Here is a 57,671-nt window from a genome sequence, read left to right on the forward strand (position 1 = left end):
TGGTAGATGGGTCTGTTCCCGTCATAATTCACATGCATCCTCCCTTCTCTAGTTACTCACTGTAATGCTCATGTCACACACTCAGCTGATAAAACTTATTTTAGAGGAAATAAAAAAAACAATTCATATCAATGATATAAATTGCTGCTTGTTCCATTTATTTAGATTTTGACTCAAAAAATAACCCGTTTATGTTATACTTTTTGTACTTGAAATTATAAATACGAGGAGAGGCCAAAAATCGAATTATATAAAAACAATTCAGCTTTAGTTGACTACTTAAAACAAGACCCGCTCACTAAATGGACTGAAAAAACATATGAGAAAGACCGTTTGATCATTGATGAATATGAAAAATCATCCACTTTTTATTATGTTGTTGAAGGTGTTATCTCCGTTGAAATTCTAAATGAAGGCAAACGCTATATTTCTTCTTTCATTTTTCAAAATGATTTTTTCGGGTTAGACAGCTTCTCTACCTTTAAACAAAAAGAGCACAGTATTCGAGTCATTAGTGAGCAGGCAACGATTTTTGCTATATCCAAAGAAATACTGCTGCGCTTACTAAATAAAGAACCAGATTATTATGAATTATTACTGACTAATTTTGCTGATATTTTCCAGCGACATTACGGTTATTTCAATTTTCTTCATTTACCAACCACTGAACGGATCAAACACGCTTTGCATTATTTAAGCGATCATATTGGTCTTTTAACGGCTGCTGAACATTTGGAGCTGCCAACATTTATTACGCAGGAGATTCTTTCAAAATTCTGCCGTACCTCTCAATCTAGAGTTTCTGTTTCTTTAGGTGAGTTAGAAAGAGCTGGATGGCTTTTAAGAATGAAGGTCCCTATCACCATAAACTAAGAAAGTGGCAATCAACGTAATGTTGATTGCCACTTTCTTAGTTTATCTCGTTTTTACAATCATTTCCAACGCTTTCGCTAGATCATCACTAGCTAAGTCGATGTTTTCATCTTCCATACACTGTTTCAGATTCTCAGTCACGACAAGACCAATGACTTTATCGATACTAGAACGGACTGCCATTAACTGAGTAACAACTTCGCGACATTCTTTGCCTTCATCCATCATTTTTAAAATACCACGAATTTGTCCTTCAGATCGTTTTAGCCGATTTCCTAGTTTAGGATCACAAGCCATTCACAACGTCTCCTCTCCAGGCAGACATGCCGCCCATCACATTAGTAACATCATACCCTAAAGAGGCAAAATATTCACTAGCCATTTGTGAGCGTCCGCCAGAATGACAAATAATATAGTAAGATTTGGTCTTATCTAACGAAGTAGCTGTCTCTTGTAACTGGCTTAATGGCATGTTTTTTGCGCCTTTGATATGTCCTGAAACATATTCATCCTCTTCACGCACATCGACAATTGCCAATTCATTTCTTTTTTCTAGTTGTTCAAATTCATCGATCATCATTGATTTATACATTATTTTATAACCTCCTGAGGGTAAATTGTACTATATATTTGGAATGCACCATCTAAATTTTTAACGTTAAAGCCATTATTTTTCAGAATTCGTTCTGCCAAATAGCTGCGTTGACCGCTTTGACAGCTGACAATGATCTCTTGGTCCTTTGGTAGCGCAGCTAAACGATCTCTTAACTCATCTAGTGGAATATTTACAGCATAAGGCAGGGAGCCATTAGTTTTTAGCTCACCAGGATTTCTCACATCAAGGAATAATGCGCCATTTTGGATTGCTTCTTTTAATTCATAGTATTGAATATTCTCAGAAAAACCTTCGATAATATTGGCTGCAGCATAACCAATCATATTTACAGGATCTTTTGCAGAACCAAAAGGCGGTGCATACGTAAATTCTAATTCTGGTAGATCCATCACGGTTAGTCCCGCCTTTATCGCTGTCGCAATAATATCGATACGTTTATCGACACCATCTTGACCGACTGCTTGAGCACCATAGATTTTACCTGTTACAGGGTGGAATAATAGTTTCATCACGATTGGATGATTACCAGGAAAATACCCCGCATGGCTTTTTGATGTTGTATGAACAGCCTCATATTCTAGCTGGCTATTTCGTAATTGGCGTTCGCTTAAACCTGTACTGGCTGCTGCAAGATCAAATACTCGGACAATTGCAGTTCCGATGCTACCCTGATTTTTGCGAGCTACTCCAGCAATTACGTCTGCAACTTGGCGTCCTTGACGATTAGCTGGTGAAGCAAGTGAAATCAAGGCGTCTTCATCTGTGATTTGTTGTTTGACCACAATTGCATCACCTACAGCATAAATAGCAAGATCATTGGTTTGATACGTTTGATCCACCAGAATTCCACCTCGCAAACCAGTTGCTAAACCTGCTTTAACCGCTAAATCACTAGATGGTTTAACACCAATCGATAGGACGGTAAAGTCACTTGTAATGGTTTTACCTGAACTTAATTCGATTTTTTCACCAGACTCTTTAAATGCCGTTGCGGCAGCTCCTGTGTAGACCGTAATGCCTTTTTGTTTCAATTCTTTTTCAACAAAGGCCGCCATTTCTTCATCTAAAGGCGGTAAAATTTGTGGTGCGGCTTCAACAAGAGTCACTTCAATTCCTAAGTGACTTAAGTTTTCTGCCATTTCCAATCCAATAAAACCTGCTCCGATCACAACCGCTTGTTTAGGCCGTTCCTGCTTTACCGTTGTGACGATTTTATCAACATCAGGTACATTTCTTAATGTATAGACATTTGTTGCATCAGCTAATCCTTCAATTGGTGGAATGACAGGTTCCGCTCCTGGAGAAAGAATCAGTTTATCATAAGTGATTTGTTCTTCTTTTCCTTTTGAGTTTGTTACGATTGTTTTATTTTTCCGATCGATACTGATGGCTTCCGTTTCTGGATAGACATCGATATTAAAACGTTTTTTTAGTTGTTCAGGCGTTTGTAAAATCAATTCTGAACGGTCACTGATTTCGCCTGAAACATAATAAGGCAAACCACAATTTGCAAAAGAAACATATGGTCCTTTTTCTAAAACAATGATTTCGATTTCTTCGGATAATCTTCTTAATCTAGTTGCAACTGACATTCCGCCAGCAACTCCACCTACAATCACTACACGCATTATAACTTTCCTCCTCTGGTTTCTCCACGCCAAGCACTCATCCCGCATTTGACGTTGATTGCATCGATACCTTTAGCTTTTAATTTTTTAACTGCTTGTCGACTTCTCATACCTGATTGACAAATGACGTATACAGGTTGATTTTCTTTTGCTTTGTATGATGCGATTTTCCCTAATGGATTATTTTTTGCACCTGGAATATGACCTGCAGCAAATTCTGTTTTTTCTCGAACATCAAGGATTTCTGGTTTTGAAGCTAGTTTTTGTTGAAGTTCGGTTGTACTTGTGGCATTTCCTTTGAAAAATGAAAACATATACTCCTCCATTTATACCCTAAAGGGTATTTTTAAAAAGTAATCATAAATGATTTTTACTTACTTGTAAAGAGGGTTGCTTTCTGTTTTAAATGTAACTAAAAAATTCACTGTATCTATTCTTAATCAAACTGAATCATTTCTTAAGAAAGTCCAACAATTATTAACTTATTTGGCATATTTTTGTAACATTCAACCTCTATACTAGAGATAACACATATAGAAAAGAGGTTATTCTATGAATCAAGGAATTCTAAAAAAGCAAAATATTTTACCATTACTATTGATTCTACTTCTTTCATTTGCTAGTATTTTTCTTCTTTTTAATCGAGAAGAACAACCAATCCAAGATGAAGCCACTGCTTATCAGCAGATTTTTATTGATGAAATAGCATCTGAAGCCAAACTTTTACAAAAGCAAACCCATCTATTCGCCAGTATCACGATTGCCCAAGCGATCTTAGAATCAGATTGGGGCCGGAGTGATTTAGCGGTAGAAGCAAAAAATTTATTTGGGATCAAGGGCGCTTTTAATGAACAATCGAGCATTATGCCTACAGATGAGTTTATTGATGGAGAACGAATCACCATTGATGATTCATTTAAAAAATATGAAACAGTCCAAGAATCCATGGCAGACCACGTTGAGTTTTTAAAAGGTGGCACCTATGATGCCATTAAAACAAGTAAAAATTATCGTGAAGCAGCCGTTGCTTTACAAAATGGTGGCTATGCGACAGATCCCGAATATGCTAATAAATTGATTGAATTGATTGCTGAATTTAAATTGGATCGTTATGATAAATAACCAAGGGATGGCTTGTAGCTGTTCTCAAGTAACCTTGTTAGCCTTGTGATTAGGAGTATTGTTGGTATGGATAAAGCTTATTATGTGTTAAAAGATAGTTGCACCATCCTCTTGCGAAACAAAGGGGCTGCTGTTTTTAAATGTATTGTTGCGTTCCTTTATGTCATTCTTTTGACTTCCTTATTTCACGGTTGGATAAATGTGACCCAGTTAGCCAAAGTAGAGAAAGAAAATACGGCGCGAGAAGCTGAAGCTTTTGATTTTTTCACCCAGTCAAATACTAACGATAGTTTACTGACTTTATTACATAGTTTAACCACTACCCTATTTATTTTCAGTATTGGTTTATTATTATTCGGCATTTTTTATCTCTTTATTCATTTCCATAGAAGATTGATACTGGATAAAAAAGAGTTCATTATTAAAAAAATATTGGGTAGTTCAGCTTTTCAAGTAACAAGTGAGCCGTTTTGTGACTCCTTATTGCTTATTGTTCCGAGCTGTCTCTTAGGACTGCTTACAGCTGAAATTCTTTATCGTTCATTTCTACATTTTTCAACTTTTTCGCTCGCAGATCGTTTACATCCATCAAGTTATTTCCTGATTTTTGTAGATTTACCCTTGATCAGCTTTTTTGCTCTTTTAATTGTTTGTCAGTTTCTTTTTCTAAAACACAAAATAACGGATCTTTAAAAGGAGTCCTTACGTATGAATATTTTAGTTGCCGATGATAGTCCCGAAATGGTTCAAATAGTCATTGCTTATCTAAAAAAGGCTGGCTTTACAGTTTTTACTGCGCTAGATGGTGAAGCTGCCTTAGATATTTTTTACCAAGAAAAATTAGATTTAGCCATTGTTGATTGGATGATGCCAAAGATCGATGGTATTGCTGTCATCAAAACGATCAAAGCGGAAAGTTCTCTAAAAGTCCTGATGCTAACAGCTAAAACGACGGGTGAAGATGAGTTTCTTTCTTTATCCAGTGGTGCAGATGAATTCATTACAAAGCCCTTTCATCCCCAAGTGCTATTATTGCGTGTCAAAAAGTTACTAGGCTTGACCCATTCATTTTATGTAAAAGAGTTGTTGATCGATCCAGCTAATTTAAAAGTTTGGAAAGAGGAACAAGCATTGGATTTAACAAAAAAAGAATTTGATTTGTTGATGATGTTAGTCAAAAATCGCGGACATATTCTAACTAGAGAACAGCTTTTAGTCGGTGTTTGGGGCATGGATTATGATGGCGTGGCACGAACTGTAGATACTCATATTAGAAGACTTCGTGAAAAAATCGGCGATGAGATCATCACCACTAAAAGAGGAGTGGGCTATCTCATTGAAAAAGAAAACTAGAAAAATCAGCACGACTCTAACATTAACTTTTTCATCGATCATTGTTGGTAGTTTTATCATCATGTTCATTTTAAACAGTCTGATCGTTCCCCATTACTATTTTTCCAAAATGGAAGCTAAAGTTTCTTCCGTCATGACTGATATCCAGAAAAATGCTCATTCAGAGCAACAACTAGCTGAATTAGAAAACAATAATCAAGTTACGATCCTTAGCCGAAGCTTAGAACAGAGTTCACTAGATGATTTCAATGAATCACTCAATATTGAATTAAATCGAAAAAAAGTTGCGCTTAATCGCTTTTGGATCACTCAGGAAACGTTAGATCAGCTAGAAAATAGCCCGCAGCCGATTCAGCGTAATTTCGATCAAGGCAAACAAAAATCCAGTTTCTTAGTTGAAATGCAAGTCATTGACCAAACCTTTTATTTAGTCGGTGTTTCCACTGTGAATTTTTCGGAAACAGCCAGCTTGATCAATACGTTCAATTTTATTTCTTTAAGCTTAACCTTGATTCTGATCATTAGCTTAATTTATATCACTGTCCGCAAAATAACCGATCCATTGGTAAACTTAAAAAAAGTAGCCGAAGAGATCACTGCTCTGACTTTCGTTACAACTGAAGACATCCCAGCAAATGAAATTGGTGAATTAGCTCAAAGTATCAATAAAATGAGTTATGCTTTAGCCACTTATCAAAAAAATTTACTTGCTAAAAATGAACAGCTCAAACAATTTACAGCCGATTTGACACATGAGTTAAAAACACCGATTGCGTTGATCAAAGCATATGGATCAGGTATCGAAGATGATTTAGATGATGGAACCTATTTAGATGTAATCTTGCAACAGACTGAACGTCTGAATGAGATCGTTGATCAAATGTTAGACTACGCAAAATTAGAACAGCAACAGCCAATTAACAAAGTCCCTATACAGCTGTCAGATGCTTGGCGACAAACCGTAACCTCGCTTAGTCCAACCATAGCTGAGGAAAATATTATGTTGTTAGAAGCTGATACTGATAGCCCTTTATCCTTGATCGAAGCCGATCCGATTTTGATCAAGCGTGTGTTTGAAAACTTATTGACGAACAGCCTTAAATATACAACGGATCAAGAAATTCAAGCAAGCTGGCGGGAAACTGATGATTTTATTGAGTTTTCAATCAGCAATCAAACTTCTTTAACTTCGAATTTTGATGTAACTAAATTATGGGAAGCCTTTTATGTTCATGAGAAATCACGCAATAAAAACCTATCAGGAACAGGCCTCGGTTTATCCATTGTTCAATCGATCATGAATGAACATGGTTTTACGATTGAAGCAAGATTGGTTCACCAAACATTGATTTTTGTTTTAAATTTTTATAAACCTGGTAAACAAGCGTAAATAATTTCGCTTGTTTTTTTATATGTGGTTTTGGCATTTTTCTGTAACATTGAGTTGATAGGATTGAGAAGTGTTACGACGTTGGATGAAGCTTTACTTTTGCTTTGAAACATGCCAAGAAACACAACGAAGAACTGAGTTGAGGTTGAATGGTACAAGGTGACTAAAAGGAACGTTGCTTCCTTCAGTTATTAAGATGTTGAAAAATACAAGGTGTAGCGAAACGAAACGTTGTTACCGTGCATTATCTAGCTACGCGAGCTAGTCTCTAGGAAAAAAGATAAAATATACCTGTGACAAAAAACGTCACAAACATATTTTCCTATTTTTCTACGAGCCTGAACGAGCCCGCTCCGCTTTTATTGTTATCTAGCTTCATGAGCTAGCACCTCGGAAAAAAGATAAAATCTGAATGAGGCAAAAAACGCCTCAGTCATGTTTTTCTATTTTTCAGTCGGTGCTAAACGAGCTCATTCAGCTTTTAAATTTAGGAGGAACCTATGAAAAAATTTACGATCTATCTCAGCTTAGTTGCCATTACACTTTCTTTATCTGCTTGTAATTTCAACAAAACAAGCGCAACAAGCAAATCAGAAGAATTGATTAGCAACAAAGAAATCGAAAAGAACCAGACTTATGCAAAAACTGATTTTGCATTTGATGTTGATCCTGCTACTTTCACTGTCTCAATTACTGAAAATGGTGAAAAAGCAGAGGTATCAAAACCGCAGGAAACAAAAGAAGTCACTGATTTAAAAAAGAGTAAAGACGAAATCAGTTGGACTTATCCGACTGAACAGATCAAAGTCAAATTAAAAAAAGAAAAGAACCATTTGGCAGTGTCACTGACAAGTTTATCTGATGAAGATAATTCTTTCTCTTGGCCAAAATTAGATGCTAAAAACTATGTATTACCAATTGCAGAAGGTAAAACCATTCCTAACAACCAACAAGATTGGTTAGCTTACTTTAAGCAAAATGAAGAATTGTCAATGAGTGAAGCTTTTTCTATGAGTTTTTTCACCACCAATCAAGAGACCTTTGCGACAACTTTTGTAATGGATAACACGTTTAATAGTGATATGTTAACATCTACCGAACCCCATCTTTGGTTGACTGCGAATCACCATTTTATTGGTTTTGACAAAAATAAAACCTTGAATTATCGACTTTATGTAACCGACAATGATCCTGTTGCGATCGCTAAAACGTATCAAATGGATCGAATTAATTTAGGCGAATTCAAACCCCTAGACGAGAAAGAAAAAGAAAATCCTCAAATCAAAAAAATGCGTGGCGCTATTCAAGTTTACTACTGGAATAGTCGTATTTTAAACACAGAAGATATCAAATGGAACAAATTACCTCAGAAAATTGACGAACCGATTTTCCAATGGATTGGGGAACTCCTAGGTCAATATGGCGAAGATGGTTCCGAGGAGTATCTTAAAGCTTTAGACGCATTTAAACACAATGAAGGTTATAAATATGAAAAAAATACGTTTTTGACTTCACTTAATTATGTTTTACTTTATCCTCAGTTCTATAATAAAGAAATTTTCAAAAATCCGGATGCTGACGCAAAAAAACTTCTGGATAAAGGAATCGATAAATTGAGTGAAGAAGAACGGTACACATTAAATAAACATCTTTTAGCAGGTGTCTTAGATGATTTGACACCTCCATTAGAACAATGGGGTCAAGCAACGTCATCCGACGTCTTTAAAGATATGAAAAAGGCTGGCGTAGAAAATGCGTGGATTGGCCTACCTAATTGGGCCAATGGTTTGATGAATCCAACAATGGTCAAAACAGCAGCTGATGAAGGTTATCTGATCGGACCATATGATTCTTATCAATCTATCCAAGAAAATGCTAGTATCGATTGGAACACAGCCTCATTTCCTAACCAAGATCTCTATGAACATGCCACAGTAACAAAGAAAAACGGCGAAAAAGTGGCTGGTTTCTTAGGGAAAGGTCGTAAATTAAACCCAACACTGATCTCTCCTGATGTAGAAGAACGGTTTAAAGGCATCACTGAAAATGGAATTCCATTTAATTCTTGGTTCTTAGACACAGATGCAGCTGGTGAAATTTATAATGACTACAGCCCTGATCACCTAACTACGCAAACCGAAGATGTTGCTGGTCGCTTAAAACGCATGACTTATTTCGATCAAAATGGTCTTGTTGTAGGTTCTGAAGGCGGTAATGATTTTGCTTCAAAAGAAATGGTCTTTGCACACGGGATTGAAACTCCTGTGATCATGTGGTCAGATCCTGATATGCGAGAAAATAAAGAAAGTGAATATTATGTAGGAAGTTACGCTGCACTAGATGGCGGGATTCCTTCAAAATATAAAAAAGTTGTCCCAATCAAAGAAGAATATAAAGCCATTTATACTGATCCAGTTTATTCCCTCCCACTTTATAAACTTGTTTATAACCGTTCTGTGATCACTTCACATCAATGGGAATGGGATAGTTATAAAATCAAAAGCCAAGTTGGAGAGCGTCGTATGAGAGAATATTTATACAATACACCGCCAATGATGCACCTTGACAAAGCGGCTTGGGAAGAACACAAGCAAGATATTTCTGATAATGCGAAAATTTGGGCACCTTTCCAAAAAGCGGCTTTACAACATGAAATGACCGATTTTAAGGTACTGACAGGGGATCGCTTGATTCAAAAAACGGAGTTTGGCGAAAATTTGTCTGTCATTGCTAATTTCTCAGATCAAGATTACGAAGCGGATGGGTTAAAAGTTGCCGGACAGACTGCTTTGATTATTAATGATGGGAAAGAAACGGTTATAAAAACGGAAGGATAATAAATTAAGGAAGAGCTTATAAAATATGTTTGAATCTACAAAAAGCAGACTGAAAATCGTTAGATTGATTTTCAGTCTTGTTTTACATATGAAGTGAATTTCAGTTTTCAAAACTTCTCTTAATTACTTTATTACTTTAGTAATTTATCTTTTCGATATTTAGTTAAATAATATTTTCTATCTCTTTCTTGCTTCATTGTACGCCACAGATTCCCATTCTCAGGACTAGTAATAAGCTTTAGATCGCTTTTACTAGAATTTTATAGTCATCAGGATTAGCATAAAGCTCTCTATATATAGTCTCTATAGCTACACTATTTTCTAGTATTTTTCCGATTGCATATACAAATTATTATTTGGTTCTATCAAGAACCCATTTTTCTTCAACAACTATGGTATCTTTCCACTCCTCATTCGTTACACTTTCTTTCAATAAAAAACCATTTTTCCCATATAAACTACGAGCAGCACTTAAATCTTTTACTGTCCATAAAAAAATTTTAGAGATATTTCTTTTTTCAATATATTTCATTACTTTTTCAACTAATTTTTTACCAATTCCTAGCCCTTGATACTTTGAATCAACTGCAAACCATCTAACTTGCCACCAGCCTTTATTTGTCTCCACTATCGCAATAGTTCCTACTCTGATACCATCAACTTCTGCTATCCATATATTGCTTTGTTTAATACTATCAATAGAATTTGCAATAGATAAAAAAACATACTTTTGGAATGAGTCTTTGTACTTCATTTCTGTGTATATGCGACAATGTAGATCGCTAATAAAACCTAGATCTTTTGTTTTACCTTCATAAATCATAATCTTATGATTTCTTTCATAGGTATTTCTAAAGATATTCATAGCTAAATTTAGCAAAAATAATTCTTTTTTATTATAACCAGACAGTTCTTCATATAAACCTTTACGTATATTTTCAACTTGTTCTTGGTGTATTTTTTTACCTTCAGCTGTTAGAAAAATTGTATATGATCTTTTATCACCAGCAATAGATTTTCTTTCAATTATCCCCTTTTTCTCTAGTTGAGCAATGATTCTACTCAGTTGGCTCTTATTAATATTTAAATTATCACTAATTTCTCTTGCCGTAATTGTTACATTATTGAATATCTCCGTAACTACTCTAGATTCAACTAAATTCAATAATTTATCGTATAAATTTTTATCAAATTTACTTAATAAATTAGAATAATATCTATTAAATCCACGAAAATTTCCAATGAATTCTTTAATATCCATTATGCTTCACTCCCTCATATTCTATTCATCATAACATGTTAAAATTTTAAAGCTAAATTAACGTTAGTTCGACCCCATCTTAACTTATGATCTAAGAAGATTTGTATATTTTTTGGTCAATAACTTGGCATAAACTTCATTTTAACAACCTTGATTATTTATAATTCGAAAATATGCAAATCTCCCAAAAACTAGTTGACAAAGTAAACTTTATAATATAAAGTTTACTTTGTCAACTAAAATAAATGAGAACACTTTTCTATGTCAAGGAAACCATTACTTTCACAAATGATGATAGTTTTGATATTTTGAGAGCATCCATAGCATTAATAACTTTATAAAGTAGAGTATTTATGCCTTTTTATCTGCGACTATGAAAAATAGTTACATGGATGATTGAAGGGCTTTAATTGCGCATAGAAATTTCAATTTTCTAACGTTTTAGTAAATTTATTAAAAATTCAAAAGGAAAGGATTACAGTTGCTATTTTGGAAAAAATAATAACTTTAGGTTTATTGATGAAGCATAAATTTTTTGTTTTAATGAGTTATTTTTATACGTGTATAAATGGATTAGATTTTGATACTATTCTGTTAAACTATTATTACAAAAACAAAATCACTAATAAAGATAATAAAGTAAAAATGGTTGATGACTTTTCCAGTAATAAGAATCAAAAAAGCTGATTTTATAGTAGATTATATAAGTAATAAAAAAGCCAACCTTACCCATAATAAAGTCGGATTTTTTATTTACTTTCACTAATATTAGCGCTAGTCCCTCAAAATAGTAATGTTTGATACATTTAGTAATTTTTCAATCACCACGATAAACCAGCAGCTGCTATCTCGGTTTTAGAAGCATATTGTCCATTAGGCCTATGCCAACGCCCTCTATAATCTTTCGTATAACCTGTACTGTTACTATTTGCTTGTTCCGCTACCGCTTTCTCGGCTGCCGCTTGTTCCACCGCTGCTTTCTCAGCTGCTGCTTGTTCCGCCCCTGCTTTCTCGGCTGCTGCTTGTTCCGCTGCCGCTTTCTCGGCTGCTGCTTGTTCCGCCGCTGCTTTCTCGGCTATACTTATTTTTTTTAATTGGTCTTTATATGCTTCAATAAGTCTATCTATTTCCCTTATTAATTCTTTTGTTTCATTTTCACTATAAATGATTCCATTTTCTTTGTTCATCCAATCTCTAAGCTCTTCCAGATTACCAACTTTCGTGCTTAATAATTCGCTTTTTTCGGTTTTTAAAGCTTCCACTTTAATAGTTTCTAAATTTTTCTTGTCTTCCTTTTTTAATTCGCTGATGATTTTATTTTTCGAATCATTATATGCTTTTGTCACATCTTTTTCTTTTTTGTCAACTTTTGAATAGTCTTTTACTTCTTCTATAAAAACTTTCAAATCAGATAATTTTTTATCATTATCCTTTTCAGATAAAATTTCATCTGCTTTTTCATTAATCTTTTTTACCTCTTTTTTTACTGACTCAGATATTGTAGTTTCAGATGTTACAGTTTTGTTCTCTTGATTTGATGTAGAACAGCCTGAAATAACCAAACCAATTAGCAAAGTCCATAATACGAAAAAAAATTTTCTTTTTTTATTAAAATACATACACTACTCCCCCTTAATATTTTAACTATTCAAAATCAAAAAAATTCCTTAATAATGTTAAAATCATTCTATTTAGCTCATTGTTTTCGAATATAATTCATTAATATATTAATTCTATCAAATATTAATATTTTTTCAACAAAAAAATAATGACGATTTTATTTTTAATAGCAAATGCATTACTAGCTTATTCTTGATCAATTAATTACATCATACATATTCAATTTTAAATTATTCTTTTGATTTACTTAAAATCTCATGTAGGGAGCTATCCATCATTTTAGTACTCTTAAACTTTCCTTCGTTCAATACTATTTTATTAATTCATTGCTAATATCAATCATTTTTTTATCTCCTGTAATGTTACACCATAGTATAAATATATTGAAAGCTAGTATTGTTTATTCATTGATATGTTAGATAGTATCCCTTTTTTATAATAAAAAAGTTATTAATTTTGGTTCAACTTTCACATCAAAAATATCTGTTTTTCTTTTTTCTTCTTTATTTAGCTTATTTTTTTCTATAATTTCGAGAAGTTCCGTATTACTAGACTTTTATTTTAATTTAGTATATATTTAGTAAAAAGTTTAAGGGGATTTATATGAAAAAAATGTTTTTAACGATGCTAAGTACTCTCTTTAGTCTTACGTTTTTTTGTTTTTGGGATGATGTTCAAGCCGCAGTAGATTATAGTGCGTTTAACTCTACCTATCCAGTTAGCGCCTATTATCCTTACAGTTCCAACAAAGCGAATAATTTAGGAACATATCAATTAATTAACAATGTAAAAAATGATTATTCTACTCCTAATCAAAAACAATATACTACCGCTCCAGATGGTCAGCTTGATTATTTTGGTTTAAATCAATCTTCAAACAAATATTATTCTTGGAATAACACTTCAATTAACAACTCTGGGACTATTTTGGGACCAGATCCATTAGTTACTCCAGGATTACATCCGGCAGTTCCACTTCCAGTCCCTCCAGAGACAATTATTTCTGCCACTGGAGAGTCAAAAACTCTTTATTTTCATTATTATGTAGTACAAGTTGTTAAAAATGACGTAAGATGGTCAACCGAGCAAACGTTTGGTACAAATTACGCTATGCAACCTTTAGATATTTTACCTACTAACACAAATTTTGCTTGGGCTTATTATTCTGAAAGTCCTGGTGCTATCATTAAATATATGACTACAGATGAAACAGAATTGTTTAGAACACCTACAATTGTTGGAGAAATAGGAGAGTCTATTAATTCTGAAGACTTGACTTTCGATGGATATGAATTATTTGAAACACCGGATGCAGCTACTTTTAGTGAAGAAAAAAAAGTTTTAACATATGTTTACAGGAAATTAGTCGATAGTTCCAGCACATCTATTAGCAGTACCAGTTCTACCGATAACTCTAGTGTACCTCCTAATAGTACAAACTCTACCAACTCTCTTATTAGTACAAATTCTACTGATAACTCTAGTACATCTACATTTAGCACAAGTTCTAGTGAAGATGCTAACCGAACAACTATTAACACTACTAATTCTAGTAATAAACATACTAATACTTATAAAGAATATCCAAAAACAGGTTCTAAAGATTCATCCATTTTATTCACCATAATTGGTAGCCTCTCTATGGTTGGTGCAGTAATCACTTTAAGAAAATACAATAGGTAAAGGTCTCTAAAAAACACCAAAGTTTTTTCTGGTGTTTTTTACTTTTTAAGTCTATTGATAATACCAAAGAAGATCTTTTAGATATATCTTTTTTTAATTAGACATAACGAACAGTAAGCGCATATCCCCCTGTTCTACTTACCAAACTTATGATTATCTATTTACCAATCTATCGATTCTATTTTTAGCTACAATATCTACAGATACTTATATTCAAATTCAAAGCTACTATCAATCCTTTTTATATAATCAATTACTCAAAAAGGATTGATAGACCATTTTCCAAATTCTCATTTTACTCTTCTTCAATTAATTGATCACAGACCCTAGACTTTTTAACATTCAAACCATACTAATAAACTTCGCAATTAAACCTACCCTATTATATTATAAAATAGCGTTTTACTGATAGGGAAACCGCTATTTCTTAAATCTAACGAAACATCCAATTGTAGTCTTTATTTTATACGGAAATACGAATGTAGTATGGTTCAATTAACTCTGCATATTACTGTGCAACCAATTGCAATTTTGAGGCGGTTACCAATGTTCTATAAGTAGCCAAAAAGGGTAGCTAATTTTCGTTACTACACTACCCTTTATAATCGATTATTCAATTTTCTTTACTCTCCCGCCAACAGAATCTGCAAACCGATCCGCTTCTTCTTTATTATTATATAATAATGCTGCAGATTTGATTCGAGTCCGAGTTCCATCTGGCGTTAGATAACCATGGAAAAATTTAATGGCGTACATAACTTTCACCACCTTCCTTGAAGATACCATTTTATTAATAAATTGTTTGAATTTATCACTACGTTTGCTCAATACGCTAGAATTGATAAATCACGTTCTTTGAATATAGAGACTATAGTAAATAAATCGTCCATATTCTTATTCCATGAACTCTTTATAAAGGGGGATTCCATTAGAAATGATTAGAGTATTTTCTTATATCCACTCTGAGAAATTTAAACTATCAATTTTGCAGTCTAATGACAACTATCTGATATTTATACCTTAATTGCCTAAATCATTGAGTATAACGTAATTTTCTAATACCATAAGATTAGATATCATTATTAAGGTTCTGATTAGTGCTTAACAAAAAACTAGTTCCAACTATAGAAAAAGTTGTTAGATTATGAATCATTGATAATGTAGTAGGTGTTAATATATTTAATAAACCAAGTATTATCAAACTACCATTAATAGAAAACGTGATTTTCAAATTTTGTTTTATCTTATTTGATAATCTATCAACTAAAGAATCCATATATATCAAACTACTTAAATTATTTGATAAAAAAGTGATATCACTTACTTGTCTAGATATATCGGAAGACTCTCCCATAGATATACCAATATCGGCCAATGAAATGGCTGCTGAATCATTTAATCCATCACCGACCATAACCACTGATTGTCCTTCAGATTTTAATCTCTGAACGTAATTAAATTTATCTTCTGGTCGTAAATCTGATCTCACTTCATCGAAAAATAAATCCTTAATTACAGCTTTTGTTCTAATTTTTGTATCACCTGTCAATAAGACTACTTGCTTGTTATTTTTTTTCAAAAAATGTATTGTTTTTTCTGCATCGGTCCTAATGGGTGTATCAATAACAAATATTGCAACCAATAATCTATTATATCCTAGATATAATAGATTATAGTTTTTTTCAAATTTTTGAATAATAGTAGATTGTTTTATAGAAATAAAAACTTTTTCTTCTTTTATAAATTTCATACTTCCAATAACTACAGGTACATTATCTATTGAAGAGCGTATACCTTTTGAAGCAATATGATACAATTCACCATGCATTTCTTCATGGATAATTCCTTGATTTTTAGCTTCAGACACTAATGCATTAGCAATCGGATGATAAACGTGCTCTTCTAAACATGCCCCAATCCTAATTACATCAGATTCTGTATAATCATTAAAAGTAACCACCTCTTTTACTTTGGGTTGAGATGTAGTAATCGTCCCTGTTTTATCAAAAATAAATGTATCCATAGAATTGTATGTGTCAAGGATATTAGAGGATTTGATGACTATGCCATTGTCTAATGCCTCTTTTACAGCGCTTATATAAGCAACTGGTGTCGATAGTTTAACTGAACATGAAAAATCTACCATTAAAAAAGATAAAGTTTTTGAAATAGATCGAGTGAAGACAAAAGTAAGGAACATACCTAAAAAGTTATACTTCACTAAATTATCAGCTGAACTTATTAATTGTTTTTGTTTTGAAGAATAAGGTAGTTCTGAATTGTTGATTAATTCTATTACTTTAATGATACCCGAGTTTGGCGTATCATTTGTAACAGATACGATCAACTCCCCGTTGGTTAGTAGTGTGTTAGCATTAACGACTGTACCAACTTTTTTAGAAACCGGATATGATTCTCCAGTAATAGAACTTTCATCTACAAACCCCTCCCCACCTATCACTTGTCCATCAAATAAAATTTCACTCCCCTCATAAATAATTAGTAAGTCTTCTTTTTTTACATTTGATACACCTATTTCAATTGGGCAATTATCATTTAAAATCCAAACTTTTTCATCAGATTGCTTTAAAGCCAATTCGAGATCTTTAACAGATTTGTTTTTTGACCAGTTTTCTAATTCAGTTCCTAAGCTTAGTAAAAAGGTTATGGTACTTGCTGATTTAAAATCGCCAATTAATAATGATACAATGATAGCTAACCCATCTAATACATCCATGTTCAATCTTTTTTGCTTTAAAGATTTATACATTTCGATAGCAAATGGGATAGATTGATACATTGTGTATACATTACGAAAAAGAGTAGGGATTAGTAATTTTATTAAGGATCGTTTATAAAAATTTTTAGCTATTATATTGTATGGAGTAGCTTCAGCTACTAATTTAGGGTGCTCATAACATTTCTTTAAATATTTACTATCAATATTTTCTAAAAGTGACCGTATTTCATTTTGATTATACTTGTTTTGATAGATTGCAATATGTCTATTATCATTATAAAAATGAACTTTTTTGATAGTAGAATTTTTGCGTATGATATATTCAAGATATTCTTTAATATCTTGATTAAGCTTAAAAGGTAATTCAATTCTAGTTCGATGTTTTGTTGAAAAAACAATTTTATAACTTAGCATCATTATCAATTAGATTTTCTTCAGCATCAACATTGATCATTTCTAAATTACTATTCTTTTCTTCTCTGTTATAAATATCTCTTGCGTTCGCTTGAACATCATCTGCATGTTGCTTAATAGCAGAAAGAGAAGTATCAATACTATCTTTTATCTTAAAAGCTTTTGACAGACCGTGAGAATAGATATTTTTAGCTTCTTTGCTGGATAATAACTTAAACCCTGCACTTCCAAACAAAATCCCCCCAATAAACAAACTTCCTTTTTTACTAAACTTAGAAATACTTTTTGCTTGTTTAAACATATTAATTCCTCCATTTTTTAATTTATTTAAATTTTAAAATTCAACTGAAAATTACAATTCAATACTTTTGACACATCTTAATAAAAAAAGTAAACCTGTCTGATCCCCCTTTTAATTTTTTTAAACCATTAGATTGAACAAATAATATTACTATTCATTTTATAATAATTTAGGCTAGCCTAAAAGTCAAGCAATTTCAACCATTGCCAAAAAAACTTGAAAATTAAGTATATTATTAAAAAAGTAATAAAAAATCACCAAATAGAGAGATAAAAAGTTTTTTTACATCGTAGACTTTCAACCATAGTTATAATATTTAAGATAAATTTTAATTTTTTTCACATAATAATAATAAGATTAAACTTGATTTTAAGGCTAACCTAAATTATAATAAAAAAAATTAACCTACAAGATATATTTAGTAATTTTCTGACCTACGAAGTTTAGATATATTTTTTACAAAAAAAAGCTCCCAGTTCAACTAAGAACTTCGTTTCTAAAAACATTAAGAAGGTGGATAATATGGGGTATGATTTCTTTAAGCAACCAATTTATCAAAAAAAAAATAGATATCATAAGAACAGTACTTATTATATAGATTGTGAATGTAAAAACTTAGCACGAAAACAATATAATAAAAACATTTATTTATGTCCTACTTGTGGTAAGGCATATAGCTTAAAAAATAATACTTATCACATAACTACGCACTATGTAGGACTGAAATAATCAATCAAAAATTCACGAACTATTAGTTAATGAAGTAATGATGAGTAGAAAAAAGTGAACAGTATAAATGTGAGATGTGTTATCTATTACAGATAATTTAAAAAACAGGAAAAAAGATAGCATATGAGGGATATCCTTGAATATGAAAGAAAAACAAAACTAACAATACGTTAATATATTTTTTTGAAGTTCTAAATGAGAAAACGATTATGATTGAAGAAGCTATTTCTCAAAAAACTCTTTAGTTAATTCTCCTATGGAAAATTTTTTCAGAGCATTACAAAGCAAAAATTGTATTACAGAAAAGCCTATTAAAGTCAAAATGAGTTAAGGTAAGTATTTAAGTATTCTATTTGCTAGTGTATTTATTACCAGATAAAAAAGATGTTACCTAGTATAATCCAAATGAGTTTCAACGACTCAATCAAAAACTTTAAAAAAAATAGAGTGGAAAAATCCACTCAATAAAAAGTCTAGCTAATAGGGGTGTGCTATATAAAGAACCGTTTTTTCAAAATTAGTTTTCTAGTTAATTAACCGTTTCATTTGGAATGTTCAAAATAAACTAAGATTCTTCTATTTAGTCAAATTAGTCAAAACTTTACTTTTCTATAAAGTTTTGTGCTTTTTAAATTCAATTGTAACATATTTATAGTCATGCTTTTTTTCTACTTTGTATCTTTGTCTTTCCTATAGTAGAAAGATAAAGATAATAATATCATCACACCGAGAAAAATATAACTAAAATTAGTTTCTTCTCCCATCTTAGGTATAATTCTATTTTCTAATATTTTTTTGGGTTGCTCATTTTTTAAAACATTACTATTTTTGCTATTATTAATTGAATTTCCATTTGAATTTTTTTTAATTATATCCGATATCATTTTTTTCTTGTAGTAATAGCTCACTTGTATAAAACCCTCATTATATTGACCACTTTCATTTGCCGGTAGTTTACTTGTATCTAATTCATAGCCACTTACTTCCGGTGCGCTTACCGTATAAGTTGATCCCACAACACCCGTATCACTGTTCGGATACTCTGCTATAATGTTGCCTGACTCATCAAAACAGTATACATCGACTATTCCTTCAGTCAATTTTTTCTTATAATAAAAACTCACTTGTATAAAACCCTCATCATATTGACCACTTTCATTTGTTGGCAGTTTACTCGTATCTAATTCATAGCCGCCTACTTCCGGTGCTGTCATCGTATAATCTACACCAACATCTCACATAGCGCTATTCGGATAGAATCCTATAATGTTACCTACCTCATCATAAGAATACACATCAATTGTTCCTTTAGTCGAATTTTCAGCATAAACTACCGTTAAAGGTAAAAAAATCTGAATAAAAATAAATAAACAAATAAACACTTTACCAAAAGACTTTATTAACATATTATTTCCTCTTTTCTTTTTAAATTTTTTACTATAAATATCTTAGTAAATATTAAACAAATAATATACTATAAAACCTAAAATGTTCATTATTATTTTCTAATGGTAATCAGTGTAACATTATATTTCTAAAATATAAAAACAAACGATAGTTATTTAATGCTTTTTTCGATCAATATATTCAAGTAGTTATTCTTTTTAGATATCTTCATACACTATTTATATATTACATATATTTTCCAAAAAATAATACTATCTCGTTATTTTTCTTTTCAAACAGCACAACATTATCCTATCAAATAAAAATCCAATCATAAAATAACTTGGATAGTCAAGTTACTCTATGATTGGCTAATTGCCTCAGTACTAGTATAAAAATAGAAACTATTATTATTCGATTCAACAAATTGTTAATATAGATATGCTTTCCATCCTTCTACTAGCATATCTTTGACTTCAGCGAAGCATCCTAGCTTTATCGTTTTATAGGGTAGAATATCTAACTCATTTAACTATTAAGTAGCAACGTCAAAATAAACAGTGCTATTATATCTGCAAAGTACGTTTTTAGCTACACCATGATTATAAGATCTTATTATTCTACAACTATCTTATAGCTTGGTTTAAAGAAATCATTTCGATTAATCCTTGAGCAACCTCTGCGCCTTTATTACCTGCTTTTGTTCCAGCACGCTCAATTGCCTGTTCAATAGATTCAGTCGTCAACACTCCAAACATTACAGGAATATCTGATTCCAAACTAATATGAGCCACTCCTTTTGCAACCTCATTGCTCACTAATTCGTAATGTGTTGTCGCTCCTCGGATAATGGTTCCTAACGTAATTAAGCCATCATAATGTTCATTGCTAATCAATTTTTTTGTTACAAAAGGTATCTCAAATGCACCTGGTACCCAATAAACATCAATATTTTCTTCTGATACACCATGACGGATTAAACTATCCATTGCTCCACTCAAAAGCTTAGCGTTAATAAATTCATTAAATCGTGCAACCACAATTCCAACGTTCATATCTTTTCCATAAAGCTGCCCTTCAAATGTTGTCATATTTTTCTTCCTCTCTTAAATAATCAATAAATGATGAAACTTTTGTTTTTTTGTTTTTAAATAGTCTTTATTCTCTTCTACAGCTTCTATTTCCAGAGGTATGCGCTGATTGATCTTTATTCCAAAAAGTTCTAATTGTTTTATTTTTTCAGGATTATTGGTAATCAAATCAACTTCTGTTATACCTAAAGTATCTATTATATTTGCCGCAAACTCATAGTCTCTTTCGTCTGCTTTGAACCCCAGCGCCAAATTCGCATCAAAAGTATCCATTCCTTGTTCTTGCAACTTATAAGCTCGTAATTTATTTTTCAAGCCAATGCCTCTACCCTCTTGACGAAGATATAAAATAGCTCCTTTACCTTTTTTCTCAATCATTTGCATTGCTTCATGTAATTGTTCACCACAATCACATCTATGAGAACCAAAAGCATCGCCTGTCAGACATTCAGAATGTACTCGAACCATGATCGGTTCTGCCTGTTTTCCAATCTCTCCTTTTGATAAAACTAAATGCTCTTTATGCTGCAGGTCTTCAAAAAGTGTTAGGTCGAATTCACCAAAAGCAGTCGGTAATTTCACCGTTAACGGTTTTTGTGTATTTAAGTATAGTACTAATTCTTCCACAGTAATAAATGGAAGTTTGTGTTTTTCTGCGAACTGTTTTAACTGTCTTTTTCTCGCCATCGTCCCGTCTTCATTCAAAATTTCACAAATATAGGCTACTTCAGTTTGATTCGTTAGCTTCGCTAATTCAATAGCTGCTTCAGTATGACCTCTTCTTTCCAAAACACCACCTTCTTTAGCGATGAGTGGAAAAATGTGTCCTGGACGATGAAAATCTTCTACAACACTCTCTTGCTTGGTTAAAGCTTGAATCGTTGTCGCGCGATCATAAGCAGAAATTCCCGTTGAAGTTTCTTTATGATCGACACTAATAGTAAATGCTGTTCCAAAGCTGTCTGTATTTCTCGCTACCATTTCTCCAAGATTTAAACGGTCAGCAATTCTTTTTGAAATTGGCGTACAAATCAATCCGCGTGCAAATGTAACCATAAAGTTAACGCTCTCAGGTGAAACCAAATTTGCAATGCCAACCAAATCACCTTCAGCTTCTCGATCATCATCATCCGCCACCACAATCAGCTTACCTTTTCTTAAAAACTCAATTGCTTCTTGAATGTTTTCTTTCCCCAATTAATTCAGCACCTTCCACTCTTTTGATTGAAATGTTTTTAATTGTGCTTTTAAATATTTTCCTAATATATCCGTTTCAAAATTCACATACTCTCCATACCTTAATTTACCAAGATTTGTTTGATTTTTCGAATGTGGAATCAAGCTAATAGAAAAACTTGTTTTAGCTATCTGTGTAACGGTTAAACTGACTCCATTAATAGCTATAGAGCCTTGAGAAATAATTTCTCCTTGAAACTTTTTAGGAAAGTCAAAGGTTAAAACAAGCGCATTTTCTTCTACTTTTTTTTCTTTAAGACGTATGATTCCATCTACATGACCTGCCAGTAAGTGTCCTTCCAAACGTCCATTATACGGTAGTGCTCGTTCTAAATTCACTTCATCATTTATTTTCAATCGTGAAAACGTCGTACGTTGAAAAGTTTCTGGCATAATATCCACCGTAAACTGTTGCGTTGCTTTTTCAATAGCGGTCAAACAAACACCATTTATTGCCATACTGTCACCAACGTTATACTTTTCAAGTAACTGCTGAGAAGTTTGACAGGTCAATTTAATTGTTTGACCTACATGCTTTATTCGGATGATTTTCCCTTTTCCTTCAATTAAACCTGTAAACATCTTACACTCTCCTTCCAACAATCCTAAATTCATTGCCAATTTGTTCTAGATCCACAAATTTTAATTTTGTTATTGAATGGCTCATTCGTTTACTTGATATACTTGAAAGACTGTCCCCACCAAGAATTACTGGTGCCAAATAACAAATTATCTCGTCCCAACAATGACTGGCTAAAAAAGTATCATGAATGATTGAACCACCTTCAACATAAACAGATTGAATATTTCTCTTGTATAGTTCATTCAAAACATCTGGTACAGTAACAGCAGATTGGCTTATCACCTCCACGTGTTCTGGTAATTGATTTGAATATTCAGTAGCTTCTGTGAAAATCAAAACTGGTGCACTACTGTCTTTAAAAATCGTTTGCTTAAAATTATCTAAAAGCCTGCCTCTTCTATCCATCACAATACGAATGGGAGAAAATTTGGTCTTTTTTGTCGAAAGCAGTTGAGGATCATCAATTAAAATTGTTTCACTTCCAACTAAAATTGCATGATAATTATCTCTTTCTTCATGAACTCTCTCGAATACTTCCTGTTGACTAATTTGTAATCGTTTTTTCCTCAAAGAAATCTTTCCATCCAATGACATCGCCAACTTTAGAGAAACATATGGCCGCTGCTTCTCGAAAAAATAATTATAATTCTTATTTAAATTTCGTACCTCTTTCTCCAAAATACCTATCATCACACGGATACCATGATCTCTTAATGCCTTCACCCCTTTCCCCGAAACCAATGGATTAGGATCTAGCTGTCCAATGACAACATTCTTGATCCCTGAATCAAGGATTAATTGTGTACATGGTGGTTGCTTTCCGTAGTGATTACAAGGCTCCAAGGTAACATAAATTGTTGAATTAAGTAGTTTTTCGGGAGTTTTACATAAATCAATTGCATTTTTTTCGGCATGTGCTTGTCCATACTCTAAATGAGCACCTTTTGAAAGTACGTTGTTCTCGCTAACAATCACTGCACCAACTAAAGGATTGGTATAGGTATTTCCCTGTCCTTTTTTTGCTTCTTGAATCGCTAGCTTCATAAATATTTCATGCAAAAAAATTCCTCCTTTCTAAACAAAAAAGCCCTATGTATGCACATAGGGCTGGTAAAAAAACAAACTCAAAGAAACCATGACAAAAAAAGACATACTTCTCCCATCAGTTCTAGTAAGTTTTTCTTCTCCCATCCAGACTTTAACTGTCGGTTCCAGAGTTTCACTGGATCAACCGCAACTATTGCGGGTCACGGACTTCAAGTTATTACTTGTCACCGTCGGTCGGGAATTACACCCTGCCCCGAAGAAATCTATTCAATTAACATATATAGAATACAAGTTAGACATTAATTTGTCAATATTCCAAAAATTTGAATCCAAGTCATGTTCGTTTTGCCTATTTCTTTGTATAAAAAATAACTTGATTCAATGACGTGAACATTTTTTTGCCATAATCTATCATAAAGGCAATACATTACTTATTGAACATCATTTACAGGTCTTTTATTGCCAATAATTCACATTCTGGGATAAATAGTTTTTCTATTGTTTCAACAGAAAAATTCTCTCCATTATTTAGACGATCAACGAATAATAACTTTTGTTCTTTTGTTTTAAATTGGTAACGGATGATATTTCCCAATATAATCTCTTGTTCGTATACAACGTTAACTCCAATACTGTCAGGGATTTGTTGAAAACTGATTATTTCAGGTCTTGCAAAATATTTATCAGATTGGTTAAAATCAATTTTTCCGATTAAATCTGTTAATTGAATTTGATTATAATCCCCAATAAACTCAGCTACAAATTGACTTTTCGGTTGACTATATAATTCTTTTGGTGATGAGACTTGTTTTAATTCGCCTTCTGATAATACATAAATTCGATCACTAATTCTCATAGCTTCTTCCTGATCATGTGTGACAAATATCATTGTTATCCCTAGCTCTTTTTGAATTAAACGTATTTCAAGTTGAAGTTGCTTTCTAATTCGTGCATCTAATGCACTAAGCGGTTCATCTAAAAGTAAAAGTTTCGGTTCCACCACTAATGCTCTAGCCAGAGCGACACGTTGTTGCTGTCCTCCTGAGAGCTGTGGTACATGCCGATCAGAAAACTCAGTCAATTCAACCAATTCAAGGATTTTCTCAACTTTTGCTCTTACTTGCTTTCTATTTACTTTTTTTACATTCAAACCAAACGCAACATTATCATAGACTGTCATCGTTGGAAATAACGCATATTGTTGAAAAACCATTCCAATGTTTCTTTCTCTACTTGCTTTTTCTTGTATTTCTACGTTATCCAAATAAATGGTTCCCGCTTCTGGAATTTCTAGACCAGCAATCGTACGTAACAATGTTGACTTTCCACAACCACTCGGTCCAAGCAATGTTACTAATTCACCTTTCTTTACTGACAATGAAATATCATTTAATACTGGTTTATTATCAAATGATAAGGATAGGTTTTCTAAACGTAGATAGCTCATAGCAGACTCTCCTCAACAGCCGAATTTGTGATTTCCTGACTCATTTTTATTTTTTTAGTTAGTTTAATTTTTTTTAACTGTAGCTTTTGCTTATTCGAAAAATAATAAATAATAATTCCACTCAAGAAAATCATCACGAAATAACATACCATCACCGCACTAGCTAGATGGCCATTTTCATTCATACGACGTAACATATAGATGCGTAACGTTTCAAACCGACCACCAATGAGTAAATTTGTTAAAACATATTCACCAAATACACCAGAAAATACCATAATACTTGATAGGACAATACCAACTCTTAAATTAGGTAAGACCACTTTAAAAATAATTGTAATCATGTTCGAACCAAGCATCTGGCCTGCTTCAATCAATTGTTTAGTATTGATTGCTTGTAAGCTATTACGAATTCCCATATACATGATTGGAGAAATTAATAATGTTCCACATAATACAACAAACATTGGAACTCCTGTTTTAGAGTAAGTTTTTAATAAAGCTGTCACTAAAATCACCCCAGGTATTGCGTAAGGAAGTACTGAAATAGACTGTAATAATTTATCTATTTTAGGATAGTGTAAGTAAATAATAATAACACTTGGAATCATTACAATTAATATCATTACTAAAACTATAGTTGATAAAATGAACGAACGTATAATCGATAAGAAAAAGGCTTGATCATTAAACAACTCATTAAACCAATGAAATGTGAAGTTAGTAGGAAGAAGAGATTTTCCCCACTCATCTCCAAAGGCATACACTCCAGTCATAATTAGAGGCGTTAAATAATATATCCCTAAAATCGTGATGATAATATATGAAAATAAGCGATGATTTCGTTTTATTTTTTTCATGCCAAATCCTTTCTAAGCTTTTTCATAGTATACTGTGATATGAAAATAACACAAATCATACTAACCACAAATACAACTGACAAGGCACTTCCGACATTTGGTTTTGCATAAACATCACCTGCAACTAAAGCAGCAATTCTTGTCGTTATTAACCCAACGTTACTACTAACTAGTGCATAGGCTGTTTCATAGGTTCCCATGCCATTAGCAAATAAAATAGCAAATGTGCCACTAATCGTTGGAACTAAGAATGGAAAGACAACTTTTCTCAAATATAAAAAAGTAGTTGCTCCAAGCATCTCAGCACTTTCCTGCCATTCTTTTTTTACTTTTCTCATTACTGGATAAATAAATAATGTGGCTAATGGTATTTGAAAATAGGTATACGTTAAAACCAACCCTTTCCAAGTATATAAATCAAACGACTTTAGTATAGGAAAAACCATTTTCAACAATCCTGAATTTCCTAAAATAATAATAAAACCGAAAGCCAATGGAATCCCTGCAAAATTAGCGGCCAGATTAGAAAAGAGAGTCAATTTTTCTTGAGCTGATTCTGATAATCCAATCAAAGCATATGAAAAAATGAGAGAACCAACAATACCAATCACGCTTGAGACTGCAGCAATTAAAATGCTGTTACCAAAAGCTTGATAGTAATATGGATTAGTCAGTGCTTGAATGTAATTATTCATACTGAATTCGTTTGTTACGTCTAATTGGAAACTAGCTAAAAACATGAAAATAATCGGAACAAATAAAAACATAATGGCAATAATAAAAAGTGGGAGTAATCCCACCCAGTAGTTCTTTTTTCTAATCATAATAAACTCCTTTTAAGTTAATCCCATTATCTCCGTAATCATTGGCATCAGCTGTAATTGAGATATTTCTGTTTCTTTAGACAATTCAGTCGTGTTATTCAATAGATAAAATGGTACTTCTCTATGTTGTGGTAAACTCCCTCCATGTAATCCATAATCATCCATTCCATGATCAGCTGTAACGATGATTTGATAACCCATTTTTTGCCACTTAGGAACAATTGTTCCGATAATAGTGTCAGCGATATTTACTTGAGTCATATATTCTCTAGAAAGTGCAGTATATTTATGACCAATATCATCAATATTCATCGAATGAACCACCATAAAATCTGGTTCATAGGTTGAAATAATACTATTAGCATCAGCGAATACATGAGAATCAGGATAAGTATCTTCACTGTAAAAAATACCGTGTTGAATTAACTTTGCTTCATCATGTTGAATTCTATCCGTTAATATATTATAAGGTGCTCTATTATATAACTCGCTCATCCAAAAATATCCTGCAACACCTGTCGTTCCACCAGCTTGTTTTACTAACTCAAAGATAGATAGTTCTTTGGACTGTTGTACCACTAAATTAGTGTATATTTCATTTTTATACATAGGCTGCCCCGTCATAATCACTTCATAAAGCGGTCTTGAATTACTAGGCATTTCCGCTACCATTTTTTTTAGCTGTGCTTGCTTATGTTCGACTAAACTGTTTAAAAAACCCATTTGTTTCATCGCAACATCATAACGACAACCATCTAAAATAATCAAAACAACTTTATTTTTTAACATTGACTAAAACCTCACTTTGCCATTTTTCCGGTAGCGTTAGAGCCGTTTTGTCCCAACTTTCATTTGATTCAACTGGCTGAGCACTTTTATATTCCTCATCTTTTAATAATTTACTTGCAACATCTTCTGGTAACTTAACATTTGTACGAATTGGACGAGCATACCCTTTGGCCAAATTAATTTGTCCTTCATCAGATAATATATACTCTCTTGCTAATTTCGCTGCATTTGGATGCGGTGCATTTTTATTTATTATTGTTGTATATCCACTAATAACCGATCCATCCGTTGGAATCCTTACTTCAAATCGGTCTTTATCAATTGTATCTCTATAATTTAGAGCGTTGAAATCCCATAAAATCACAACGTCTGTTTCTCCTTTTTCTATATTTGCTAGAGATGCATCTACAGATGAGATTCGACCTTGTTTTGCTATCTCTTTAAAATAATCTATTCCTGGTTGAATATCTTCTTCATTCCCACCGTTAGCCATAGCTGCCGCTAAAACAGCAAATTGAGCTTGATTCGCTTTTGCCACATCTCCTACAGCTACTTTATAGTTACCGTTTTTTAAATCTTTCCAACTGGTCGGTACGTTTTTAACATTATCTTTATCTACCATAAATGAAATTGTTCCAGTGTAACTAAGCAGCCAGTGCCCTGCGTCATCTTTTGCCCAATCAGGAATATCATCCCAATACGATGTTTTATATGGTAACGTCAACTCTTTACTTACAGCCAAAGGTCCGAAGCTTATTCCAACATCTCCAATATCAGCTGTACCCTTTTCTCCCTCAGATTCAAACTTTGCTAACTCTTCTGCACTAGACATATCTGTATCATTGTGATTAATACCATATTGGCTTTTTATATTCTCCCAAGTTCCAACCCAGTTTGCCCATGTATCAGGCATTCCAACACTGGCGATCTCGCCTTCCTTTTTAGCCTTTTCTATAATTGTTTCTAAATTATCAGTAGTATTGACAGCTGTATCTTTATTTTTGTTTGTTCCTGATGAGCATCCTGTTAACGCTGCAATTATTGCCACTCCTAATAGACCCTTAACTAATTTACCTTTCATCGTAAACCTCACTTTTTAATATTTTTTCAATTATTATTATATTCTTGGACTGTAAATTTATAGCAAAAACTAAGTTTTTTTTTGTAAACAATGTAAATTTTTAGTAAAACGCTATAAAAATCATATTTTGATGATAAACTAATAGCATATAAAAGAAGGAGCGTTGCCTAGTGAATTATTATGATCAACATTTGCACACACATCATTCATTCGATTCAAATGAATCCTTTGAAAATTACTTAGATCGTTTTTGTCCAACTATTTTTGTTTCAACAGAGCATTTGGATTTTAAAAATCCATATGTAAATGGCGAAGACAGTATTCCCGAATATAGTGCTTACAAAAAAGAACTCAACCATTTGCATAGTCGCTATGATACAAAGTTATTGCGTGGTATTGAGGTAGGTTATGTTGACACTCATAAAGAAATGATTGAACATTTTTTAGCATCAAACCATTATGACATCATTCTTTTGAGCATTCATCAAAATGGCACAATTGATTATATGGATGAATCAGTAAAAGATTTGGATGTCGCAGATTTGATAGATGATTATTATTCACGTATGCTTGATGCTGTCCAATCTGTTGAGTTTGCCAATGTACTTACTCATTTTGATTATGGAGTGAGACTATTACAATTATCCGTTGATGAATTTAAAAAAATGGCTGAACCTTATCTTATCGATATTTTTAAAATAATGATTGATAAAAGGATTGCGTTTGAATTAAATGCCAAGAGTTTTATTAAATATGAAAATAAAGCCCTTTATGAATATGCGATTCCTTTATATATATCACTTGGAGGAACTCTGTTTACTTTAGGCTCAGATGCTCATGTAGCTCAAGATTATGAGTTGGGCTTTGAAGAAATGAAGAATTTACTTAGAAAAAATGATGTTACACTATTAGCTTTATACGATAATCAACAATTAACACTGGTTCCAATAAGCTAATAAAAAGCTTCCTTTTATCATTGTTAATAAAGTCAAGCCATCAAAAAATCTAAAAAAAATGAGATCTAGATAAATCTGTATAATAAATCGATGCACAAATCAAAAGGATTGTTTATTTACCTATATCACTTATTGAATACTCAACTACGTTCAGCTGTTAATTTTTAAACACCTTTTAATATAATAAAAATATAAACTTAAGGTCTGTATAGTTGAACGATTAATAGAATTAAAAAATCACAATAATTAATAGGCCAATCTCTTGTTTGATTTTATTAAATCAGTTGAAAGTCCTACGCTGTTCTACTTAGAATATTAATAGATTATTCTGTTTTCATCTTATTTAATTTATTGTTGCTCTGACAAACACTTATTTATTATAAAAAAAGGATTCAGATACCAAGTGAAAGTGCTTGGTATCTGAATCTTTTTTTGATTACTTCTACTCTATTTTTATGGTTTCAGCTTAAATATCATTTCAACTGGATTATGATCTGAATTCTCAAATTCAGCATCAATCACTTTTCCATTAACATTCTCAACGTTATCAGAAATGATAAATCCATCAATCAATGCTACAAAGGACTTCCCTTTTATATATGGTTTATCTAAGTTACGCACTGAAGGAACTGGCATTTTCGTTTTACTCAATGTTGCAACCTGTAGATTTTTCGGTAGCTCTTCTTTTGGAAAAGGTTGTAACCATGTGTATTCTTCTGTTGGGGTATTTTTAAATGTTTCAGTTGAAGAATCGAGTAAATCATGATTAAAATCACCACCACCGACAACATAATTTCCTTTTTTGTATTCATTTTCCATATGATCGAATAATTTATGCACTTGCTCATTTTGGATTTTTTGATCCTTGATATAGGCCGATAGATGAACATTATACAGCATCAAATATTTGCCATTTTCAACTGGAATTTTTGAGACCGTGAAGGCACGATCTAAATCAAAGAATTTATTGACATTGGTTTCGATCGGTAGGCTATAGCGCGTACTTTTTTCAATCTCGTGATTGCTCAATGTTACGATGCCTGATTTTGATTTACCAATTGGATCTAATACAGGATACATCAGAAACGCTGAATCATAATTGGTAGCAAACACACTAGTATAATCGGAAAATTGCTGATTGATTTGTGTCACTTCATCTACACCACGACTACGGGTGGCTTTTTCATCAACCTCTTGAAATAAAGCAAAATCCGGATTGATTTTTTTAGTCGTATCAATCACGCCAGAGATATTTTTGACAACACTTGCTTCACTGACTGCTTTAGATTGTTTACCGCCATCCATGAAAAAGGTGTAATCTGGCGTGTAAGAGCCATAGCCTATGTTAAAAGTTGAAATTTTGTATTCTTTATTTGTTGCCGTTTGGTTCATTTTAGCCTTTTGAGTGATTTCAACAGGCTCGTTATCCACAATTCTTCCATAACTGAAAAAAACATAGCCGACATAAACTAGAATGATGGCGATAAAAATGGATAGAACACTTAAAAATACTTTAATACTTTTCCTTAAATTCATGATTTTCTCAACTTTCTACTGGGTACTTTCCATTCTACAATAAGAACAAACACTTTCGTTTGTCTGCATCGGTGCACCGCAAAAATGACAGATTTTGTTTCCTACTTTGATCGTATTTTCCTGATCGGGTCTTATCTTAATTCGCTCTTTTGGGATTTCGTTGGACTTTTCTTTTGAGACATCCTTTGTTACTGCAGCTCTCGTTATCTTATGTCTATCTTCAACCATTTGCTTTTTTGGTTCTGGTTCTCGATAAAAAAGGCTCGTAACAGCATCAAACACCCCAATCACTCGTAACGATAAATATAAAGAGTAAAATACCACCTGAAATAAAATTTCTATTTAAAATCCTTGGAATCCGCGTTGCCCCAAGTATTAAAGTAAGTAAAAACGTATTTCTAGGTTCAAATTATACAACAACCCAGCTCTTTTGATCATAAATAGATTATCTTTTATAAACTGCCACATTCTTCTTTTTCCCCAACACATTTCCATCTTTTTAACGTAATATTCATTATAAGCGTAAAATGAGTTAGTTTCAATATAGGATAAAAAAGCAGAAAAACCTTTTCACAGGACTTTCCACTTTTCTTATTTTTTATGTCACTTAGTCTATCTTAGGTTTCATCTTATTGATCATCGCAGTAGTCTTAGGCAATAAGTCTTCATAATAATCAGCAATTTTAAGATTTATTGTCGCCAGTCTATCCTGTAGCTCTTCGATTTTCGCTGTAATACGTTCCTGTTCTTCTTCCAATAATTGTTTCCTTGCTTCAATCGTAGAGTCACCTACATTCGCTAAACGAACATATTCAATGATCATTTCCAATGTCATGCCAGACGCTTTTAATTTTAAGATCGACTGAATCCATTCAAGGTGAATCTCATCATAATCGCGAACGCCATGAACTGTTCTTGTAACAGCTGGGATTACGCCAATTCGTTCGTAATACCTTAATGTATCCGCAGAAATGCTTACTAGCTCTGCCATTTCTTTGATCGTCATCTATTTCTCCTTTTGTATAAAATCAATCGACTCTGACAATTCTTTATATTGCTCAGTCATTTGTATTTTCTGATTTGCCATATTTAAAGCTAACTCGTATGCATCACTACCTACCATTAACTCTAAAGGTGGTTGTGCCATTTCAACGACATACATATAAAGTGCAGTAACTTTTTCAGGGTCCCCTGCTTGATTCCCATTCATCGCAGCAACAAAACCTAAACGTTCTTCTACTGATTTTTTGTATGGCTCACTGATTATATGAGACATCGCATAGGAATTTTCTGATAAAAATTCTGTTCGCAAATACCCTGGTGCTGCATTGATGACGTGGATCCCAAACGGTTTGACTTCTTCTGCAACAGCTTGGCAAATTCCATTGATTGCAAATTTCGTTCCGGCATAGGTTGATTCAAATGCGCCAGCATAAAGGCCAGAAATCGATGATGTATTGATGATATAGCCAGATTTTTGACTTCGCATGATCGGTATAATAGCTCTCATCATATTCAATGTCCCAAACACATTGACATCAAAACAGGCACGAACTTCCTCATCCGTTAAATCCTCCGCAGCTCCTGCTACCATAAATCCTGCATTGTTTACTAAGACATCGATCCTCCCGAACTTTTCAACGGCTAACGCAATTACACGTTTGATATCTGTCTCATCTGTCAGCGACATGCTAACAGGTAAAAACGCTGGACTTTCAGGTCCCACCTTTTGAATTAGACTCTCTTTATTTCGACTTGTTGTGATAACTTGATGCCCATTATTTAGCAACGCTTTTGTTAACATTAATCCTAATCCTTTTGAACCTCCTGTTACGAACCAGACCTTTTTACTCATCTCTATACTTCCTCTCTTTTTTTTGTTTGATCGATCAACAAGGAAAGTATAAACCTTGGAGGTACCTCCAAGACAAGTTCTTTTTTAATTATTTTTTCGGACTAGCTCCGCAAGCTTATTTACAGTATTTGCATTTCTGATTGTAATTCGACTATACATCTTACTTCCAACGATTTTTGACCAACGGCTTCTTGAAAAGGTTTTGATCGGTGCCGACCAGAAAATGACTCGTTCGTGATAAGCAACTTTTTCGTACTCAGCTTTAGCCTCGCCGACAGATTCGATTACTTCTTCGGTTGTTGTTGGCGGAATCACAAAAATCACATTGTGCTTTGATTCTTTATCTGTATTCCACCATTCTGGCATCTGCTCTAATGCTTCCAGTAACATTTTGGCAGACACGATCGTCACAATAATTTTAAGCCCAAACTCAGATTCAATTAGTTTTTCACAATCTTCTGTCAGTTGTAAAATATTCGTTTCTTCACTAGAAAAAAGAATATTGCCACTATTTAAATACGTACTAACATTTATAAATCCATGCTGTTCAAACCGTTCTTTCAACGTTGCCATGACCACACGATTTTTTCCGCCTACATTAACGCCGCGTAATAAAGCAATATAAGTTGCCATATATAACTCCCACCACCTTAATAATTCATCCTCACTAAAGCAAATAGTTTTTTCAATGTTGTCCCTATATTATAATAGAGAAAAGAATAACTAGAAAGAAAAGAGGGTGTATCATGAAAGGTATCAATGAATTTTTTTCAAGTATTAATGAACCTGAACATCGTAAGCGTTTAGAAGAATTATTTGAATGGACGATAAAAACTTATCCGCAATTTAGTATTGTAATCAAATGGAATCAGCCGATGTTTACCGATCATGGTACTTTTATCATTGCGTATAGTACTTCAAAAAAGCATCTTTCCATTGCACCAGAAACTGTGACGATTTATACATTTAAAGAGGACATTGAGAAATCAGGCTATCAACACACAGATAATATCATCAAGATCACATGGGAGCAGCCAATTGACTATTCATTACTAAAAAAAATAATCGATTTTAACGTTCAAGAAAAAATCGATTACACGAAATTTTGGCGTGAATAACTTCTATAAAACGACCTTTATTCAAAAAAGTTTTATCGATAAGAAATTATTGAAGTAGCAAAATCAGCGTACATCTATTATTATTTAGACATAGAGAGTTACTTAATTATCTTCCCCAAAGATAAAATAAGAACCGATCCTATCTTGGCTGAGATAGGATTTTTTTTGACCTCGCTTTCCCCTCAGTAAAATATAAAGCGGAAAAATTAACAAAAGACTTTCTTTCTAGTGGCTGGTGTCCAGACCGAACAGAATGTTAAGAATTTCTTTAGAGAGAAAATAGCAATGCTGATAACACAAGCTTATTTTTTACTCTATCGACTTATTTTTTTACTATTTAACGAAATTATATTGACTATATTCTCACCTTTAAGTTAATATAGTGTTACAATATTAAATAAAAAAAGGCGCTCTGCAGGAGGACCACAAATCATCCCGCAGAGCCCTGTATTATCAGCACAAACTAATAATACAAGTTGCCTCCGTCAATTGTTTATTGACTATTCTCATTGTACTAAAAGTAAGAAAAGATTACTAGTCTTTTTTGCAAATTCAATGTGTTTAGTTGATATTTATTTAGCGAACGCTTCATGGTATTAGTTGCTGACTAATACCATTTTTTTAGTTTTCTATTGCTTATTTAGATAATTGGAGCGAAAAACAAAATAAACAGGCACTCTGCAAGAAGACCACAAATCCTCCTACAGAGCCCTGTATCGTCAGCACAAACTGACAATACAAGTTGCCCAGTCAATGCATTGACTTATTTATTTTACCTAATTTTTGTAAGAAATACTAGTGTTTTTTACAAACTTTTAGTAATTTGAGTAGTGAATGGTTATTCATTGAACTCTTGCACAGTATTGGTTGGTGGCCAATACTGTATTTTTTCGCTCTTTTTATAAATAGTAAACACCAAGTTCTCCTTTTTCTCATTACTTTCGTAAAGTAATCTCTCGGTGTTTACGAGCTTGTGTTCCTAGAATCAATCACTACCATACTTTTTACTTAGTCTGAAAAAGCTTGCTTAGTCAATGCGTACAGCGAGAACCAATCGAAAATAACATGCAAACAAATAATTTCCGAGATCTACAAGGCTAAGTAATAAAAAGTAACGAACAATTCTATGTTCACAAGTAATAGTTAGAATTAATCTGGCGGATTAGTGATTCTAACTTTCAAAAACAAGCAGGTTAGCAGAGCCTGTTCGTTCAAGCAGCTGTTTATCCAAATGCTATTCCTTTTTTGTAAACTACCAACCCAACCATTTTACCAACATAAGGGTAGACAGCTGTTTGTTTTTAATTCTATTTTTTTCAATTTTACAAGTTAAATCAAAATGGCACAATTGTTTCGTTTTTTGCTCCTGCTCTATAAATCTTCTATAATATGATCTGTATACCTATCCCAATATTCCGTATAGATTCTTTCTTGATTATTATCTAAATTCAATTGATACAATCTAAACGTCACCTCTAGATTCTTAGGCTGCCACTGCTCTTTGTACGAATATTTGTAGCTCATGCCAATTTTTTGCATGACTTTGCCACTACCAATATTATGGATATCATGTGTAGCTGTAATATACAGCCAACCTTGTACTCTCAAAAAATCGATAACTGCCTCACTGGCCTCTGTAACCAGTCCTAGGCCCCAATACTCTTTCAATAAACCATAACCAAAATCATGGCTTTTTGCACCACTTACTACAATATAGCCAATTGGATGCGGATTTTCTTTAAGACAAATGACAAAATAATAACCACCTTGTTTTTTGTAATTCGATTCAATCTGTGTCTCATAAAACTGCTTAGTTTCATCTCTATCCTTTACAGGATACCAAGGAAGATACCTATTTACGTCTTCATCAGATTATAGGATGTATAACGCATTCAGATTTGTTTCTGTTTTTTCAATTGTTCGAATGATTAATCTTTTTGTTTCAATCAATGCGTTTCTCCTTAAGGTTTATTTTTTTACCTAGTCAACTAGTTAAACATAAAAAAATACTTAGGTCTTAATTCCGTTAATACTACATAATTATAACTCTAATCCATTCTATCAAATATAAGATAGAATCAACTAGAATTATAATAGATAAAAAAATAATATCGGCATTAATCGGTTGCATATCTTCCTTTTATTAGTATAAAACAGAGGACTCTATCGTTGTTCTATTCATTCTCTTCTAATTTCTCAAAACGAACCAATTCTTCAATCGTTGTGCCTAATTCTTCTGAAATGGCATACATCAATAATAAAGATGGATTATGCTTATTTTTTTCTAAATTAATGATTGTTTGTCTTGCAACCCCAACTCTAGTCGCAAGATCATCCTGTGACAGTTCAGCTGAGGCTCTATAAGTGTTTACATACATTTCAGTTATTTTACTTTTTACCATTATAGACTCCTTTCTTGTTTTCATTCCACAAATATGTATTTTTACTATTTATTAAACTTTTAACGTCTTAATGTTAACATAAAATTATAAAGTGGGGAATACTTTTCGAGTGACACTTATCAAGGGTTCAGTAAATTATTCATTTCTTTTTTACCATTTAACGAACCACTCTCTACTACTGATCACTTTAGCTCCTTATATCATTGTACGTTTCTCTTGTCAGTTGTAAGTAGGCTCTTTTCCCTACTCATGCTAAAGTTTATGTAAATAGATTGATAGGGAGGAAAAACAATGATTGAATTCATTTTAGGTATTGCTTACCAAGTAACGATTTGTAATTGGCATGATAGTCGTTCTAAGAAAAAGGCTTAAGACTGTGACTGCTTTAAAACCAAGCCCAGCTAGTTTATTTCTATTTGACCTAGAGTCAACTCTAAGTGGTAAACTAATAGTAAGAATACTAGAGGAGGAATTTCCGTTGGCTTATAAAATTCATGAATTTTCAAAAATGACTGGTCTGACACCCTATACTCTGCGTTTTTATGAGAAAGAAGGATTGATCACAGTTAAAAGAGATCAGAATAATATTAGGATTTATGATGACCGCAATAAGGAATGGATCGATTTTTTTATGCATTTGAAAAAAACGGGTATGACGATTGAAAATATTAAGCAATATCTTGTTTGGTGGTATGAAGGAGACTCTACGAATCAAAATCGCTTGGATCTGTTAAAAAAACAAAAAGCAATTGCATTAAAAGAAATGGAACAAATTCAAGAAGGAATTGATATGCTGGATCATAAAATAGAAGTGTATAAAACGAGAATAGAAAATAGTCAAAAAAATTAATCTTGCTTTATTGACGAATGTAGTGAAAGAAAAAGAGTAGTCTAAACAGCATCGGCCGTTTAGACTACTCTCTTTCTTTATTTCAATTAGGTCCTATTTATTATAAATTTTCGGCCCTTTACGCATGTTTTTACGATCATTTTTAGGTGTTTCCATTTGTTTTGAACGGCCACCGCTTTGTTTCTTTTTGATTAATTCAAGCATTTTCTTTTTTGTATCCATTATTACACCGCCCTTGTCAATAGAGTCACCGACTCGATATGTGTTGTTTGTGGGAAGTTATCAACTGGTTGGACTTCTTTGACTTCAAAACCGCCTTCAACAAGTAGAGCCAAATCACGTGCCAATGTTGCTGGATTACAGCTCACATAAACGATTCGTGCTGGTTTTGTTTCAATCAAGGTCTCAACTAAACTTGCTTCTAACCCTTTACGTGGAGGATCGACGATCACAACATCAGGCTTGATGTCATTTTCGATCATTCTTGGTAGTGCTTCTTCCGCTAAACCAGCAGTAAAGGTTGCGTTTGTGATTTCGTTCAATTTGGCATTACTTTCCGCATTTTTCACTGCTTCTTCAATGACTTCCACACCATAAACGTGTTTGGCATCTTTGGCTAAGGTTAAACCAATCGTACCGATTCCACAATACGCATCTACAACGATTTCATCGCCCGTTAAAGCAGCGTATTCTTTGACTTTATTGTACATTACTTCTGTTTGTTGCGGATTTACTTGATAGAACGAACGAGATGAGATTTCAAATTTCAAATCAAAAATCGTATCGATCATTTTATCTTCACCATGTAATAGAATCGTTTCATCCCCAAAAATCACGTTGGTTTTCTTCGGATTGACGTTTTGCACGATGCTGACTACTTCTGGTAAAGCTTCTAAAATATCAGGAATAATTTTACTTGTTGGGAATAATTTTGCTGTTCTTGTAATCAACACAACCATCATCTCACCCGTGTGGTAGCCACGACGAACAACAATATGACGTAAGTTTCCTGTGTTATCTGATTCGTTATAAGGTTTGATGCTGTAACGTCTCATGATATCACGGATCTTAATCACTGCTTCATCGATTTTTGGATCTTGAATATAGAAATGTTCTAAAGGAATTAGATCATGACTGTTTTTTCTGAAGAATCCAGTTTGTAGTTTGTCCCCAATTTTTCTCACTGGGATCTGTGCTTTATTACGGTAACCCCAAGGATTGTTCATGCCTAACGTATTTAAAACAGGAACATCCGGTAATTTTGCAACACGTTGCATTACATTTTTTACTTGGTCAGTTTTAAATGTTAATTGAGCACCATACGCTAAATGCTGTAATGGGCTGATCCCAACTTTTGTAAAATTCGCATCTTTAACTGGTACACGGTCTTCACTTGATTTTAAAATCGTCACTACTTTTCCGTAGCCAAAACTTTTTCCGACTTTCAGCACTTTGATTTCAATTTTTTCACCTGGCAAAGCATTTTCTATAAAAAGCGGGTAACCATCAACTTTGGCAACACCCATTCCTTCATGTGTCAAATCAATAATATCAACTTCGATTGTTTCATTTTTGTTTACTGGAAAATTATTCATAAGTCGCTCCTTCTTTAATGCGCTTCTCCCATTCTAATGAAAAAATGCTAGAAAAGCAATAGAGAGTTTGTTTCTACAGCTAAAAGAAGTAAAAATAGGTTAGAATTTGGCTTATTGTTTTTAGTGGATTTCAGCTAACTTCTGTTCAATTAGTTGAATCACTTGATTTTTTGCTTCTTCGCTTTCAATAAAATCATACTGATCGCCATCGATTTGGATTTTCGGACTCTCATTATATTCTTCAAACCATGTTTCATAACGGCTATTTAACTCTTTATAGTAATCATATAACGCTGGATCTTGTTCTACTTGTTCATAAATCCGGCCCCGTCTTTTGATTCGTTCCAACATTTTTGGAAAAGATATTTTAATATGCACTAATAAATCTGGTCGCTTTTTTTGAGCCGCATATGGCAATTCTTGCAGCATATTCTCTAATAACGAATCATAAACTTTTACTTCTGTTTCATTTGCTCTCCCTAAATCTGCATTTAAATGAAATAATAAAGAATCTTCATAGATCGAGCGATCCAAGATATTATTTTCATGAGAAAGGGCTTGTTTAATACTATCAAAGCGTTTATTTAAGAAATAGATTTGTAGTAAAAAGGCATATTTTTTAGGATCTGCATAAAATAAAGGTAAAACTTCATTATCATCCACTGATTCATAAAAAGCCTCCGATCCTAAATGTTCTGAAATAATTTCTGTTAAACTAGATTTTCCTGCACCAATTGTGCCTGCTAAAACGATCACTGCCATCGAACTCCCTACCTAATATTGTTTATTTTTTAATTTTAACCAATGAATCATACCGTAAATAGAATTAAATGTATACATACAATACATAACAAACAAAGCATAGTCTCCACCAGCATGTGTTCCTGCTCTAAACCATAAGACTAAAGAAAAAATATTTCCTACTAACCAAAATACAAATTGTGACTGGTATCTTTTGATCATCAATAGCATGCCAGTTGCCGAAACACTGAATGTTATGGCATCTAACGTTTGCTGGGCATCATTGACAAAGCCTAAAAGAAAATAGGCAATCATACCGATTCCAAACCAAACTAACCCCGCATACAGCCACTGGATACCTTTCAATGTTTTCACGTCAGTTACATTCCCAGATCCATCTTCGCTAGCTTTTAACCAAGCATATAGACCAGTAACATCCATTATAATGTAAAAACTTTGAAGTAAAACTTCAGCATATACTCGCGTTTTAAAACCAAAATACCCTATGATCAATGCACTTATAAACCCAAAAATGTAATTGCTCGCCTTGCCTTGAGCGATTAGGTTAACACAAATAATACCAGATAATCCACCTACTAAAGTAATCCAGCTAGAAGGGTTAAACAAAAACGCAACTAATTGTACACCAATCATCGTAAGTAAAAAAAGATAGTTCTTTCGCTCCCATCCTTTAAAATCATTGATAATAAAATTTGAACTCATTCCAAACAAACCTCTCACTTGTCCTATTTATCATTTTCTGCAGAGATGACGACTTATTCAATTTACCTCTGTTTCAAACACAAGTCAATGAGAATCCTTCTCAATTATTGATTATGAGACATTTTTTATACAACATATTGTGTTTTTTAATTTTAATAATCTATATATTGTGTATTATTTGTTTTCATTTTTCAAATTGTATCTATCAAAATAAAAAATATCTAAGACAAAATTGTCTTAGATACTCTTTTTTATTTTAAATGCTTAACCAATTTTTCCATTATTATCAATGTCTTCTTCGGTCAAGCGTTCTACTTCTTTGACAAACTCTTTACTTGTTTCCAGATATTCATCTTCTTCATCTGAATCATCATCGTAATCATCTAAAACAGACCCCATGATTGCGTTAGAGGGAATAGCATCTGCATTGGCAAACATTTCGATATGCTGATGTAAATTCGTAAATTCCATCGGTGCATCACCGCCGTATTCTCCATCTAAATTGATCATCATACGACTATTTGGTTCAAGTGTTTCTGCACGTAAATGGCTAGTCTTAGTATAGATCAAACGATTATCTTCTATGTGTTTACCGCCGTTTAGCATCAGCGCTGCTAAGTGTAGAATTTCAAATACATTAGCTGTCTTCACAATAATCAAAGAGAATTTTCCATCATCAAGCTTCGCGTCAGGTGCAATCTTTTCAAAACCACCAACAGAATTAGTCAAGCCTAAGAAAAACATTGAAGCATTCCCTTCATAAACACCTTCATCATATTCCATGCGCATCTTGATTGGTTTCACTCGTGGTAACATTTCAGCACCTTTTGCTAAATAAGCTAAGTAGCCAAAAATACTTTTGAGTTCTGAAGGGACCTCATACGTCAATTCTGTTAAATGACCACCTGCCGCAATATTGATAAAATAGCTATCCTGCGCTTTCCCAATATCCATTTTAACTGTTTGATTTTTTTTGATGACTTCGGCTGCTTTAAGAATATTATCTCTAGGGATTTTCAATGCTCTTGCATAATCATTGGTTGTTCCAGCAGGAATGATCGCCATTGTTGGTCTTTTTTCTAAAGGAGCGATCCCATTTACAACTTCATTGATCGTTCCGTCACCGCCGGCTGCAACAATTAGGTCAAAGCCTAACTCTGCCACTCGGCGAGCTTCGTTTTTTGCAGAATTCTCTTCTGGAGTTGTAGCAAAAGTACTGGTTTCATATCCGCATTCTTCCACCACAGAAAGAATATCAGCTAGGTTTTTCTTCACTAACTCTTTACCTGAAGTTGGATTATAAATCACTCTTGCTTTTTTCATCATCTTTCGCTGCTTTCTAGCGTTTTGCTAATTCTTCTTGAAGTAATTTGTTAACAACACCTGGATTGGCTTGGCCTTTTGTAGCTTTCATGATTTGACCAACTAAAAAGCCAACTGCACGATCTTTTCCATTTTTGAAATCGTCGACAGATTGTTGATTATTATCTAGTACCTCATTGATGATCGGTAGTAATTGTGATGGGTCAGATAATTGAACTAACCCTTTAGCTTCAACCACTTCTTTGGCATCTCCGCCATTTTCGATCAACTCTTTGAAGACTTTTTTAGCGATTTTCGAACTAATCGTTCCATCTGCTACTAAAGTAATCATGCCAGCTAAGTTGGCAGGTGTTAATTTAGTGTCTGCCAATTCGATTTTTTCGCTGTTTAGATATGCTGAAACTTCACCCATCAACCAGTTAGACACTTGTTTCGCATCCGCACCTTCATTTAAAGCAGCTTCAAAGAAGTCAGACATTTCTTTAGTTAGTGTTAGAACCATTGCATCGTATTCTGGTAAGCCTAATTCTTTAATATAACGAGCACGACGAGAGGCCGGCATTTCTGGTAAGCTATGACGAACTTTTTCAATCCATTCATCATCGATCGCAAAACGTGGCACATCTGGTTCTGGGAAGTAACGGTAATCACTTGATCCTTCTTTGACACGCATCAATAATGTCTTATTGGTTGTTTCATCAAAGCGACGTGTTTCTTGTTGGATTTCTCCACCAGATAGCAACACTTTTGCTTGGCGTTTTTCTTCAAAGGCAAGACCTTTTTTTACAAAACTCATTGAGTTTAAGTTTTTAAGCTCTGCTTTTGTACCGAATTCTTCTTGGCCATAAGGACGTAAAGAAATGTTCGCATCACAACGCATTGACCCTTCTTCCATTTTTACATCTGAAACGCCTGTAAATAGAATGATTGAACGAATAGCTTCTAAATATGCATAGGCTTCTTCTGGTGAACGCATGTCAGCTTCTGAAACGATTTCGATCAGTGGTGTACCTTGACGGTTTAAATCAACATAAGAATAACCGCCGTCACCGTGAATATTTTTACCAGCATCTTCTTCTAAATGGACACGTTCAATACGAATGCGTTTTGTTTTGCCTTCCACTTCGATGTCGATCCAGCCATCGTGACCGATTGGTTGATCGAATTGCGAAATTTGATAAGCTTTGGGATTATCTGGGTAGAAATAGTTTTTACGGTCAAAATGAGTGTCTTTTGAAATCTCACAATTTAACGCAAGCGCTGCTTTCATGCCAAATTCAAGTGCTTGTTTATTCATAACAGGTAATACGCCTGGGTAACCCCAGTCGATCACATTAGTATTGCTATTTGGTTCTGCACCAAAATGAGCTGGCGCAGGTGAAAAGATTTTAGAATTTGTCTTTAATTCTACATGGACCTCAAGTCCAATGACAGTTTCAAAATTCATTAGTCATTCCCCCCTAAGATCACAGGTTTTTTCGTATGGAAATCCGTTGCTTGTTCAAATGCATACGCTGCTTTATACATCGTACTTTCATCGAATGGTTTCCCAATAATTTGTAAGCCGACTGGCAAGCCTTCTGAAAATCCTGCTGGTACTGACATACCAGGTAGTCCAGCTAAGTTCACTGGAATCGTCAATAAGTCATTCATGTACATGGTAATTGGATCATTGATATTTTCTCCTAAACCAAATGCTACAGTCGGTGAAGCAGGACCAATGATGATATCGTATTTTTCAAAAACATTATCAAAGTCTTGTTTAATCAAGGTTCTAACTTGTCCAGCCTTTTTGAAGTAGGCATCGTAATAACCAGCACTTAATGAGAAAGTACCTAACATAATACGACGTTTTACTTCGATACCGAATCCTTCAGATCGAGAATTTACATAAACATCTTCAAGATTTTTTACGTTTTCTGAACGGTAACCATAACGAATACCATCGAAACGTTGTAAGTTTGAACTTGCTTCTGATGAAGCGATAATATAATACACAGCAACCCCATACTTAGAATGCGGTAAACTAACTTCTTCGACTGTTGCGCCTAACGCTTTAAATGTTTCTGCTGCTTTCAGAACTGCTTCACGAACGCCAGCATCCACACCTTCACCAAGATATTCTTTAGGCAGAGCCACTTTCATGCCTTTGATATCACCTGTTAAACCAGCTGTAAAGTCAGGAACAGACGCGCCAGCAGATGTACCATCTTTTTCATCAAAACCGCTAATAGCATTTAAAGCTAAAGCATTGTCTTGAACGTTTCTTGTCATTGGACCAATTTGATCTAAACTTGAAGAAAATGCAATCAAACCAAAACGTGAAACACGTCCATAAGTCGGTTTCATTCCAACGATGCCATTGAATGAAGCAGGTTGGCGAATACTTCCGCCAGTATCGCTTCCTAAAGAAACTGGGATTTGTCCTGCTGCGACAGCTGCTGCTGAACCACCTGAAGAACCACCAGGAACTTTGGAATGATCCCAAGCGTTTTTCGTTTTCTTAAAGTATGATGTTTCTGTACTTGCGCCCATCGCAAATTCATCCATGTTCAATTTCCCAACAGGGATCATATCTGCTTGATAGACTTTATCCATTACTGTTGCATCATAGATTGGATTAAAGTTGTGGAGCATTTTTGACGCTACTGTTGTCAAAATATCTTTGGTTACGATGTTATCTTTGATTCCGATTGGAATACCAGCTAAAGGATTTGATTCTGTGATGCCTTTCAGGTCGATAGCTTTCGCTAATTCTAAGGCTTTTTCATCGCTGATCGTAATAAACGAATCCACGTCTTTTTCTGTCTCATTGATACGATTTAACGTAGCATGTGTTAAATCTGTTGCAGTGATTTCTTTAGAAACAAGTAAATCATGCAATTCTGTTAGTGACTTATCATATAATTTTTCCATTATGCACCAGCCTCCCCATTGTCGATAATTGCTGGCACTTTGATATAGCCATTTTCTGATTCAGGTACGTTTTTCATTAATTCATTGCGATCCATACCAGGTGTAACGACATCTTCTCGCATTACATTGATCGATTGCGCTACATTAGAGGTAAATGGAACACCTTCCGTATCTACTTCTTCTAATAATTCTACCATGTCGATAATTTTACCTAGTTGATCGGTAAAGTCTTTTAATTCTCCATCGGAAAAAGACAATTTAGACAACTTGGCTACATGTTTTGCTTGTTCTTCACTGATTGCCATGGGTACCCTTCTTTCCATTAGAAAAACTCAATTAAGAGCTCACTAGTTCATTTTTTATACTGTTGAACAATGTTTCAAGTTAAGAAAACAGCTTTTTTCTTATTCTATCATAAAATTCTAAGAATTTTTGAAAGAGATGAAAGAAAATACACTGTAAATGTAAAAATACAGCTGAAAACTTACTTTATTTCACTTTCAAGCTACTCATCCTCTTCTTTTGTGTAGCTATTATCGATTGCTGTGACCATTTGTTGTTCATCCCAGACTTCGCTTCCAAGGTCTTGCGCCTTCGTCAATTTACTACCGGCATCTTCACCAGCAACCACAATGTCTGTTTTTTTAGAGACACTACCTGTCACTTTACCGCCTAAATTTTCAATCTTTTCTTTCGCTTCTTCTCGATTGTAATGCGTCAATTTTCCTGTTAAAACGACTGTCTTATCTTTAAATGGTGACTCTACAGCTTCAAGTTGGGCTGTACGAATCCCTTTATAGTTAAAATTCACACCAGCTTTAGTCAACTCATCCATCAATTCATGCACTTCTTCATTGTCAAAATATGTGACCAGACTATCTGCTATGATTTCGCCCATCGAATCTAGTGCTACAACTTCTTCTTTTGTCGCTTTACTAATTGCCCAAAGATCCCCAAAATGTTCTGCTAACACCTTAGCTGCCTTCGAACCTACATGACGAATGCCTAAACCAAAAATCAAGCGCTCAACCGAATTGTCACGACTTGCAGCAATTGCTTTGTAAATGTTATTTGCTGATTTTTCTTTGATTTTTTCCAACGTCATTAATTGTTCTTCCGTTAAAAAGTACAGATCTGCTACATCAGCAACTAAGTTAGTATCATACATTTGTTCTAATACACGTGGACCTAATCCGTCAATGTTCATTGCATTTCTTGAAACAAAATGATTCAAGCCTTCTTTGATCTGGGCTGGGCACTTAGGATTGATACAACGTAAGGCTACTTCTTCGTCTAAATGAACTAACTCGCTATTACAAACAGGACAATGCGTTGGAATTTGATAAGGTTGACTACTATCATCCCGTTTTTCGGTCAAGACTTGAGCAACTTCTGGAATAATATCGCCTGCTTTGTAAATGATCACAGTGTCATTCAAACGAATATCTTTCATCGCAATAAAATCAGCATTATGCAAGCTTGCACGACTCACAGTCGTTCCTGCTACTCGAACTGGTTGCATCACAGCCGTTGGCGTTACAACACCAGTCCGACCGATCGTCCATTCGATTTCTTCCACTACTGTTTGTGCTTCTTCTGGCGGAAACTTATATGCAATCGCCCAACGAGGAGCTTTTACAGTGAAACCTAATTCATCTTGAATCGTAAATTCATTGGCCTTGATCACGATTCCGTCAATCTCATAAGGTAATTCTATCCGTTTTTCATGGTATTCTTCAATATAAGCCCAAACTTCATCAATTGTTTGACATAATTTTTTCTCAGGATTGGTTCTAAATCCAATTTCTGATAATTCATTTAATGCGTCAAATTGAGTTTGTGCCGTCATTGGTCCAAAATCGGCCACTGTATATAAAAAAGTGCTGAGATTTCGTTTAGCCACCATACTTGTATCCAATTGACGTAAACTACCAGCAGCGGCATTTCTTGGATTAGCAAAAACATCTTGTCCTGCTTCTTCACGCTCTTTATTTAAATTAACAAATGATTGTTTTGGCATGTAACATTCGCCACGGACTTCCACTGAAATTGGCTTTTTCAATTCTAAAGGAATTGACTTAACTGTTTTTAAATTTTCCGTGATATTTTCACCAACTGTGCCATCTCCACGGGTTGCCCCTTGAACGAACTTTCCATTTTCATATTTTAATGAAATCGCTAGACCATCTATTTTCAGCTCACAGCAGTAACCAACTTGTTTCCCTGCTAATTTTTGGACACGCTCGTCAAAATCATAAATATCTTCTTTACTAAAACCATCATTCAAACTATACATCTGAACTTCATGGGTAACTTTTTCAAAACCTTGTAAAATCTTACCGCCAACTCGTTGCGTTGGTGAATCAGAAGTGATCAAGTCTGGATATTCAGTTTCTATGTCGACTAATTCTTTATACAAGCGATCATACACATAATCTTCTACGGTCGGCTTATCAGCTACATAATACTCATGAGAATATTGATTAAGCTGCGCCCGTAACTCTTTTGCTTTGTCTGTCGCTTCGGCTAATGTTAATGTAAATTCCGCCATGATACCCCTCCTAAATTTAAAGTTGAAAGAGCTCGCTCGTATTTTATATTTTTTCAATCGGAGCAAATGCTGCTAATAAGCGTTTAATACCTTTTTCCGGGAACGCAACATCTAATTCCAAGTCTTTAGCAGTGCCGCCAACGCGAACTACCGTGCCCGTCCCCCATGCTTTGTGTTTGACTTTATCTCCTGCTTGCCAGGCCATTGATTCTCCGCCACTTGCAACTTTATCTGTCACCGGCTGTTTAGTTGGCTGAGCATAAGCTGGTTTAAACACTTTAGGTTCAAACGTTCTAGCCGGTGTTTTTGGTGCTGCAATCGACCCTTGTAAGTCTAATAATTCTTCGTCAATTTCATCTAGGAAACGACTCGGACGATTATATTGTGTTTTGCCGTATAAGGTTCTAGAGAATGCATTGGTGATAAATAGCGTTTCCTCAGCTCTAGTAATTCCTACATAGGCTAAACGACGTTCTTCTTCTAACTCACTTTCTTCCAGCATCGCACGAGACAACGGGAAGACCCCTTCTTCTAGGCCAATCAAAAAGACAACTGGAAACTCAAGTCCTTTAGCTGCATGAAGCGTCATCAAGGTTACTTGAGAGGTACTTTCTTCTAGATTATCCAAATCAGAAACAAGTGCTAAATCATTTAGGAAGACAGCTAATTTTTCTTCTGGTGCATCTGCCTCTTCTTCGTCTTGACGTTCATAACGTTTATCAAATTCTTGGGTAACGGTTAAAAATTCATCCAAGTTTTCTAAACGAGCTTGGGATTCCAAATTATTTTGTCTGACTAATTCTTCGCGATATCCACTACGTTCTAAGACTTCTTTTACTAATTCCGTAATTGTTAAATAAGGAATCATTTGCGTCAAGTCTTGGATCATCATGCCAAAACTACCTAGTTCTTTACCAGCTTTTCCTGAAATATTCGCTAGATCGACATTTTGTGAAGCTTCTAGTAAGGACCAATCATGCATCTGAGCAAAACTTCTTAATTTTTCAACTGAACTTTTACCGATTCCTCGTTTTGGTTCGTTGACTATCCGTTCAAAGCTTAGAGAATCCATCGGGTTGGAAATAATATTCAAGTAGCCCAAGATATCTTTGATTTCTTTCCGATCGTAGAATTTATGGCCGCCCACCATCGTATAAGGGATATTTGATTTCAACAGCATTTCTTCCATTACTCGTGATTGAGCATTGGTACGATACAATACAGCAAAATCACCATAAATACGGTCTCTTTCGCGCATTTCTTTTTGAATTTGCCCTACGATAAATTGCGTTTCATCCCGCTCATTATCTCCACGATAATAGACAATTTTTTCACCATCTGTATTTTCCGTCCATAATTGTTTATCGCGACGATTACGGTTATTTTTAATAACATTGTTGGCTGCATCAAGGATTTTTTTGGTTGAACGATAATTTTGTTCCAGGGTGATCACAGAAGCATCTGGATAATCTTTTTCAAAATCCAAAATATTCTGCATGTCTGCTCCACGCCAACCATAAATACTTTGGTCCGCATCTCCCACAACACATAGATTTTTAAAGCGTGCAGCCAGCATATTGACTAAAGTATACTGCGCATGGTTGGTATCTTGGTATTCATCAACATGGATATAGTGGAATTTATTTTGATAATAGTTTAATGAATCTGGATGTTCATTAAATAACCGAATCGTATTCATAATCAAATCATCAAAATCCATACACTGATTGTTTCTTAACTCTTTTTGATACATTTTATAACATTTTGCCACTACTTCTTCGTATGGTGTCCCTTGTAACTCCTCTACTTTTGAGGGTGTCTGCAACTCATTTTTAGCATTGCTGATCGTTCCTAAAATCGAGCGAGGATCATATTTTTTCACATCAATATTCAGTTCGTTTAAAATTCGTTTCATCAATGTGCGCTGTTCAGAAGTATCAATGATCGTGAAATTCCGATTATAACCAATATGATCGACATCTCTACGTAATATCCGCACGCACATTGAGTGGAATGTGGAAACCCAAACATCGTTTCCGCCAACTTCTAGTAACTTACCAACCCGCTCTCGCATTTCTTTTGCGGCTTTATTGGTAAAAGTGATGGCTAAAATATTCCAGGGATTTACATCTTTTTCTTCAATTAAATAGGCAATACGATGTGTTAACACTCTCGTTTTCCCACTGCCTGCTCCCGCCATCACTAATAAAGGCCCTTCAGTATGTAGAACGGCTTCTTTTTGTCTCGGGTTCATACCTTGGATCAAGGCGTTTTCTTGTGCCATCATCAACGTCCTCTCTCTTTTTTCAATCTTATACATTATACCAAAAAAAACACAAAAGCTGAACAGATTGACCAAACCTTGAGTAATAACATATAAAAAAATTTATTGGCGCTTACCACCATGAATTTTTTTAGGTTATTACCGAAAGGCTTAATCTGTAAAGCTAGACGATAGCAGGAAAATTCTTCAATAATGTTACTGCTTTATAGGACAACCTTTTCTTTTGATCAACCTGCTATTTTTCTACAACAATTTATTTTAGTCATTGGTTTCATGATAACAAGTTTGAACATACGTCAAATATAAAAAACGAAGACAAAAATCATAGAAATGATTTTTGTCTTCGTTCATGAATTTCAATCCACTCACTCAATAAAGAGTGAAACCGTGAAAAAGCAATAAAAACATTACACTTTTACTACTTCTCCACGCTAACCATTCAATAAAATGTGAATTCAATGAGAAAAACAAGGTCTTTACTCCTAATTTTCCTCAAAAGTTAGTGCGAATCCCCCAGTATTTTCATGTGCACTTGAGGGTCGCACCAAAATTACAGCCTTCAACCTTTTATCTATTACATTTAGTATAAATACCCTATCAATAAAAGTCACGCACTAATCATTTTTCAGCAAAGATATCTGTAACTCCTTTATTTAATTTTTCTACAATTTCTTCATTTACATAGACAGAAATTGCCCCATCATTTACAGGAAACATTCCGCTACCCGTTTCATCCAACATTACTTTTGTTGAATTGTTACCCAAGATATCAACAAAGGTTTTCCTAGCATGGACCGCACTGATCGTCATATTTTTTGCCCCAGCCAGTGCGTTGGTCATGACAACAGCATAACCAGATTTTTCTCGGTCAAACGTCCCTGTTCTTATCCAACCGACCACATCGGGGTCATCAAAGTAGTCCATTTCGCTACCATAAGCTAGGTTTTCCCGAATTTTTAACAATAGTTCCAAATTTTTTCCTACTGGATTCACGTTTTGAGTTGGAATTCCAAATAGATCTCCCCAAAAAACAACTGGAGTTCCAGCTTTTCGTAACAAAATCAGTGCATAAGCGTGAACTTTAAACCAACCCGCGATCCATGATTCTAAACTTTGTCCTTGTTGTGTATCATGATTATCTACAAATGTCACAGCCCATTCTGAACGTTCTTTTGCCAATGTTCCTGCAAAGATATTCCGCATATCAAAGCGACCATCTGAATTCGCTGCCTCATACAAACGATAATGTAATGGAACATCAAACAAGGAAATCAAAGTTCCAGAGCTATCAATATAGTTCGTCAATTTTTCAAAATTTCCATGCCAATACTCACCAACTACAAATAGTTCTTTTCCTTTTTCTTTTTTTCTATTTAATAACCAATCTACAAAATAGTTGAATCGAATATGTTTGACCGCATCTAACCGATAACCATCAATATCTGTCAAACGTTGATACCATTGTCCCCACTTGTCTAACTGTTGGACTGTTTCAGGGTATTCCATATCCAAATTACAGCCCATCAGATAATCATAGTTACCATTTTCATGATCCACTTCTGGCTCCCAACCTTTGCCACTAAAGTTGAAAATACCATGATCCTGCCGCCGATCATCATAATCAACTCCAGAAAAATTTCTCCACGTCCAAATGTAATCATTGTATTGATGGTTTCTTCCAGGAAAAGTAAATTTTGTCCAAGCTGAAATTTCTTCCTCATCACTTGTCGGAATAGTTCGATTATCTGGTCGATATTTTATTGCAGACACAGTTTCTTCCTCATCTGCTCCCATAAAATGGTCAAAGACAATATCACCGTAGACTTCCATTCCGGCTCTTTTTAAAGCTTGTACACATTCTAAATACTCACTTTTTGTACCATATTTTGTGGTAATCGTTCCTTTTTGATCAAATTCTCCTAAATCATACAAATCATAAGGCGCATAGCCAACATCTTCTATCCCATTGGCTCCTTTATAAGCTGGAGGTAACCAAACACAATTGATTCCAATTTTATGTAATTTCTCAGCTGATTCAGTCAGTCGTTGCCAATGTTTGCCGTCGGCTGGCAAATACCATTCAAATCCTTGCAATATTGTACGATTCTTCATATTGATCCCTCCGATTTTCCCTACCTTCATTAAGCCAAAGATCAAACATCTTTGTCAAATGATAGAATCCTAAATAATAAGCACCAATTTTGAACGTTTTTAACTAAAAATGAATGTTTTTGACCGTTTTTAATTGCATCATCAATTTGAATATGCTATTATAATCAGTGAAAAGAGGTGTGAAAATGCTTACAGAAGAAAGACATCAAGCAATTTTACGTTTATTAGATCAACAATCCGTTGTGAAATCACATGAATTGTCTACTCTTTTAAACGCATCAGAATCAACGATTAGACGTGATTTACAAGAATTAGGAAATGCTGGATTATTAGAACGAGTTCATGGCGGTGCTAAACGTATTTTAAATTTAGGCTTTGAACAAGATATGATTGAAAAATCAACCAAAAACACGCAAGAGAAACAAAAAATCGCTTCACTAGCGGCTACATTTGTACATGACGGCGATGTTATTTATCTGGATGCAGGATCTACCACTTTAGAAATGCTCCCATTTTTAGTTGGAAAAGATATCACTGTTGTGACAAATTCTGTTCATCACGCCGCAAAACTGGGGGATTTGAATATCAAGACTATTATCTTAGGCGGCTCACTAAAACTTTCTACAAAAGCGATCATTGGAGCAGTTGGCATGGAACAACTTAGTCATTTTCGTTTTAATAAAGCATTCATGGGAATGAACGGTGCTCATCTTGAATTTGGTTTGACAACACCTGATCCTGAAGAGGCTGCCTTAAAACGCTTAGCGATTGAACAAGCAGATGAAGCCTATATTTTAATCGATCAGACAAAATTAAACAAAGTCACTTTCACAAAAGTAACGAACCTTGATAAGGTGATCTTGCTTACTAACCATTGCTCCCCTGAGTTACTAGAACAATTCCAGAAAAAAACAACAATCAAGGAGGCACCACAATGATTTATACAGTCACTTTAAATCCTTCAATAGACTATATTGTTCATGTTGAAGAGCTAAAATTAGGCGAACTAAACCGGATGACCAATGACTTAAAATTACCTGGTGGAAAAGGCATCAATGTTTCTAGGATTTTGAAACGAATCCAAGCAGAATCAACAGCGCTAGGATTTTTAGGTGGTTTTACCGGGACATTCATTTCTGACTGGCTAGCGAAAGAAAAAATTACAACAAAATTTACATCGGTTCTTGAAGATACACGAATCAATATCAAATTGAAATCTGAAACAGAAACAGAAATCAACGGTTTAGGTCCTGCAATCTGCAACGAAGAAATGCAAGAACTAAAACAATCATTAAGCATGATTTCTGCAGGTGATATTGTTGTTTTATCTGGTAGCACACCTGCAACCTTGCGTGACGGTTTTTATGAAGAATTAATACAAATCATCAAAGATAAACAGGCTGAATTTGTCATTGACACAACAGGTAAAGATTTACTCAATGCACTACCTCAAAAGCCTTTATTAATCAAACCAAATAACCATGAATTAGCTGAATTGTTTGATGTTGAATTTCAAACGATGGCGGATATTTTACCATTTGGTGAACGTTTATTGGAAGATGGCGCTCAACATGTGATCATCTCAATGGCTGGGGATGGTGCTTTGTTATTTACTAACGATGGTACCTATCGCTCAAATGTGTTGAAGCGACCTTTGAAAAATTCAGTTGGTGCTGGAGATTCTATGATCGCAGGTTTTGTGGGAAGCTTTGCAAAACATAATGATTCTATTGAAGCATTTAAATGGGGTGTTGCTTGTGGTAGTGCGACTGCATTTTCAGATGATTTAGCTTCTGCCGATCTGATCAATGAGTTGATTTCAGAAGTTAACATCGAAAAAATCAGATAGATTTGTCGGTTAAAAAGTACAAGGTGTAGCGAAACGAAACGTTGTTACCATATCTAGCTTCAAGAGCTAGCCTTTCAGCTTTTAAAACTATCTAGCTACGCGGGCTAGTTCCTCGGAAAAAAAGATAAAATCTGATTGTGGCAAAGAGCGCCACCCTCATATTTTCCTATTTTTCTGTCAGAGCTGGACGAGCCCGCTGAGCTTTTAAAATTAGGAGGAAAAGTAATGAACATTAAAGACTTATTAGTCAAAGACGTAATGATCATGGATTTGCAAGCGACCGATAAAAAAGGTGCAATCGATGAAATGGTTCAAAAAATGTATGATGGCGGACGTATTTCAGATATTGAAACGTATAAAGAAGGCATTTTAGCTAGAGAAGCGCAGACTTCAACGGGTCTTGGTGACGGAATCGCCATGCCACATGCTAAAAATAGCGCGGTTAAAGAAGCAACTGTCCTATTTGCCAAAAGTAATAAAGGGGTAGATTATGAAGCGTTAGATGGTCAGCCAACTTATTTATTCTTTATGATTGCAGCTCCAGAAGGCGCTAACGACACTCATCTTCAAGCCTTAGCTGCTTTGTCTCGATTATTAATCGATCCAGATTTTGTCGCACAATTAAAAGAAACGAAAACACCTGACGCAGTCCAAAACTTGTTTCAATCAGCCGAAGAAGCAAAAGAAGCTGAAGAAAAACAAGAACAGCAAGAACAGTCAAACGCAGACGATTCAGATCGTAAATTTGTTGTAGCAGTTACTGCTTGTCCAACTGGAATTGCGCATACGTATATGGCCGAAGATGCGTTGAAGAAAAAAGCCAAAGAAATGGGCGTTGAGATCAAAGTAGAAACAAATGGTTCTGAAGGAATCAAAAACCGTTTAACAGCTGAAGACATTGCCCGAGCTGATGGTGTGATCGTTGCAGCCGATAAAAAAGTAGAAATGAATCGCTTTGATGGTAAAGAACTTGTCAATCGTCCGGTGAGCGACGGTATTCGTAAAACAGAAGAACTGATCACGATCGCAACAAACGGTTCAGCACCTATTTTCCATAGCTCTGAATCTGATTCCAACGAAGCAGATGACTCAGCAGAAGGATCGATTGGTTCTAGAATTTATAAAGACTTGATGAACGGTGTATCACATATGTTACCTTTTGTAATTGGTGGCGGAATCGCGATTGCACTCTCATTTATGATCGATCAATTTATTGGTGTTCCTCAAGATCAACTAAGTATGCTTGGTAATTATAATGAAGCGGCTTCTTGGTTTAATCAAATTGGCGGTGCTGCTTTTGGCTTCATGTTACCAGTCTTAGCTGGATTTATCGCTTCAAGTATTGCTGATCGACCAGGACTTGTCGTTGGTTTTGCTGCTGGTGCTTTAGCTAATACTGGTGGAGCTGGTTTCTTAGGTGCTTTAGTTGGTGGTTTCCTAGCAGGTTATGTCATTATTTTCTTGAAGAAAGTACTCAAAGGATTACCTAAGTCACTAGACGGCATCAAAACGATTTTATTTTATCCAGTCTTTGGTTTGTTGATCACTGGCGGTCTGATGCTTTTGATCAATATTCCAATGAAAGTCATCAACGATGGATTGAATAATTTCTTATTAGGTTTAGATGGTACAAACGCAGCACTTTTAGGGGCTTTACTTGGTGGTATGATGGCAATCGACTTAGGTGGTCCAATCAATAAAGCAGCTTACGTATTCGGTACTGCTTCAATCGCTGCAACGGTTACAGAAGGTGGCAGTATTATTATGGCTTCTGTTATGGCCGGTGGTATGGTTCCTCCATTAGCTATTTTCATTGCAACATTGATCTTTAAAAATAAATTTACGAAAGATCAAAAAGATGCAGGATTAACAAACTTGGTGATGGGCTTGTCATTCGTTACTGAAGGGGCAATTCCTTTTGCAGCTGCTGATCCTTTACGGACGATTCCAAGTTTTGTTGTTGGATCAGCCTTAGCTGGCGGATTAGTTGGTGGATTCGGTATCCGCTTATTAGCTCCTCATGGTGGTATCTTTGTAGCTCTTTTATTGAGTCATCCACTTTTATATTTAGTATTTATTGCAATTGGCGCAGTTGTCTCTGCTCTTGTTTTAGGTATCTTGAAAAAACCAGTTCCACAATAAGTAAAATGACTGTCTCCAAAGTAACAGACTCTTCCCTTCTGTTACTTTGGAGGCTTCTTTTTATAAAAAATACTATTTTGGGTTTGTATCATTCGCTTAAAAAAAATATCTATATTAAACTTATACTTAAGAAATGCGCATTCTTTACACATTAGATTATTTCACTAGTAAGATGATCATTGTTTAGAATACTTAGAAAGGATAACTATAATGAGTATTCATTATAGCGGTTTTTTTATTATGAATAGACTATCAGGTAAAGTAATGTTGATCACAGATGGACAAAGCAGTCTCGGTGCTGCAACAGCTAAATTAGCGGCCAAAGAAGGAGCAATCGTTGTTTGTACAGGCAAACATGTGGAGAAAATGGCCACTATTATTTCTACTATCATCGAAACAGGTGGTATTGCAACAGCCTTTAAACACGATGTTCGTTCAATCCTTAGTTGGCGCAAAGTTATCGCTGAAACCATAAAAAAATATGGTAAAATCGATATTTTAGTTAATAATGCTGGTATTTCTTCACCCAAAATAATTTTGGATCTATCCGTAAAAGACTGGAAAAAAATTCAAGAAATCGACTTAAATAGTCTTACATATGGTTTAAAAGAAGTGATTCCTCTTATGATAAAAAATAACGGCGGATCGATCATCAATGTTTCATCCCTTCAAGGTTTAGTCGGTCTTCCAGACAGCAATCCTTATGTTGCAGCCAAAGATGTGATCCGTTCGCTATCGCTTGATGCTACATTTGAATATGCTAAGCATAATATTCGGATAAATTCAATTTGTCCAGGTACGATCGAAACACCTTTGATAGAAACAACCTTTCCAACTATCAGTCCATACTACAAAAAAAGTGTCCAATTTCCTTATCTAGGAAAATCAGAAGATATCGCTAACGGAATCATTTATCTAGCTTGCGATGAAGCTAGTTTTGTTACAGGTGCAGAACTTGTGATCAATGGAGATAGAGTTGCTTTATAAACTATTATCTAAAGGCTGTTTCAGCAATTCAAAAGAGGTTAGGACAGGAGTGTTTAACCCCGAGAAATAAGAGGGAATTCACGAAAATTGCTCTTCAAATTTTTGTGAATTTCAGCTTATTTCCGAAGCCTTCAAATCTTAGTGCTTTAGCACTTAGAGTTTGATGTGATCGAAGCGTAGCGTAGTGGTTGCTTCTGCATCTACGGTTCTCGTTTCACTCCGATCCTCGAAGCATAGAGGACCGTTTGCTCCCACCGTTTATTCGCATTTAGGGTGTGAAACAAAAGTGCTTTTTACTTTTGTCCCACACCCTTCTTTGTAAATCGATCGCCGGATTTAACTTATTTTTATTACAACTTCCACTTTTCCTATTCACTAATATCGATCGTCTGATTGATCGTCTCCAAATAACTAGAATCTAGAAATACAACACGCAAATGATTCTTCGCTTTTTCCAAATCAAATCTTGTAGAAGATTCCTTCTGCTTTAAATTACTGATATTCACATCAAACAATTTATCCCACAAAGCCTCTAACGGAAGCTGTTGAATCGCTTCTTTTGGTAAATAAAAACGTAAGACTGAGACAAAATCGTCATATTTTTTATCCAACACATTAATTTCCAGAAATTGACGAATATAAAATTCATATGCCGAAAGGCCATCGTCAATGGCCATCTTAGGATCCAATACCCGATAATTCATCATCTTACGGCTCTTTTCATCGATCCAAGGAAAGTAAGCTTGCGCATTTAAGATTCCTTTCGTACGATTCACTACATATTTTTGCCGCCTATTGTCATAGCTTCTTGTGACAAAAT

At 34.3% G+C, this 57,671-nt stretch carries 52 protein-coding genes, 2 pseudogenes and 1 riboswitch (2 of these 55 cut by a window edge); of the genes and pseudogenes, 14 read left to right on the forward strand and 40 right to left on the reverse strand.

The features are described 5' to 3' along the window. Positions 1–32, reverse strand: partial view of a GntR family transcriptional regulator gene (locus A5866_RS05875; protein WP_254907259.1) — the beginning only. Its footprint begins 259 nt before the window's first position; 32 of the gene's 291 nt are visible here — the first part of the coding sequence; it begins with the start codon at positions 30–32; its stop codon lies off the left edge, out of view. A 208-nt stretch (positions 33–240) separates the two neighbouring features. On the opposite strand from A5866_RS05875, the gene A5866_RS05880 reads away from it, so the two are divergent. Then, positions 241–873: a Crp/Fnr family transcriptional regulator gene (locus A5866_RS05880; protein ID WP_086444093.1), complete on the forward strand. Its 633-nt coding sequence runs from the start codon at positions 241–243 to the stop codon at positions 871–873. A 42-nt stretch (positions 874–915) separates the two neighbouring features. Here A5866_RS05880 and A5866_RS05885 read toward each other — a convergent pair whose 3' ends face one another. From A5866_RS05885 to A5866_RS05900, 4 genes are read right to left on the reverse strand one after another with little or no spacing between them, the layout of a single operon-like run. Beyond that, positions 916–1,170: a metal-sensitive transcriptional regulator gene (locus A5866_RS05885; protein WP_086278878.1), complete on the reverse strand. Its 255-nt coding sequence runs from the start codon at positions 1,168–1,170 to the stop codon at positions 916–918. Next, a complete protein-coding gene (locus A5866_RS05890) occupies positions 1,160–1,465 on the reverse strand; it encodes a rhodanese-like domain-containing protein (RefSeq protein ID WP_086278877.1) in 306 nt (101 codons plus the stop codon). Before A5866_RS05890 ends, A5866_RS05885 begins: the two co-directional genes overlap by 11 nt. Beyond that, the gene (locus A5866_RS05895) at positions 1,465–3,117 is read right to left on the reverse strand and encodes an FAD-dependent oxidoreductase (protein ID WP_086444092.1); all 1,653 of its coding nucleotides are present in this window, start codon (positions 3,115–3,117) and stop codon (positions 1,465–1,467) included. The genes A5866_RS05890 and A5866_RS05895 overlap by 1 nt, the downstream gene beginning before the upstream one ends. Further along, positions 3,117–3,431, reverse strand: a complete 315-nt coding sequence (locus A5866_RS05900) for a rhodanese-like domain-containing protein (RefSeq protein ID WP_086278875.1) — start codon at positions 3,429–3,431, stop codon at positions 3,117–3,119. The genes A5866_RS05895 and A5866_RS05900 overlap by 1 nt, the downstream gene beginning before the upstream one ends. 238 nt (positions 3,432–3,669) lie before the next feature. Here A5866_RS05900 and A5866_RS05905 point away from each other — a divergent pair, with 238 nt between their 5' ends. From A5866_RS05905 to A5866_RS05925, 5 genes are all read left to right on the forward strand, one after another. Continuing rightward, a complete protein-coding gene (locus A5866_RS05905; protein WP_086444091.1) occupies positions 3,670–4,239 on the forward strand; it encodes a glycoside hydrolase family 73 protein in 570 nt (189 codons plus the stop codon). A gap of 66 nt (positions 4,240–4,305) precedes the next feature. Next, the gene (locus tag A5866_RS05910) at positions 4,306–4,932 is read left to right on the forward strand and encodes an FtsX-like permease family protein (RefSeq protein ID WP_086278873.1); all 627 of its coding nucleotides are present in this window, start codon (positions 4,306–4,308) and stop codon (positions 4,930–4,932) included. A gap of 15 nt (positions 4,933–4,947) precedes the next feature. Beyond that, positions 4,948–5,592, forward strand: coding sequence for a response regulator transcription factor (locus A5866_RS05915; RefSeq protein ID WP_086278872.1), 645 nt, complete (start codon positions 4,948–4,950; stop codon positions 5,590–5,592). Further along, complete coding sequence (locus A5866_RS05920) at positions 5,576–6,982, forward strand: sensor histidine kinase (RefSeq protein WP_086444090.1); 1,407 nt, start codon at positions 5,576–5,578, stop codon at positions 6,980–6,982. Before A5866_RS05915 ends, A5866_RS05920 begins: the two co-directional genes overlap by 17 nt. 500 nt (positions 6,983–7,482) lie before the next feature. Beyond that, a complete protein-coding gene (locus tag A5866_RS05925) occupies positions 7,483–9,819 on the forward strand; it encodes a glycoside hydrolase (protein WP_086444089.1) in 2,337 nt (778 codons plus the stop codon). Between the two features lie 352 nt (positions 9,820–10,171). Here A5866_RS05925 and A5866_RS05930 read toward each other — a convergent pair whose 3' ends face one another. Then, on the reverse strand, positions 10,172–11,080 hold the full coding sequence (locus A5866_RS05930) for a bifunctional helix-turn-helix transcriptional regulator/GNAT family N-acetyltransferase (RefSeq protein WP_086353058.1): 909 nt from the start codon (positions 11,078–11,080) through the stop codon (positions 10,172–10,174). Positions 11,081–11,901: 821 nt separating this feature from the next. Continuing rightward, the gene (locus tag A5866_RS05935) at positions 11,902–12,699 is read right to left on the reverse strand and encodes a hypothetical protein (protein WP_086353057.1); all 798 of its coding nucleotides are present in this window, start codon (positions 12,697–12,699) and stop codon (positions 11,902–11,904) included. Positions 12,700–13,303: 604 nt separating this feature from the next. Here A5866_RS05935 and A5866_RS05940 point away from each other — a divergent pair. Then, on the forward strand, positions 13,304–14,383 hold the full coding sequence (locus tag A5866_RS05940; RefSeq protein WP_086444088.1) for a MucBP domain-containing protein: 1,080 nt from the start codon (positions 13,304–13,306) through the stop codon (positions 14,381–14,383). A 609-nt stretch (positions 14,384–14,992) separates the two neighbouring features. Here A5866_RS05940 and A5866_RS05945 read toward each other — a convergent pair. From A5866_RS05945 to A5866_RS06005, 14 genes and pseudogenes are all read right to left on the reverse strand, one after another. Then, a complete protein-coding gene (locus A5866_RS05945) occupies positions 14,993–15,139 on the reverse strand; it encodes a hypothetical protein (protein WP_086353056.1) in 147 nt (48 codons plus the stop codon). Between the two features lie 313 nt (positions 15,140–15,452). Then, on the reverse strand, positions 15,453–17,540 hold the full coding sequence (locus tag A5866_RS05950; protein ID WP_339099771.1) for a heavy metal translocating P-type ATPase: 2,088 nt from the start codon (positions 17,538–17,540) through the stop codon (positions 15,453–15,455). After that, a complete protein-coding gene (locus tag A5866_RS05955) occupies positions 17,524–17,838 on the reverse strand; it encodes a DUF6110 family protein (RefSeq protein WP_339099752.1) in 315 nt (104 codons plus the stop codon). Before A5866_RS05955 ends, A5866_RS05950 begins: the two co-directional genes overlap by 17 nt. A 1,397-nt stretch (positions 17,839–19,235) precedes the next feature. Continuing rightward, complete coding sequence (locus A5866_RS05960) at positions 19,236–19,691, reverse strand: MucBP domain-containing protein (RefSeq protein WP_254907308.1); 456 nt, start codon at positions 19,689–19,691, stop codon at positions 19,236–19,238. Then, positions 19,686–19,787 (reverse strand): annotated as a pseudogene (locus A5866_RS17060) (hypothetical protein); the annotation flags it as partial. The pseudogene A5866_RS17060 and the gene A5866_RS05960, both read right to left, overlap by 6 nt. 792 nt (positions 19,788–20,579) lie before the next feature. Beyond that, positions 20,580–21,044, reverse strand: a complete 465-nt coding sequence (gene ribE, locus A5866_RS05965) for a 6,7-dimethyl-8-ribityllumazine synthase (RefSeq protein WP_086444087.1) — start codon at positions 21,042–21,044, stop codon at positions 20,580–20,582. Positions 21,045–21,059: 15 nt separating this feature from the next. After that, positions 21,060–22,241: a GTP cyclohydrolase II gene (ribA, locus tag A5866_RS05970; protein WP_086278867.1), complete on the reverse strand. Its 1,182-nt coding sequence runs from the start codon at positions 22,239–22,241 to the stop codon at positions 21,060–21,062. Beyond that, the gene (locus A5866_RS05975; RefSeq protein ID WP_086278866.1) at positions 22,242–22,862 is read right to left on the reverse strand and encodes a riboflavin synthase; all 621 of its coding nucleotides are present in this window, start codon (positions 22,860–22,862) and stop codon (positions 22,242–22,244) included. A gap of 1 nt (position 22,863) precedes the next feature. Continuing rightward, a complete protein-coding gene (ribD, locus tag A5866_RS05980; RefSeq protein ID WP_086278865.1) occupies positions 22,864–23,922 on the reverse strand; it encodes a bifunctional diaminohydroxyphosphoribosylaminopyrimidine deaminase/5-amino-6-(5-phosphoribosylamino)uracil reductase RibD in 1,059 nt (352 codons plus the stop codon). A gap of 116 nt (positions 23,923–24,038) precedes the next feature. Next, positions 24,039–24,175: riboswitch (FMN riboswitch) on the reverse strand. A gap of 180 nt (positions 24,176–24,355) precedes the next feature. After that, positions 24,356–25,357 (reverse strand): ABC transporter ATP-binding protein, encoded by a 1,002-nt coding sequence (locus A5866_RS05985; protein ID WP_086278864.1) that lies wholly within the window; start codon positions 25,355–25,357, stop codon positions 24,356–24,358. After that, entirely contained in the window at positions 25,354–26,217 is an 864-nt protein-coding gene (locus tag A5866_RS05990; RefSeq protein ID WP_086278863.1) for an ABC transporter permease, read from the reverse strand. Before A5866_RS05990 ends, A5866_RS05985 begins: the two co-directional genes overlap by 4 nt. Continuing rightward, on the reverse strand, positions 26,214–27,041 hold the full coding sequence (locus A5866_RS05995) for an ABC transporter permease (protein WP_086444086.1): 828 nt from the start codon (positions 27,039–27,041) through the stop codon (positions 26,214–26,216). The genes A5866_RS05990 and A5866_RS05995 overlap by 4 nt, the downstream gene beginning before the upstream one ends. A 12-nt stretch (positions 27,042–27,053) precedes the next feature. Further along, on the reverse strand, positions 27,054–27,830 hold the full coding sequence (locus tag A5866_RS06000; protein ID WP_086278860.1) for an alkaline phosphatase family protein: 777 nt from the start codon (positions 27,828–27,830) through the stop codon (positions 27,054–27,056). Next, a complete protein-coding gene (locus A5866_RS06005; RefSeq protein ID WP_086278859.1) occupies positions 27,817–28,911 on the reverse strand; it encodes an ABC transporter substrate-binding protein in 1,095 nt (364 codons plus the stop codon). Before A5866_RS06005 ends, A5866_RS06000 begins: the two co-directional genes overlap by 14 nt. 170 nt (positions 28,912–29,081) lie before the next feature. On the opposite strand from A5866_RS06005, the gene A5866_RS06010 reads away from it, so the two are divergent. Beyond that, entirely contained in the window at positions 29,082–29,867 is a 786-nt protein-coding gene (locus tag A5866_RS06010; RefSeq protein ID WP_086278858.1) for a PHP domain-containing protein, read from the forward strand. 453 nt (positions 29,868–30,320) lie between these two features. Here A5866_RS06010 and A5866_RS06015 read toward each other — a convergent pair whose 3' ends face one another. From A5866_RS06015 to A5866_RS06035, 5 genes are all read right to left on the reverse strand, one after another. Continuing rightward, positions 30,321–31,403 (reverse strand): endonuclease/exonuclease/phosphatase family protein, encoded by a 1,083-nt coding sequence (locus tag A5866_RS06015; protein ID WP_086278856.1) that lies wholly within the window; start codon positions 31,401–31,403, stop codon positions 30,321–30,323. 15 nt (positions 31,404–31,418) lie between these two features. Further along, a complete protein-coding gene (locus A5866_RS06020; RefSeq protein WP_139843297.1) occupies positions 31,419–31,685 on the reverse strand; it encodes a hypothetical protein in 267 nt (88 codons plus the stop codon). Positions 31,686–32,010: 325 nt separating this feature from the next. Then, positions 32,011–32,409: a MerR family transcriptional regulator gene (locus A5866_RS06025; protein ID WP_086444085.1), complete on the reverse strand. Its 399-nt coding sequence runs from the start codon at positions 32,407–32,409 to the stop codon at positions 32,011–32,013. After that, positions 32,410–33,258, reverse strand: coding sequence for an SDR family oxidoreductase (locus A5866_RS06030; protein ID WP_086444084.1), 849 nt, complete (start codon positions 33,256–33,258; stop codon positions 32,410–32,412). 84 nt (positions 33,259–33,342) lie between these two features. After that, positions 33,343–33,891, reverse strand: a complete 549-nt coding sequence (locus A5866_RS06035) for a DUF1697 domain-containing protein (protein ID WP_086444083.1) — start codon at positions 33,889–33,891, stop codon at positions 33,343–33,345. 113 nt (positions 33,892–34,004) lie between these two features. On the opposite strand from A5866_RS06035, the gene A5866_RS06040 reads away from it, so the two are divergent. Next, positions 34,005–34,376, forward strand: a complete 372-nt coding sequence (locus A5866_RS06040; protein WP_086444082.1) for an iron chaperone — start codon at positions 34,005–34,007, stop codon at positions 34,374–34,376. Positions 34,377–35,747: 1,371 nt separating this feature from the next. On the opposite strand, the pseudogene A5866_RS06045 reads toward A5866_RS06040, so the two are convergent. Both A5866_RS06045 and A5866_RS06050 read right to left on the reverse strand, forming a co-directional pair. Further along, a pseudogene (locus tag A5866_RS06045) lies at positions 35,748–36,236 on the reverse strand (GNAT family N-acetyltransferase); the annotation flags it as partial. A 314-nt stretch (positions 36,237–36,550) separates the two neighbouring features. Beyond that, on the reverse strand, positions 36,551–36,778 hold the full coding sequence (locus tag A5866_RS06050) for a helix-turn-helix transcriptional regulator (RefSeq protein WP_086278849.1): 228 nt from the start codon (positions 36,776–36,778) through the stop codon (positions 36,551–36,553). 478 nt (positions 36,779–37,256) lie between these two features. Here A5866_RS06050 and A5866_RS06055 point away from each other — a divergent pair, with 478 nt between their 5' ends. Next, a complete protein-coding gene (locus A5866_RS06055; protein WP_086444081.1) occupies positions 37,257–37,628 on the forward strand; it encodes a MerR family transcriptional regulator in 372 nt (123 codons plus the stop codon). Between the two features lie 93 nt (positions 37,629–37,721). Here A5866_RS06055 and A5866_RS06060 read toward each other — a convergent pair whose 3' ends face one another. The 11 genes from A5866_RS06060 to A5866_RS06110 form a co-directional block, all read right to left on the reverse strand. Then, positions 37,722–37,850, reverse strand: coding sequence for a hypothetical protein (locus A5866_RS06060; protein WP_010765698.1), 129 nt, complete (start codon positions 37,848–37,850; stop codon positions 37,722–37,724). Between the two features lie 2 nt (positions 37,851–37,852). Continuing rightward, on the reverse strand, positions 37,853–39,223 hold the full coding sequence (rlmD, locus tag A5866_RS06065; RefSeq protein ID WP_086444080.1) for a 23S rRNA (uracil(1939)-C(5))-methyltransferase RlmD: 1,371 nt from the start codon (positions 39,221–39,223) through the stop codon (positions 37,853–37,855). A 120-nt stretch (positions 39,224–39,343) separates the two neighbouring features. Further along, positions 39,344–39,985, reverse strand: coding sequence for a deoxynucleoside kinase (locus A5866_RS06070; RefSeq protein ID WP_086444079.1), 642 nt, complete (start codon positions 39,983–39,985; stop codon positions 39,344–39,346). A 12-nt stretch (positions 39,986–39,997) separates the two neighbouring features. Then, positions 39,998–40,687, reverse strand: coding sequence for a nicotinamide riboside transporter PnuC (gene pnuC, locus A5866_RS06075; RefSeq protein WP_176332544.1), 690 nt, complete (start codon positions 40,685–40,687; stop codon positions 39,998–40,000). 264 nt (positions 40,688–40,951) lie between these two features. Then, positions 40,952–42,010 carry a diacylglycerol kinase gene (locus A5866_RS06080; protein ID WP_086279677.1) on the reverse strand — a complete coding sequence of 353 codons (1,059 nt, stop codon included), beginning with the start codon at positions 42,008–42,010 and terminating at the stop codon, positions 40,952–40,954. Between the two features lie 16 nt (positions 42,011–42,026). Next, entirely contained in the window at positions 42,027–43,457 is a 1,431-nt protein-coding gene (gatB, locus tag A5866_RS06085) for an Asp-tRNA(Asn)/Glu-tRNA(Gln) amidotransferase subunit GatB (RefSeq protein ID WP_086278845.1), read from the reverse strand. Next, positions 43,457–44,926: an Asp-tRNA(Asn)/Glu-tRNA(Gln) amidotransferase subunit GatA gene (gene gatA / locus A5866_RS06090; protein WP_086444078.1), complete on the reverse strand. Its 1,470-nt coding sequence runs from the start codon at positions 44,924–44,926 to the stop codon at positions 43,457–43,459. Before gatA ends, gatB begins: the two co-directional genes overlap by 1 nt. Next, the gene (gene gatC / locus A5866_RS06095) at positions 44,926–45,231 is read right to left on the reverse strand and encodes an Asp-tRNA(Asn)/Glu-tRNA(Gln) amidotransferase subunit GatC (protein ID WP_086278843.1); all 306 of its coding nucleotides are present in this window, start codon (positions 45,229–45,231) and stop codon (positions 44,926–44,928) included. The genes gatA and gatC overlap by 1 nt, the downstream gene beginning before the upstream one ends. A gap of 200 nt (positions 45,232–45,431) precedes the next feature. Then, the gene (gene ligA / locus A5866_RS06100; RefSeq protein WP_086444077.1) at positions 45,432–47,477 is read right to left on the reverse strand and encodes an NAD-dependent DNA ligase LigA; all 2,046 of its coding nucleotides are present in this window, start codon (positions 47,475–47,477) and stop codon (positions 45,432–45,434) included. Positions 47,478–47,520: 43 nt separating this feature from the next. Next, positions 47,521–49,761 carry a DNA helicase PcrA gene (gene pcrA, locus A5866_RS06105; protein ID WP_086444076.1) on the reverse strand — a complete coding sequence of 747 codons (2,241 nt, stop codon included), beginning with the start codon at positions 49,759–49,761 and terminating at the stop codon, positions 47,521–47,523. Positions 49,762–50,379: 618 nt separating this feature from the next. Beyond that, positions 50,380–51,873 carry an alpha-amylase gene (locus A5866_RS06110; protein WP_086444075.1) on the reverse strand — a complete coding sequence of 498 codons (1,494 nt, stop codon included), beginning with the start codon at positions 51,871–51,873 and terminating at the stop codon, positions 50,380–50,382. Between the two features lie 185 nt (positions 51,874–52,058). Here A5866_RS06110 and A5866_RS06115 point away from each other — a divergent pair, with 185 nt between their 5' ends. The 4 genes from A5866_RS06115 to A5866_RS06130 all read left to right on the forward strand — a co-directional run bounded on the left by A5866_RS06115 (position 52,059) and on the right by A5866_RS06130 (position 56,851). After that, positions 52,059–52,811, forward strand: a complete 753-nt coding sequence (locus A5866_RS06115; RefSeq protein ID WP_086278840.1) for a DeoR/GlpR family DNA-binding transcription regulator — start codon at positions 52,059–52,061, stop codon at positions 52,809–52,811. Then, positions 52,808–53,722, forward strand: coding sequence for a 1-phosphofructokinase (gene pfkB, locus A5866_RS06120; protein ID WP_086278839.1), 915 nt, complete (start codon positions 52,808–52,810; stop codon positions 53,720–53,722). The genes A5866_RS06115 and pfkB overlap by 4 nt, the downstream gene beginning before the upstream one ends. A gap of 225 nt (positions 53,723–53,947) precedes the next feature. Continuing rightward, positions 53,948–55,864, forward strand: a complete 1,917-nt coding sequence (locus A5866_RS06125) for a PTS fructose transporter subunit IIABC (RefSeq protein WP_086278838.1) — start codon at positions 53,948–53,950, stop codon at positions 55,862–55,864. Between the two features lie 210 nt (positions 55,865–56,074). After that, the gene (locus A5866_RS06130; RefSeq protein WP_086278837.1) at positions 56,075–56,851 is read left to right on the forward strand and encodes an SDR family NAD(P)-dependent oxidoreductase; all 777 of its coding nucleotides are present in this window, start codon (positions 56,075–56,077) and stop codon (positions 56,849–56,851) included. A gap of 368 nt (positions 56,852–57,219) precedes the next feature. Here the strand turns inward: A5866_RS06130 and A5866_RS06135 are convergent, their stop codons facing one another. Continuing rightward, on the reverse strand, positions 57,220–57,671 hold the end of the coding sequence (locus A5866_RS06135; protein ID WP_086444074.1) for a hypothetical protein. It continues 880 nt past the right edge of the window; the window shows 452 of its 1,332 coding nt (coding positions 881–1,332); its start codon lies beyond the right edge, outside the window; its stop codon occupies positions 57,220–57,222.

The sequence above is a fragment of the Enterococcus sp. 12C11_DIV0727 genome, from assembly GCF_002148425.2.
In the GTDB taxonomy this organism is placed as follows: domain Bacteria; phylum Bacillota; class Bacilli; order Lactobacillales; family Enterococcaceae; genus Enterococcus_L; species Enterococcus_L lemimoniae.

Coding starts and splice junctions, on each gene's coding strand:
- A5866_RS05885 (WP_086278878.1), bottom strand. CDS start 1,170: ATGGCTTGTGATCCTAAACTAGGAAATCGGCTAAAACGATCTGAAGGA.
- A5866_RS05890 (WP_086278877.1), bottom strand. CDS start 1,465: ATGTATAAATCAATGATGATCGATGAATTTGAACAACTAGAAAAAAGA.
- A5866_RS05895 (WP_086444092.1), bottom strand. CDS start 3,117: ATGCGTGTAGTGATTGTAGGTGGAGTTGCTGGCGGAATGTCAGTTGCA.
- A5866_RS05900 (WP_086278875.1), bottom strand. CDS start 3,431: ATGTTTTCATTTTTCAAAGGAAATGCCACAAGTACAACCGAACTTCAA.
- A5866_RS05905 (WP_086444091.1), top strand. CDS start 3,670: ATGAATCAAGGAATTCTAAAAAAGCAAAATATTTTACCATTACTATTG.
- A5866_RS05910 (WP_086278873.1), top strand. CDS start 4,306: ATGGATAAAGCTTATTATGTGTTAAAAGATAGTTGCACCATCCTCTTG.
- A5866_RS05915 (WP_086278872.1), top strand. CDS start 4,948: ATGAATATTTTAGTTGCCGATGATAGTCCCGAAATGGTTCAAATAGTC.
- A5866_RS05925 (WP_086444089.1), top strand. CDS start 7,483: ATGAAAAAATTTACGATCTATCTCAGCTTAGTTGCCATTACACTTTCT.
- A5866_RS05930 (WP_086353058.1), bottom strand. CDS start 11,080: ATGGATATTAAAGAATTCATTGGAAATTTTCGTGGATTTAATAGATAT.
- A5866_RS05935 (WP_086353057.1), bottom strand. CDS start 12,699: ATGTATTTTAATAAAAAAAGAAAATTTTTTTTCGTATTATGGACTTTG.
- A5866_RS05940 (WP_086444088.1), top strand. CDS start 13,304: ATGAAAAAAATGTTTTTAACGATGCTAAGTACTCTCTTTAGTCTTACG.
- A5866_RS05945 (WP_086353056.1), bottom strand. CDS start 15,139: ATGTACGCCATTAAATTTTTCCATGGTTATCTAACGCCAGATGGAACT.
- A5866_RS05950 (WP_339099771.1), bottom strand. CDS start 17,540: ATGATGCTAAGTTATAAAATTGTTTTTTCAACAAAACATCGAACTAGA.
- A5866_RS05955 (WP_339099752.1), bottom strand. CDS start 17,838: ATGTTTAAACAAGCAAAAAGTATTTCTAAGTTTAGTAAAAAAGGAAGT.
- ribE (WP_086444087.1), bottom strand. CDS start 21,044: ATGACAACATTTGAAGGGCAGCTTTATGGAAAAGATATGAACGTTGGA.
- A5866_RS05975 (WP_086278866.1), bottom strand. CDS start 22,862: ATGTTTACAGGTTTAATTGAAGGAAAAGGGAAAATCATCCGAATAAAG.
- A5866_RS05985 (WP_086278864.1), bottom strand. CDS start 25,357: ATGAGCTATCTACGTTTAGAAAACCTATCCTTATCATTTGATAATAAA.
- A5866_RS05990 (WP_086278863.1), bottom strand. CDS start 26,217: ATGAAAAAAATAAAACGAAATCATCGCTTATTTTCATATATTATCATC.
- A5866_RS05995 (WP_086444086.1), bottom strand. CDS start 27,041: ATGATTAGAAAAAAGAACTACTGGGTGGGATTACTCCCACTTTTTATT.
- A5866_RS06000 (WP_086278860.1), bottom strand. CDS start 27,830: ATGTTAAAAAATAAAGTTGTTTTGATTATTTTAGATGGTTGTCGTTAT.
- A5866_RS06005 (WP_086278859.1), bottom strand. CDS start 28,911: ATGAAAGGTAAATTAGTTAAGGGTCTATTAGGAGTGGCAATAATTGCA.
- A5866_RS06015 (WP_086278856.1), bottom strand. CDS start 31,403: ATGAATTTAAGGAAAAGTATTAAAGTATTTTTAAGTGTTCTATCCATT.
- A5866_RS06025 (WP_086444085.1), bottom strand. CDS start 32,409: ATGACGATCAAAGAAATGGCAGAGCTAGTAAGCATTTCTGCGGATACA.
- A5866_RS06030 (WP_086444084.1), bottom strand. CDS start 33,258: ATGAGTAAAAAGGTCTGGTTCGTAACAGGAGGTTCAAAAGGATTAGGA.
- A5866_RS06035 (WP_086444083.1), bottom strand. CDS start 33,891: ATGGCAACTTATATTGCTTTATTACGCGGCGTTAATGTAGGCGGAAAA.
- A5866_RS06040 (WP_086444082.1), top strand. CDS start 34,005: ATGAAAGGTATCAATGAATTTTTTTCAAGTATTAATGAACCTGAACAT.
- A5866_RS06050 (WP_086278849.1), bottom strand. CDS start 36,778: ATGGTAAAAAGTAAAATAACTGAAATGTATGTAAACACTTATAGAGCC.
- A5866_RS06060 (WP_010765698.1), bottom strand. CDS start 37,850: ATGGATACAAAAAAGAAAATGCTTGAATTAATCAAAAAGAAACAAAGC.
- rlmD (WP_086444080.1), bottom strand. CDS start 39,223: ATGAATAATTTTCCAGTAAACAAAAATGAAACAATCGAAGTTGATATT.
- A5866_RS06070 (WP_086444079.1), bottom strand. CDS start 39,985: ATGGCAGTGATCGTTTTAGCAGGCACAATTGGTGCAGGAAAATCTAGT.
- pnuC (WP_176332544.1), bottom strand. CDS start 40,687: ATGAGTTCAAATTTTATTATCAATGATTTTAAAGGATGGGAGCGAAAG.
- A5866_RS06080 (WP_086279677.1), bottom strand. CDS start 42,010: ATGAAAAAAGCAAGAGTGATTTATAATCCAACTTCAGGTAAAGAGTTA.
- gatB (WP_086278845.1), bottom strand. CDS start 43,457: ATGAATTTTGAAACTGTCATTGGACTTGAGGTCCATGTAGAATTAAAG.
- gatA (WP_086444078.1), bottom strand. CDS start 44,926: ATGGAAAAATTATATGATAAGTCACTAACAGAATTGCATGATTTACTT.
- gatC (WP_086278843.1), bottom strand. CDS start 45,231: ATGGCAATCAGTGAAGAACAAGCAAAACATGTAGCCAAGTTGTCTAAA.
- ligA (WP_086444077.1), bottom strand. CDS start 47,477: ATGGCGGAATTTACATTAACATTAGCCGAAGCGACAGACAAAGCAAAA.
- pcrA (WP_086444076.1), bottom strand. CDS start 49,761: ATGGCACAAGAAAACGCCTTGATCCAAGGTATGAACCCGAGACAAAAA.
- A5866_RS06110 (WP_086444075.1), bottom strand. CDS start 51,873: ATGAAGAATCGTACAATATTGCAAGGATTTGAATGGTATTTGCCAGCC.
- A5866_RS06115 (WP_086278840.1), top strand. CDS start 52,059: ATGCTTACAGAAGAAAGACATCAAGCAATTTTACGTTTATTAGATCAA.
- pfkB (WP_086278839.1), top strand. CDS start 52,808: ATGATTTATACAGTCACTTTAAATCCTTCAATAGACTATATTGTTCAT.
- A5866_RS06125 (WP_086278838.1), top strand. CDS start 53,948: ATGAACATTAAAGACTTATTAGTCAAAGACGTAATGATCATGGATTTG.
- A5866_RS06130 (WP_086278837.1), top strand. CDS start 56,075: ATGAGTATTCATTATAGCGGTTTTTTTATTATGAATAGACTATCAGGT.